Origin of the sequence: Nitrosospira sp. Nsp14 (assembly GCF_900113575.1) — a bacterium.
In the GTDB taxonomy this organism is placed as follows: Bacteria; Pseudomonadota; Gammaproteobacteria; order Burkholderiales; family Nitrosomonadaceae; genus Nitrosospira.
This window is the reverse complement of the sequence record NZ_FOPV01000010.1, coordinates 55,558-113,228: the sequence shown is the minus strand read 5'-3', so window position 1 is coordinate 113,228 and position 57,671 is coordinate 55,558. Positions and strand designations below refer to the sequence as shown.

The 57,671-nt window shown below is 55.7% G+C and carries 50 protein-coding genes and 1 tRNA gene (1 of these 51 running past the window's edge); 25 read left to right on the top strand and 26 right to left on the bottom strand.

The window, feature by feature from the left end; translation table 11 throughout:
* The 4 genes from BM022_RS08390 to BM022_RS08375 form a co-directional block, all read left to right on the top strand.
* Window positions 1-471, top strand: the 3' portion of a protein-coding gene (locus BM022_RS08390; protein ID WP_143079554.1) for a hypothetical protein. The gene continues 24 nt to the left of window position 1, outside the view; 471 of the gene's 495 nt are visible here — the last part of the coding sequence; the start codon falls outside the window, past its left edge; the stop codon is at window positions 469-471.
* Between the two features lie 303 nt (window positions 472-774).
* Entirely contained in the window at window positions 775-1,698 is a 924-nt protein-coding gene (locus BM022_RS08385; protein ID WP_091138437.1) for a hypothetical protein, read from the top strand.
* 169 nt (window positions 1,699-1,867) lie between these two features.
* Window positions 1,868-2,857, top strand: coding sequence for a magnesium transporter (locus tag BM022_RS08380; RefSeq protein WP_091138435.1), 990 nt, complete (start codon window positions 1,868-1,870; stop codon window positions 2,855-2,857).
* Window positions 2,858-2,939: 82 nt separating this feature from the next.
* The gene (locus tag BM022_RS08375) at window positions 2,940-3,299 is read left to right on the top strand and encodes an HMA2 domain-containing protein (protein ID WP_091138434.1); all 360 of its coding nucleotides are present in this window, start codon (window positions 2,940-2,942) and stop codon (window positions 3,297-3,299) included.
* Window positions 3,300-3,393: 94 nt separating this feature from the next.
* On the opposite strand, the gene metK is transcribed toward BM022_RS08375, so the two are convergent.
* Both metK and BM022_RS08365 read right to left on the bottom strand, forming a co-directional pair.
* Window positions 3,394-4,584, bottom strand: a complete 1,191-nt coding sequence (gene metK, locus BM022_RS08370) for a methionine adenosyltransferase (RefSeq protein WP_177191663.1) — start codon at window positions 4,582-4,584, stop codon at window positions 3,394-3,396.
* The gene (locus BM022_RS08365) at window positions 4,581-7,700 is read right to left on the bottom strand and encodes an HAD-IC family P-type ATPase (protein ID WP_091138432.1); all 3,120 of its coding nucleotides are present in this window, start codon (window positions 7,698-7,700) and stop codon (window positions 4,581-4,583) included. The genes metK and BM022_RS08365 overlap by 4 nt, the downstream gene beginning before the upstream one ends.
* 593 nt (window positions 7,701-8,293) lie before the next feature.
* On the opposite strand from BM022_RS08365, the gene metH reads away from it, so the two are divergent.
* Window positions 8,294-12,028, top strand: a complete 3,735-nt coding sequence (gene metH, locus BM022_RS08360; protein ID WP_091138431.1) for a methionine synthase — start codon at window positions 8,294-8,296, stop codon at window positions 12,026-12,028.
* Between the two features lie 141 nt (window positions 12,029-12,169).
* On the opposite strand, the gene BM022_RS08355 is transcribed toward metH, so the two are convergent.
* The 4 genes from BM022_RS08355 to trxC form a co-directional block, all read right to left on the bottom strand.
* Window positions 12,170-14,314, bottom strand: coding sequence for a RelA/SpoT family protein (locus BM022_RS08355; RefSeq protein WP_091138429.1), 2,145 nt, complete (start codon window positions 14,312-14,314; stop codon window positions 12,170-12,172).
* Between the two features lie 131 nt (window positions 14,315-14,445).
* Window positions 14,446-14,652, bottom strand: a complete 207-nt coding sequence (gene rpoZ / locus BM022_RS08350; RefSeq protein ID WP_091138428.1) for a DNA-directed RNA polymerase subunit omega — start codon at window positions 14,650-14,652, stop codon at window positions 14,446-14,448.
* Window positions 14,653-14,793: 141 nt separating this feature from the next.
* Window positions 14,794-15,411, bottom strand: a complete 618-nt coding sequence (gmk, locus tag BM022_RS08345) for a guanylate kinase (RefSeq protein ID WP_091138426.1) — start codon at window positions 15,409-15,411, stop codon at window positions 14,794-14,796.
* A gap of 129 nt (window positions 15,412-15,540) precedes the next feature.
* Window positions 15,541-15,972: a thioredoxin TrxC gene (gene trxC / locus BM022_RS08340; protein WP_091138424.1), complete on the bottom strand. Its 432-nt coding sequence runs from the start codon at window positions 15,970-15,972 to the stop codon at window positions 15,541-15,543.
* 782 nt (window positions 15,973-16,754) lie between these two features.
* On the opposite strand from trxC, the gene BM022_RS08335 reads away from it, so the two are divergent.
* The gene (locus BM022_RS08335; protein WP_091138423.1) at window positions 16,755-19,484 is read left to right on the top strand and encodes a tectonin domain-containing protein; all 2,730 of its coding nucleotides are present in this window, start codon (window positions 16,755-16,757) and stop codon (window positions 19,482-19,484) included.
* Window positions 19,485-19,684: 200 nt separating this feature from the next.
* Here BM022_RS08335 and BM022_RS08330 read toward each other — a convergent pair whose 3' ends face one another.
* A complete protein-coding gene (locus BM022_RS08330; RefSeq protein WP_091138482.1) occupies window positions 19,685-20,539 on the bottom strand; it encodes a YicC/YloC family endoribonuclease in 855 nt (284 codons plus the stop codon).
* A gap of 216 nt (window positions 20,540-20,755) precedes the next feature.
* Here BM022_RS08330 and rph point away from each other — a divergent pair, with 216 nt between their 5' ends.
* The 3 genes from rph to hemW all read left to right on the top strand — a co-directional run bounded on the left by rph (window position 20,756) and on the right by hemW (window position 23,379).
* Window positions 20,756-21,472, top strand: coding sequence for a ribonuclease PH (gene rph, locus BM022_RS08325; RefSeq protein ID WP_091138421.1), 717 nt, complete (start codon window positions 20,756-20,758; stop codon window positions 21,470-21,472).
* An 11-nt stretch (window positions 21,473-21,483) separates the two neighbouring features.
* Window positions 21,484-22,077: an RdgB/HAM1 family non-canonical purine NTP pyrophosphatase gene (gene rdgB, locus BM022_RS08320; protein WP_091138419.1), complete on the top strand. Its 594-nt coding sequence runs from the start codon at window positions 21,484-21,486 to the stop codon at window positions 22,075-22,077.
* A 72-nt stretch (window positions 22,078-22,149) separates the two neighbouring features.
* Window positions 22,150-23,379, top strand: a complete 1,230-nt coding sequence (gene hemW / locus BM022_RS08315) for a radical SAM family heme chaperone HemW (RefSeq protein WP_091138418.1) — start codon at window positions 22,150-22,152, stop codon at window positions 23,377-23,379.
* 27 nt (window positions 23,380-23,406) lie between these two features.
* Here the strand turns inward: hemW and trmB are convergent, their stop codons facing one another.
* From trmB to thiS, 3 genes are read right to left on the bottom strand one after another with little or no spacing between them, the layout of a single operon-like run.
* Window positions 23,407-24,078, bottom strand: coding sequence for a tRNA (guanosine(46)-N7)-methyltransferase TrmB (trmB, locus tag BM022_RS08310; RefSeq protein WP_091138416.1), 672 nt, complete (start codon window positions 24,076-24,078; stop codon window positions 23,407-23,409).
* Between the two features lie 25 nt (window positions 24,079-24,103).
* Window positions 24,104-24,919 (bottom strand): thiazole synthase, encoded by an 816-nt coding sequence (locus BM022_RS08305; protein ID WP_091138480.1) that lies wholly within the window; start codon window positions 24,917-24,919, stop codon window positions 24,104-24,106.
* 17 nt (window positions 24,920-24,936) lie between these two features.
* Entirely contained in the window at window positions 24,937-25,176 is a 240-nt protein-coding gene (gene thiS / locus BM022_RS08300; protein WP_091138415.1) for a sulfur carrier protein ThiS, read from the bottom strand.
* Window positions 25,177-25,383: 207 nt separating this feature from the next.
* On the opposite strand from thiS, the gene BM022_RS08295 reads away from it, so the two are divergent.
* The 4 genes from BM022_RS08295 (at window position 25,384) to BM022_RS08280 (ending at window position 28,759) form a co-directional block, all read left to right on the top strand.
* A tRNA-Gly gene (locus tag BM022_RS08295) sits at window positions 25,384-25,457 on the top strand.
* 14 nt (window positions 25,458-25,471) lie between these two features.
* Entirely contained in the window at window positions 25,472-26,995 is a 1,524-nt protein-coding gene (locus BM022_RS08290) for an AsmA family protein (protein ID WP_091138414.1), read from the top strand.
* A gap of 13 nt (window positions 26,996-27,008) precedes the next feature.
* Entirely contained in the window at window positions 27,009-28,106 is a 1,098-nt protein-coding gene (mutY, locus tag BM022_RS08285; protein ID WP_091138412.1) for an A/G-specific adenine glycosylase, read from the top strand.
* Window positions 28,103-28,759 (top strand): 5-formyltetrahydrofolate cyclo-ligase, encoded by a 657-nt coding sequence (locus BM022_RS08280; RefSeq protein ID WP_256209061.1) that lies wholly within the window; start codon window positions 28,103-28,105, stop codon window positions 28,757-28,759. The genes mutY and BM022_RS08280 overlap by 4 nt, the downstream gene beginning before the upstream one ends.
* An 89-nt stretch (window positions 28,760-28,848) precedes the next feature.
* Here the strand turns inward: BM022_RS08280 and BM022_RS08275 are convergent, their stop codons facing one another.
* From BM022_RS08275 to BM022_RS08220, 12 genes are all read right to left on the bottom strand, one after another.
* A complete protein-coding gene (locus BM022_RS08275) occupies window positions 28,849-29,469 on the bottom strand; it encodes a flavin prenyltransferase UbiX (protein WP_091138410.1) in 621 nt (206 codons plus the stop codon).
* Window positions 29,470-29,513: 44 nt separating this feature from the next.
* The gene (gene rapZ / locus BM022_RS08270; protein WP_091138409.1) at window positions 29,514-30,353 is read right to left on the bottom strand and encodes an RNase adapter RapZ; all 840 of its coding nucleotides are present in this window, start codon (window positions 30,351-30,353) and stop codon (window positions 29,514-29,516) included.
* A 41-nt stretch (window positions 30,354-30,394) separates the two neighbouring features.
* Window positions 30,395-31,363 carry an HPr(Ser) kinase/phosphatase gene (gene hprK / locus BM022_RS08265; protein ID WP_091138408.1) on the bottom strand — a complete coding sequence of 323 codons (969 nt, stop codon included), beginning with the start codon at window positions 31,361-31,363 and terminating at the stop codon, window positions 30,395-30,397.
* Between the two features lie 63 nt (window positions 31,364-31,426).
* The gene (hpf, locus tag BM022_RS08260; protein WP_091138406.1) at window positions 31,427-31,783 is read right to left on the bottom strand and encodes a ribosome hibernation-promoting factor, HPF/YfiA family; all 357 of its coding nucleotides are present in this window, start codon (window positions 31,781-31,783) and stop codon (window positions 31,427-31,429) included.
* An 18-nt stretch (window positions 31,784-31,801) separates the two neighbouring features.
* Complete coding sequence (locus BM022_RS08255) at window positions 31,802-33,262, bottom strand: RNA polymerase factor sigma-54 (protein ID WP_091138405.1); 1,461 nt, start codon at window positions 33,260-33,262, stop codon at window positions 31,802-31,804.
* 51 nt (window positions 33,263-33,313) lie between these two features.
* Window positions 33,314-34,036 (bottom strand): LPS export ABC transporter ATP-binding protein, encoded by a 723-nt coding sequence (gene lptB / locus BM022_RS08250; protein WP_091138403.1) that lies wholly within the window; start codon window positions 34,034-34,036, stop codon window positions 33,314-33,316.
* Window positions 34,037-34,060: 24 nt separating this feature from the next.
* Window positions 34,061-34,588: a lipopolysaccharide transport periplasmic protein LptA gene (gene lptA, locus BM022_RS08245; protein WP_091138477.1), complete on the bottom strand. Its 528-nt coding sequence runs from the start codon at window positions 34,586-34,588 to the stop codon at window positions 34,061-34,063.
* 79 nt (window positions 34,589-34,667) lie between these two features.
* Window positions 34,668-35,240 carry an LPS export ABC transporter periplasmic protein LptC gene (gene lptC, locus BM022_RS08240; protein ID WP_091138401.1) on the bottom strand — a complete coding sequence of 191 codons (573 nt, stop codon included), beginning with the start codon at window positions 35,238-35,240 and terminating at the stop codon, window positions 34,668-34,670.
* Entirely contained in the window at window positions 35,237-35,761 is a 525-nt protein-coding gene (locus BM022_RS08235) for a KdsC family phosphatase (protein WP_091138400.1), read from the bottom strand. Before BM022_RS08235 ends, lptC begins: the two co-directional genes overlap by 4 nt.
* A gap of 298 nt (window positions 35,762-36,059) precedes the next feature.
* Complete coding sequence (gene ispH, locus BM022_RS08230; protein ID WP_091138476.1) at window positions 36,060-37,004, bottom strand: 4-hydroxy-3-methylbut-2-enyl diphosphate reductase; 945 nt, start codon at window positions 37,002-37,004, stop codon at window positions 36,060-36,062.
* 207 nt (window positions 37,005-37,211) lie between these two features.
* On the bottom strand, window positions 37,212-38,147 hold the full coding sequence (locus BM022_RS08225; RefSeq protein WP_256209059.1) for a cobalamin-binding protein: 936 nt from the start codon (window positions 38,145-38,147) through the stop codon (window positions 37,212-37,214).
* Between the two features lie 135 nt (window positions 38,148-38,282).
* The gene (locus BM022_RS08220; RefSeq protein WP_091138397.1) at window positions 38,283-39,401 is read right to left on the bottom strand and encodes a 3-deoxy-7-phosphoheptulonate synthase; all 1,119 of its coding nucleotides are present in this window, start codon (window positions 39,399-39,401) and stop codon (window positions 38,283-38,285) included.
* A 214-nt stretch (window positions 39,402-39,615) separates the two neighbouring features.
* On the opposite strand from BM022_RS08220, the gene miaA reads away from it, so the two are divergent.
* From miaA to BM022_RS08185, 7 genes are all read left to right on the top strand, one after another.
* On the top strand, window positions 39,616-40,605 hold the full coding sequence (miaA, locus tag BM022_RS08215; RefSeq protein ID WP_091138395.1) for a tRNA (adenosine(37)-N6)-dimethylallyltransferase MiaA: 990 nt from the start codon (window positions 39,616-39,618) through the stop codon (window positions 40,603-40,605).
* 50 nt (window positions 40,606-40,655) lie between these two features.
* Window positions 40,656-40,988: a BON domain-containing protein gene (locus tag BM022_RS08210; RefSeq protein ID WP_091138474.1), complete on the top strand. Its 333-nt coding sequence runs from the start codon at window positions 40,656-40,658 to the stop codon at window positions 40,986-40,988.
* 223 nt (window positions 40,989-41,211) lie between these two features.
* On the top strand, window positions 41,212-43,575 hold the full coding sequence (locus tag BM022_RS08205) for an acyl-CoA dehydrogenase (protein WP_371264310.1): 2,364 nt from the start codon (window positions 41,212-41,214) through the stop codon (window positions 43,573-43,575).
* A gap of 79 nt (window positions 43,576-43,654) precedes the next feature.
* The gene (locus BM022_RS08200) at window positions 43,655-45,496 is read left to right on the top strand and encodes an AMP-dependent synthetase/ligase (protein WP_091138392.1); all 1,842 of its coding nucleotides are present in this window, start codon (window positions 43,655-43,657) and stop codon (window positions 45,494-45,496) included.
* Between the two features lie 32 nt (window positions 45,497-45,528).
* A complete protein-coding gene (locus tag BM022_RS08195; RefSeq protein ID WP_091138391.1) occupies window positions 45,529-45,945 on the top strand; it encodes an acyl-CoA thioesterase in 417 nt (138 codons plus the stop codon).
* Between the two features lie 35 nt (window positions 45,946-45,980).
* On the top strand, window positions 45,981-48,530 hold the full coding sequence (locus tag BM022_RS08190) for a 3-hydroxyacyl-CoA dehydrogenase/enoyl-CoA hydratase family protein (protein ID WP_091138389.1): 2,550 nt from the start codon (window positions 45,981-45,983) through the stop codon (window positions 48,528-48,530).
* A 163-nt stretch (window positions 48,531-48,693) separates the two neighbouring features.
* Window positions 48,694-49,896, top strand: a complete 1,203-nt coding sequence (locus BM022_RS08185; protein WP_091138387.1) for an acetyl-CoA C-acyltransferase — start codon at window positions 48,694-48,696, stop codon at window positions 49,894-49,896.
* 156 nt (window positions 49,897-50,052) lie between these two features.
* Here the strand turns inward: BM022_RS08185 and BM022_RS08180 are convergent, their stop codons facing one another.
* Both BM022_RS08180 and BM022_RS08175 read right to left on the bottom strand, forming a co-directional pair.
* Window positions 50,053-50,241 (bottom strand): DUF3460 family protein, encoded by a 189-nt coding sequence (locus BM022_RS08180; RefSeq protein WP_091138472.1) that lies wholly within the window; start codon window positions 50,239-50,241, stop codon window positions 50,053-50,055.
* 93 nt (window positions 50,242-50,334) lie between these two features.
* A complete protein-coding gene (locus tag BM022_RS08175) occupies window positions 50,335-51,111 on the bottom strand; it encodes a polyamine aminopropyltransferase (protein ID WP_091138386.1) in 777 nt (258 codons plus the stop codon).
* 209 nt (window positions 51,112-51,320) lie between these two features.
* Here BM022_RS08175 and BM022_RS08170 point away from each other — a divergent pair, with 209 nt between their 5' ends.
* The 3 genes from BM022_RS08170 (at window position 51,321) to BM022_RS08160 (ending at window position 55,365) form a co-directional block, all read left to right on the top strand.
* The gene (locus BM022_RS08170; protein ID WP_091138384.1) at window positions 51,321-51,824 is read left to right on the top strand and encodes a hypothetical protein; all 504 of its coding nucleotides are present in this window, start codon (window positions 51,321-51,323) and stop codon (window positions 51,822-51,824) included.
* A 249-nt stretch (window positions 51,825-52,073) separates the two neighbouring features.
* The gene (gene msrA / locus BM022_RS08165; protein WP_091138383.1) at window positions 52,074-53,444 is read left to right on the top strand and encodes a peptide-methionine (S)-S-oxide reductase MsrA; all 1,371 of its coding nucleotides are present in this window, start codon (window positions 52,074-52,076) and stop codon (window positions 53,442-53,444) included.
* Between the two features lie 454 nt (window positions 53,445-53,898).
* A complete protein-coding gene (locus BM022_RS08160) occupies window positions 53,899-55,365 on the top strand; it encodes an SEL1-like repeat protein (RefSeq protein WP_091138381.1) in 1,467 nt (488 codons plus the stop codon).
* 105 nt (window positions 55,366-55,470) lie between these two features.
* Here the strand turns inward: BM022_RS08160 and BM022_RS15495 are convergent, their stop codons facing one another.
* Window positions 55,471-55,644 (bottom strand): hypothetical protein, encoded by a 174-nt coding sequence (locus tag BM022_RS15495; protein ID WP_177191661.1) that lies wholly within the window; start codon window positions 55,642-55,644, stop codon window positions 55,471-55,473.
* Window positions 55,645-55,848: 204 nt separating this feature from the next.
* Here BM022_RS15495 and BM022_RS08155 point away from each other — a divergent pair, with 204 nt between their 5' ends.
* Together BM022_RS08155 and BM022_RS08150 are read left to right on the top strand one after the other, a co-directional pair.
* A complete protein-coding gene (locus tag BM022_RS08155; RefSeq protein WP_256209057.1) occupies window positions 55,849-56,322 on the top strand; it encodes a hypothetical protein in 474 nt (157 codons plus the stop codon).
* 142 nt (window positions 56,323-56,464) lie between these two features.
* The gene (locus BM022_RS08150) at window positions 56,465-56,968 is read left to right on the top strand and encodes a hypothetical protein (RefSeq protein WP_091138379.1); all 504 of its coding nucleotides are present in this window, start codon (window positions 56,465-56,467) and stop codon (window positions 56,966-56,968) included.
* 93 nt (window positions 56,969-57,061) lie between these two features.
* On the opposite strand, the gene chaB is transcribed toward BM022_RS08150, so the two are convergent.
* The gene (gene chaB, locus BM022_RS08145; protein ID WP_091138377.1) at window positions 57,062-57,289 is read right to left on the bottom strand and encodes a putative cation transport regulator ChaB; all 228 of its coding nucleotides are present in this window, start codon (window positions 57,287-57,289) and stop codon (window positions 57,062-57,064) included.
* Window positions 57,290-57,671: the final 382 nt, after the last annotated feature.

Here is a 57,671-nt window from a genome sequence, read left to right as displayed (position 1 = left end):
GTGCATGGCCTGCCCGGCAGAACGCGTCTCAGGATCGACGAAAAGCGTGGGGATGAAACCTACTTCACGACGGTGGAGAACGCATTGAGGGACTATCCGGGTATTTCAGCGGTAGAAACAAACAGCCGGACGGCCAGCGTATTGGTGCATCACATAGCAAACGACCCATCCCCTTGGCAGCGTGCTGAAGAGCAGGGATTGTTCCATGTCCCCGAGAATGAGGCGGAAATGCGCAAGATGGCACCACCGATCTCCGCAACAGCAACCCCAGCCAGGAAAGCACGCGGACCTAAACCGAAAGCGGCCCAAACCAACCGGACGAATTGGCGTCCACTGCTATTCCTGGCGTGGGTGGGCATGGGCATTGCCCAGGCTATTGAGGGCAACATCGCCATTCCGGCTGCAGCGGCATTCTGGTATGCATACCTGGTGTCCCGGGAAAATGGCGTAAGCAATACGGAGCTTGGTTGAAACGAAACGGCCCCTGCCGATGCTGGATATGCTGGAGACGCTGGGCGGTCAGGAACGCGGGGGAAGCGTTTATTGATCCCGTACACACCTTCCCAAAGGGTAAATCCGGGGGCACGCTTCTGATTTTCAGCCCCTCGGTGATCGGGTGACTGCTCGCGGAGGAGGAGCGAGGAGCAAGGTAGGGGTACAAGGTATAAAGGCTCACGTTTTAATCGGACAATATAAAGAAACGCGCCAGACGCGTGCTCTTGATCATAGTCGAAGGTAATTTACGAAACATGGACAACCAAGGAGGTACTCGAAATGGCGAAAGCACAGACAGGAAAGCACGGTGGGGCGTCCCACCACGGTTCAGACACAGGTGAAGAAATCCCTGCCGACGAAGAAATTTCCCCCAATGAGCCGGGCTATCCAGGGGGACAGCCTGGAGAGAAGCGCCCGCATGAAGAGGCACGCGCCCGCGAAGAAGCCTATCGCAAGGGTGAAACACGCCCCAGGGGCGAAGCGCATCCCGAGCGGGATACTTACGCTCGCGAGGCAGAGGAAGAGCGCCTCGGTTCAACGCCAGAGTCTCGCGCGGCCGCCCGGAGCATCGGGGCAGCGGGCACGACTGTAAAGACAGGGATTGCCGCCAGTCTCAGAGGCATTGACGAAATCGAAACGGAAATTGTCAGTTTGGTGCGAAACACCGTATCCAATTCCATCCGGGCAACCGGTGCTGTCGGTACGGAAGCGGTCAACATCACCCGGGACGTGGTGAAAGGTGCCCTTGCGGCGACGGAGGATCTCGGAACCGGACTGGTGGTTACCACCAAGAGCGTCGCCAAAGGTGTGGCCCTCGGCGTATCCGACGTGGGCGGGGACGTCATCTCGGCGGCTACCGAGACCGCAAAAGCTGCGGTGAATGGTACCGCTGCTGTAGGCGGCGACACCCTGATGGTGGCGAAGCGAACCTTGGACGGAGTACTCGAAGCAACAAACGAGACCGGCGGAAACGCTGTGGAAACGGCGAGAGCGGTGGCCAGCGGGGCAGCGGAGGCGGTAGGCGGCTTCGGCACCACGGCGGTCAGCAGCGTGCGGGATATCCTTCTGAGTGTCGTTACGGGCGTCAAGGATGTTGCAAGCGCCGCATTACCCGGCACGGCCGCGCGGCTGGACGAGCGGGATCGCGTGCCTCCGCCGGATCGCACTGCCCCAGTCTCGGGCCGTACCCCTCCTCCAGCGTAATGTTGCTGGCGCGGGGCGCTACCGCGCTTGCGCCAGCACGTCCGGGTCCTTGCCCGACGGCAAGGACCCCGGCTGCTGTTTAGGCGTAGCTGGGTGAAAGACGGTCGGGGGCCCGCGTTCGGGTCTGGGCCGTCTTTAAGAGCACAACAAGACCAGCCAGACCAAGGCTATGCAGAACTCTCACTCGCACCTGCAAAACAGCCAGCGTGAAACTGCTGCCCGCCATCTGGTTAAACGGGTACCCACCGGAAATCCGGATGAGACCGTCGCTTCGGTTCTGGAGAGATTACCGGGCAATGTCTTTGATTATGCCGATACGGTTTATGTAGTTGACGAGATAAACACCCTGATCGGCATGATACCCATGCCCCGGTTGCTCGCAGCGGCGCCTCACCAGTACTTGCACGATATTCTGCGCAAACCCTTCCCCGCGGTACACACAGGGGCCGATCAGGAAACCGTTGCCTCGCTCGCGATCGTCAACGGTATTGCTGCTGTGCCGGTAGTGGACGGTCAGCAACGCCTGCTAGGCGTGGTTCCGCCGCAAGCGCTGCTGGAAGTATTACGTCACGAACACGTGGAAGACCTGCACCGCTTTGCCGGCATTCGCCACTATAATCTGCAGGCCCGCACCGCCATCGAGGCCTCGCCGATCCGCCGCGCACGCGATAGGCTGCCGTGGCTGTTGGTAGGACTTGCCGGAAGCGTGCTGGCAACTTATATAATGGCCCAGTTCGAAAGCGCACTGCAGTCGCAAATGGCCATTGCGTTCTTCGTCCCGGGGCTCGTTTACATGGCTGATGCGATCGGAACCCAGACCGAGGCCATTACCGTGCGCGGTCTGTCCTTGAGCCGTGGGCCGGTTGGCGCGTTGATCGCAGGTGAATTACGAACCGGAATTATCATTGGCCTTGCCCTTGGAGGGCTCACCTTTCCTGCGGTCTGGCTCATATTCGACAATTTCCAGCTCGCGCTGGCGGTTTCACTGGCGCTGCTGGTGGCGGGATCGGCTGCTACCACCATTGGCTTTCTGTTTCCCTGGATACTCTCCCGCCTGGGCAAAGACCCAGCCTTCGGCAGCGGTCCGCTTGCAACCGTTGTTCAGGATGTACTCAGCCTTATCGTTTACTTCTTCATTATCAGTCTGATCGTTCAATAATTCCTCTCGCAGTTCATCAACGTGTAACAAAGCACTGCTTAAATAACCGCGTAAGCAAAGGAACCCAACGGAGGTTATTTACATGGCTCATTACGTTCACCACGTACCCGGCCGGTTGCGCGTGCAGATACCGGCCCTGAAGAAGAACGTATCGAAAGTCCGCCAGCTGGAGCTTTATCTGAACGGGATGCACGGCGTTCTGAAGTATGAGGTCAGCATTGTTACCGGCAGCATTGTAATCAAGTACGACGTCGGGCTGGTGAACTCCACCACCATCCTGAACAGCCTGCGTGACGAAGGCTTTATCCGCAATGTGCACGCCAACCGCCCATTGACATACAAAGTCGACCCGGCGCAAAAGGTAGCAGATACATTTGTGGAAAAACTGGTTGAAGCCGCTTTGGAACGGTCGGCCATGGCGTTGATCGCTGCGTTGATCTAACGAGGTTTTTTTAAGGGGAAGCCGGTCTCCGCGAATTAACATCGACCCACCCATGGAATCGCCGCACTTGCCCACCGCGCGGTCCAATTTAGGGCTAGCCCAAGAGTGGCGCCTTGTCTGTCCCCTCCCACGGCAACCCGACATCCATCCGTCCCACATGCCCGTATGCCGCAAGTCTGCGGTAAAAGCCGCCGCGAAACACCTGCGGCTGATAGCGCAGATTGAATGCACCAATGATTGCGGCCGGGCGGAAGTCGAAATGAGCTTGAATACGGTCGGCGATATCGGCATCCGGAACACGCCCGGTACCAAAGCTGTCGACTTGCACGCTTACTGGCCTTGCCATCCCAAGCGAGTAGGCAAGGTGGACCTCGCAGGCCTGCGCCAGGCCAGCGGCGACTACGTTCTTCGCGGCATAGCGCGCAGCATAAGCACCCACGCGATCTATCCGCGAGGGGTCCTTGCCAGACAGCGCGGACTCGGCATGGCGGGAATATTCGCCGTAAGTATCCACAGCGCTCTTGCGACCAGTCAATCCGGAGTGCAGCGAGGGTCCTCCGTCGATAATAGGTCCATCCGGATTAATGAAAATACGAGTGCGGGCATCTGGGCGCAACTGCTCGTTCAGGAACACCGGCTCGATCACATGCTGGTACAGGTCGTCGCGTAACGACCGAACACCCCGCGGCGTATTGCTCTGCTGGCTGGCCACGAGTGTGATCGAATGGATGCGGTTGGGCCTGCCATCGCGATATTCCACTCCCACCTGCGTCTTGCCGTCGGGCGCGAGGTAGCTCAGCTGTTTCTGGAGACGCGCCGCGCCCAGCCGACGCGCCAGTTTGTGCGAAAGCCAGATGGGGAGCGGCATCAGGGCCGCAGTCTGGTTGCAGGCAAAGCCGAACACGTTGCCCTGGTTCTTCGCGGTAACGGCATCGATCTCTTCCTCGTCCATTTCACGCTCATCCAGGTTTGGGTATGGCGGCGACGGCAGTTCCATCAAGCTCGTCATGACTGTGCAGTCCCGGGCATTGAAATCGGTATGCTCGTAGCCGATCTGCGCAATGACTTGGCGTGCTACCTCGGGGATGTCCACCGAACCCGCCGAGGCAAAGCGTGCGGCAATAAATAGTATTCCCTTGGAGACAGCGCACTCGGCCACAACCCTTGAAAACGGATCCTGCTGGAGAAAGCGATCGAGAAGCGCATCGCTCACCTGATCGCAAAGCTTGTCCGGATGGCCTTCGGTGACGGATTCCGAGGTAAACATGAAATCCTGCTTCATCATCCTGTCCCCCCTGTATCGCCGACGGAAGAGGCAAGCTCCTCGCGCCCCTCGCGATCGAATTGACGCGCCCCGGCTTTTGTGGCTTCGTTCACAAGGAACGGCAATCCTGACCCTGCGGCTATCACCGCCATATCCATCGGGCTCGGCAGAGTGGTTCCGAGCAGGCTTCGAAGCCCAGGTACCGCCACGGACGCTAACTGCAATGCGCCCGTTCCGGCCAGCGCCAGCTTGAGGTAGGGATTAGGCTGAAGTGCTGTGCGGCTGAAAATGCTGTGGCGGTCGGACCGGCAACTATAAGCGTGCAACAGTTGCGCGGCGGTAAGGGTCATGAAGGCGGCGCTGTTGGCCTGCGGGCCGATGCCATAGCGTGCCACGGCGTAGCCGTAACTGCACATCGATCCTGCCGTTATGGCAAATGCTTCAAATCCGTAGCGCTTGAAATCAGCAGGTCGTAGGATGGGTTCCCGTGGATCTCTTGGCGGCCGGCTTAGAATGTCCGGCTCGGGAGGCTCTACGGCAAGCGCCAGGGCGGGAAAAATGTCGGTCACGAGATTGATCCATAGCAACTGCATGGTGCTAAGCGGTGTGCCGAGCCCGCTTCCGATGGAACCCACCATCACCATGATTTCCGAGAGATTGGTGGCGGTGAGAAAATGGACGGACTTGCGAATATTATTGTAGATCGTCCGCCCTTCGGAGATCGCTATGATCATCGTGCGGAGATCGTCGTCCTCCAGCACCACGTCCGATACACTCCGTGCGACATCCGTGCCTGTTTTGCCCATCGCGACACCGATATCGGCTGCCCTTAGCGCCGGTCCATCGTTTATTCCATCACCCGTCATGGCGGCAACTTTGCCGCTCCGCTGCAACGCCTGTATGATCTGAAGTTTGTTTGCAGGGCTGACGCGGGAGAATATATTGACCTTCTGTGCCAATCCCGTAAGAACCTCGGGATCGAGTTGCTCCAGTCTGGTGGAATCGAGGATATCCAGTTCCCCGCTGCGCGATAGCCCAAGCTCTTTGCCGATAGCATAGGCGGTCGCACTCTGATCACCGGTGATCATTATCGTATCGATCCCCGCTTGATGGAACAACGCGATAAGCTCCTTAACGCCCGGCCGCACCGGGTCCGCCATACCGGTTATCCCAAGCCAGATGAACTCCTCTGCCAGTTGCTGATCGGCCTGCGCCTGTTCCGCATAAGCGAACCCGAGCACGCGCAACGCTTCCCCAGCCATGCGCTCGTTTTCCATGCGTATCGCGGTGCGGTCCGTTTCCGTGAGCGCCAGACGTATGCCGTCCTTGATCCACCACTTGCACATCTCCAGCACCTCGGACGGGCTGCCCTTTACGGCGACCAATTTCCCGCCTTCTTTCACTGTATGAACAGTGCGCATGAAGTTGCGGTTTTCGGTACGATATTCGACCCGCACGGTAGGGTACTGCCGGCGGAGCGAATCTACGGCGACGCCAGCGGCAATGGCCAGTTGCACCAACGCGGTTTCGGTGGCCGAACCCTTGAGCTCATACCCGCCGCCTTCTGAACCGTTTACTTCCGTCTCGTTGCACAGCACGCCCACCTGCACCAGACGCAGTAATTCCTCATTCTGAGCCGGGTCCGTCCTCATGCCGCGGTCGTGAAATACATCGTTGGCAAGCGTGATGTGGCGCCCTCCGCAGTGAACCGCAAGCACTGTCATTCGGTTCAGTGTCAGGGTGCCGGTCTTGTCCAGGCAGATCACCTGCATCGCTCCCAAGGTCTCCACCGCGTCCAGGTGCCGCACCAGCACGTGGCGCCGGCGCATATTGCGAATGCCGAGCGCCAAGGTGGTCGTCGCAACGGTGGGCAGACCTTCCGGCACTGCCGCAACGGCAAGGGAAATCGATGTCTTCAGCATCTGGAGCCAGCCATATCCTCTTGCCAGCCCAATCAGAAACATCATCCCGCAAATACCACCGGATAACAACACCATCTGGTTACCCAAAACATCGAGCTGCTTCTGCATAGGGGTTTCCGGCGGCCTCGTTTCACCTACCAACGCCTGGATGACACCAATTTCTGTGTAGCGACCCGTTCCCACCACCACTGCCAGCCCACTACCGCCGGTGATTGCCGTGCCCTTGTAGACCATATTGAACCGATCGCCCAGTGGCACTTCCGGCGTATCCAGGGTCTCCACGCGCTTGGTGACAGGCAGGCTTTCTCCAGTAAGCGCGGACTCGTCTACCATCAGGCTGCGCGATTCCAGTACTCGCCCATCCGCGCCTACCCGAGTTCCCGGTACCAGAACCATGATATCGCCCGGCACCAAGGCCTCAGCCTCCACCTGAACCAGTTGGCCATCGCGAATCACCGCGGCATGCTGCTGGCCGATATGGCCCAGTGCCTTGATGGTTCGCTCCGCCTGAGCCTCGGTGACGTAGCCGGTGCCCGCGTTGATTATCACTACCCCAAGGATCACGACGGCGTCGGCAAGGCCGCCCGTTGCGGCCGATAACACGGCTGATGCCCCTAGTAATACAACCGGCAGGCTCTTGAACTGCCCCAGGAAAATGCTCAATCCTGATCGCGGTGGCGTCTCAGGCAGGCTATTTGGGCCAAAACGCCGAAGTTTCTTCTCTGCGAAGGCTGGGCTAAGTCCGCCTTCCTTCGTCGTTTCCAGCGCCTTCAGCACCGCAGTGCGGGATAACGTGTGCCATTGGGTTGGTCCTTGCGCTGAAGCAGCGCTCCCATCCATAGAGACCATCGGCTGCACAGGCCGCAGGGGATAGAGATTTGAGGACGGACGCTGCTCGGAAGGCGGAGGTGACGGATTTGCCAATAGCTCCTCTACCCGACCTTTGATTTCGTCAACGGTACGTGCAGGATCGTAAAGAACCAATACCCTGCCTGTGAGAACATTCGCGGAAACTTGCCTGATCCCGGCCTCCCGCGCCAGGGCCGACTCGACGCGGCGTCGAATTGGTTCGCAGTGATACAGACCATCGATTTGAAGACGGGCCCGGCCGTTTACCTGCGCGTGAACAACACGCACCCGATCGATCAGCTTGCTCTCACCCGGCGATGGTTCGGCAGTGTCGCGATGTTTCAAAGGATAGGAAAGAATAGTCATCGTCGTGATAGGAGAAGGCGCCCTGTTAAGTGACCAGTTCGGCGCGCGCTGTGCCGATTAAAATTGGTCCAGCACGATGCAGCTCAGCTGTATTCCGCAATAGCCAAGGCTAGGGCACTTAAGGTTTATATCTACTTTGTAGGTGAACATTGCGCCGGAATCAAGGTCGCTTCCTCCATCTTTCTGTAGCGCCCGCATTTTGATCCCGAACATCCGCAGCGCTCAGGGAGTGGGCAATGTGTTATTCGCTGCTGGCCGGTATGAGGAAACGCGGCGGGTGTATGACAGGTCGCTCGCAATCAATCATAGCCGGGGCGCGTTGCATCATAACAAGGACGTCTGCTGCAACACCTGGAAAGAGTGTCGGAGGCACGCGCACTACTTCACGGACCGCTCTCGCGCTTGATTCCGGTTACCGCTGCTCGCTGAAGGAACTGCAGTGATTATCCGTAGTGGGAGAGAACTTGCCCCCCCTTTTGCCCATCAAATTAAACAAGCCTCCGGAGGCTCTATTCCCAGTGCCCGGTGCATGGGGGGAAAAGACGGATAGGGCCGTGATAGAATCAGCCTCCACCTGAAACCTAGCATTTGCCATGAACGAAAATTCCCGTACCGAATTGCTGAAAAGCCTTCTTGCAAGCCGCATCGTGCTGCTGGATGGCGCGATGGGAACCATGATCCAGAGCCACAAGCTTACCGAAGCCGATTACCGCGGCGGGCGCTTCGCCGATTTTCCGCACGACCTCAGGGGAAATAACGATCTTCTGACGCTCACCCAGCCTCAGGTCATCCGTTCCATTCATGAGGCTTACCTCGAGGCCGGGGCAGATATCGTCGAGACGAACACGTTTAACTCCAACGCCGCCTCGATGGCGGACTACCATATGCAAGACCTGGTGTATGAGTTGAATTTTGCCGGGGTTAGGCTTGCACGGGAAGTGGCCGACGCCATGGAGGAGCGGACGCCGGAGAGACCGCGTTTCGTGGCCGGCGTATTGGGGCCCACTACCAAGACTGCCTCGATTTCGCCGGATGTTAACGATCCAGGCTTTCGTGGCATTACATTCGATCAACTGGTGACGGACTATACGGAAAGCATCCGCGGTCTAGTGGATGGAGGAGCGGATATCCTCCTCGTCGAGACGATATTCGATACCCTGAATGCCAAGGCTGCGCTGTTTGCGATAGACCAGTATTTCGAAGATCACGGCGTGCAAATACCGGTGATGATCTCGGCCACAATTACCGATGCGTCGGGACGTACGCTGTCTGGACAAACACCGGAAGCATTCTGGAACTCCGTGAGTCATGCGCGTCCATTGTCTGTGGGACTCAACTGCGCGCTGGGCGCCGAATTAATGCGTCCGTATATCGAAGAACTCTCGCGTGTTGCAGGTATATACGTCAGCGCCCATCCTAACGCCGGGCTGCCTAACCCCCTCGCCGAGACAGGCTATGATGAATCACCGGAATACACCGCCAGCCTGATCAAGGAATTTGCGCAATCCGGCTTTGTGAATATTGTCGGCGGCTGCTGCGGCACTACGCCCGCGCACATCAAGGCCATCGCGGATGCGATAAACGGTATTGCACCTCGTCCCCTGCCTGATATTCCAAAAAAGTTGCGCCTTTCCGGCCTTGAGCCTGTCAACATCGGAGATGATTCGCTGTTCGTAAACGTGGGTGAGCGAACCAACGTCACGGGGTCGAAAGCGTTTTCCCGATTGATTCTGAACAATAATTATGCGGAAGCGCTGAGCGTCGCGCGCAATCAGGTGGAAAACGGCGCGCAGATCATCGATATCAATATGGACGAGGCGATGCTCGATTCACAGAAGGCGATGGTCACCTTCCTGAACCTGCTGGCCGCCGAACCGGACATCAGCCGCGTACCCTTGATGATCGATTCAAGCAAGTGGTCCGTAATCGACGCTGGATTGAAATGCGTGCAGGGCAAGGCGATCATCAACTCGATCAGCTTGAAAGAAGGCGAAGCGGAGTTCCTGGAGCATGCAAAACTCGCCCGTCGCTACGGCGCGGCAGTCATTGTGATGGCATTCGACGAATCCGGCCAAGCCGACACGCTGCAACGCAAGGTGGACATTTGTACGCGCTGCTACCGCTTTCTGGTCGATCAGGTCGGTTTCCCTCCTGAGGACATCATTTTCGATCCGAACATTTTCGCGGTGGCCACCGGGATCGAGGAACACAACAATTATGGTGTGGATTTCATCGAAGCCACCCGCTTGATCAAGCAAACGCTTCCATACGCCAAGGTGAGCGGCGGTGTATCCAATGTGTCATTCTCGTTCCGTGGCAATGAACCGGTGCGGGAAGCGATCCATACCGCCTTTCTCTATCACGCGGTGCGCGCGGGCATGACCATGGGCATCGTTAACGCGGGGCAACTGGGCGTCTACTCGGATATTCCCAAAGATTTGCTGGAGCGGGTAGAGGACGTGCTGCTCAACCGCTCCCCCAAGGAAGGCGGAGATGCAACACCTACGGAGCGACTGGTCGAATTCGCGGAAAGCTTCAAGGGAAAAAGCAAGGAGAACATCGAAGATCTTTCATGGCGGAATGAGCCGGTACAGCAGCGCCTGACGCATGCGCTGGTAAGGGGCATCACTACCTATATTGTGGAGGATACCGAGGCGGCGAGGCTGGAAATAGCCGAGCAAGGCGGGCGGCCGATTCAGGTGATCGAGGGTCCGCTCATGAACGGGATGAATGTAGTGGGCGACCTGTTCGGCTCGGGCAAGATGTTTCTGCCTCAGGTAGTCAAGTCCGCCCGGGTAATGAAACAGGCGGTAGCACACCTGCTGCCGTACATCGAGGCGGAGAAGCAATTGTCGGGCGACTCGAGGCCCAAGGGTAAAATCGTGATCGCGACGGTTAAGGGCGATGTCCACGATATCGGCAAGAATATCGTTACGGTGGTGCTCCAGTGCAACAATTATGAGGTCGTCAACATGGGCGTGATGGTGCCTTCCGCCCAGATACTGGATATGGCCAGACGCGAGAACGCGGATATGATCGGGCTTTCCGGCCTGATCACGCCGTCGCTGGAAGAAATGGCGCACGTAGCGAAGGAAATGGAGCGCGAGGGCTTCACCATTCCACTGCTGATCGGTGGTGCCACCACTTCACGCGTACATACCGCAGTGAAAGTGGCGCCGCATTATAGCGGCGTGACGGTGTGGGTGCCGGATGCAAGCCGGGCCGTGAGCGTATGCAGCAACCTGCTGTCAGACGATTTACGGACTGAATACGTCCGGGAAATTCAGGTTGAGTACGAGAGAGTTCGCACCCAGCATAAAAACAAGAAAGGACCGGCGCCGATGCTATCCATCGCGCAGGCACGTGCAAACGCATTCAAGACGGATTGGACGTCCTATACCCCGCCCGAACCCGATTTTATCGGGGTCCGGTCCTTGAGAAATTATCCTCTGGAGAAATTGGTCCCGTTCATTGACTGGACGCCATTCTTTCAGGCTTGGGAGTTGTCCGGGCGTTTTCCCGCAATTTTAGAGGACGAAGTCGTCGGCGAAGCCGCCAGCGCGCTCTACCGGGACGCCCAGGCCATGCTGAAGAAGATCGTGGAACAAAAATGGCTTTCGGCGAATGCCGTGTTCGGCCTTTTCCCCGCGAATACGGTCAACAACGACGACATTGAAATCTATGCGGATAAAGCGCGCGCGCGCGTAGCGATGACCTTCCACAACTTGCGGCAACAAACCACGAAGCCAGCGGGGCGCCCGAATCTGTGCCTTGCCGACTTCGTTGCTCCTAAGGAAACTGGAATCCGGGATGCCATAGGCGCGTTTGCCGTTACTGCCGGTCTCGGCATCGATGCGCGGATAAAGGCATTTGAGGAGCTGCACGACGATTACAGCGCAATTATCCTCAAAGCGCTCGCCGACCGGCTGGCGGAGTCGTTCGCGGAGCACATGCACTGGCGGATACGGCGGGAGTTCTGGGGTTTTGCCAAAGATGAAAACCTGAGCACGGAACAGCTTGTGGCGGAAGAGTATCGCGGCATACGCCCGGCGCCGGGTTATCCCGCCTGTCCCGACCACACGGAAAAAGGCCCGTTATTTGAAATGCTGAAGGCGCCGGAAAACGCCGGCATCATCATCACCGAGTCCTACGCCATGGTGCCGACGGCGGCAGTATCGGGCTTTTATTTTTCTCACCCGGAAGCGGATTACTTCGCGATCGGGAAAATAGGCAAGGACCAGGTGGAAGATTACGCCAAGCGGAAGGGCTGGACGGTGGAGGAAACCGAAAAATGGCTGGCCCCGGTTCTGGCATACGAACGGAGCTAATGGGAAGAGAAACTCACGGCTGAGCTGCAACGCTCGCAGATCAGAATCGATCAAGCCGGTGAGCATTAGTCAGCCTCGTCAGCCTTTAACCTTTAACCTTTAACCTTTAACCTTTAACCTTTAACCTTTAACCTTTAACCTTTAACCTTTAACCCGGCTGATTTTTGCTACTTCACGGGTATGTCGCAAGTTTCGCATCACTTGCGCCAGATGATGACGATTGCGCACCTGTAACATGAAGGTCATGGTGGTGTATGCGCCATCCCCTTCCATGCCAACATTGTCGATATTTGAGCCAGCCTCGGCGATCGCGGCTGCCACCCTCGCCAATACGCCGCGCTGATTGGTAACCATCAGCTTGATGCTGACCTCGAACTGCCTGTTTATTTCCTTGCCCCAGCCTACGTCCAGCCAATTATCCGAATTACCCCTGTTTTTTGATACAGCCGGACAGTCATGGGTGTGAATGATAAGCCCTTGATCCTTCTTGATGAAGCCGACAACTGGATCCTCGGGAATTGGCCGGCAACATTTCGCGAATTGCACTGCCATGCCTTCAGTGCCGAGAATGGTGATGACGTCGGCCGGCCCACCCGTACCGTCGGACGACTCTCCCGGTGTGGCCAGCCGCCTCGCGACGACCGCCGGCAGGTGCTTGCCCAAGCCCATGTCCGCCAATAAGTCTTTCTTCGATTTGGCCCCGCTGTCGCGCGCCAGTTTTTCCCATTGTGCCGCGGTGATGGTTTGGGGATCGACCTTGAGCGAACTTAACGCCTGATTTAGCAAACGTTCTCCCAGTCTTGCGGACTCTTCATATTGCATCGTTTTAAGAAAACGCCGGATGTGCGAGCGGGCTTTTCCGGTAACGACATAGTTCAGCCAGGCGGGATTCGGTTTGGCATGGGACGCGGTTACGATTTCCACCCGGTCCCCACTCCTGAGAACGGTGCGCAGCGGCGCGCTCTCGCCATTTATTTTTGCGGCCACGCAGCAGTCGCCGATATCGGTATGGACTGCGTAAGCGAAATCCACTGCAGTGGAGCCCTTAGGCAACGCCAGAATCTTGCCTTGGGGCGTGAACACGTAAACCTCACCCGGAAACAGATCGACCTTGAGATGTTCCAGAAACTCCAGCGAATCAGTCGAGTCGCTGAGTGTTTCCAGCAGGCTTTGCAGCCATTGATGGGTCTTCATATGCAGATCGTTCAGATCGGCATCGGTGCTCTTATATAGCCAGTGAGAGGCAACCCCCGCCTCTGCAATCCGATGCATTTCGGGCGTACGAATCTGCACTTCGATGGGGGTGCCGTAAGGGCCCCATAGCGTGCTGTGCAATGACTGGTAGCCATTCGCCTTCGGAATAGCGATATAGTCCTTGAATTTCCCGGGTATGGGATTGTAAAGACTGTGCAGCGCGCCCAATGCGATGTAACACGAGGGGACGTCTTTGACGATCACCCGGAAGCCATAAATGTCGAGAACTTCGGAGAATGTGAGATGTTTCTCCGCCATCTTCTTGTAGATGCTGTAAAGCTGTTTCTCGCGACCGGTCACCTCGGCGTCAAGCCCGGCCGTCTTCAGACGCTGCTTGATGGCGTCAAGGATCTTGGTGACCATTTCGCGCCGGTTGCCCCTGGCGGCCCTCGTTGCGTTGCCCAAGACCCTGTAGCGGGTTGGAAAAAGATAGCGGAAGCTGAGCTCCTGCAACTCGTGGTAAATATTGTTGAGCCCCAGGCGGTTCGCTATCGGTGCGTAGATTTCCATGGTTTCACGTGCGATGCGGCGACGTTTTTCGGGACGCATCGCCTCCAGAGTACGCATGTTGTGCAACCGATCCGCGAGTTTGATGAGGATGACCCGCACATCGCGGGCCATTGCAAGAAGCATTTTGCGGAAGTTCTCCGCCTGCGCGTCCGCGTGGGTCTGGAATTCGATCTTGTCGAGCTTCGACACGCCATCGACCAGTTCAGCGACCGGCTTGCCAAATCGATCGCTGATCTCGGCCTTGGAGACGTGCGTATCCTCCATTACGTCATGGAGCAGCGCTGCGGCTAGTGTCTGGGTGTCAAGACGCAGTTTGCCAAGTATGCTGGCGACGGCCACCGGGTGGGAGATGTAAGGTTCGCCGGACTTGCGGAATTGTCCGGAATGGGCGCTTTGGCTGAAGAGATAGGCGTTTTGAAGCTCGGAAACGTCCTCACGCTTGAGATAGCTGGACAGTTCGCTAAAAAGGTAGCTGGCCTCGGGCAAGGTAACGGAGGAACTCGGCAAACCTGGTGTTCGCATCGTGATTTCCTTCAATCTTACCCGGGTATAGTTCCTAGAATGTAGGCATCCTCATGAGTCGAGATAACCGATATTCCACTGATTCATATCAGTCCCACCGGGCACGTCAACCGCGTTTGCCTGAGCCCGGATCAAATGGGCCCCGCTGCCAGAATATCCACTCCGATCTTCCCTTGGGCAACCTCGCGTAACGCTATCACTGTAGGCTTGTCGCGCGCGGGCTCCACCATGGGGGTGCCTCCAACCGAGAGTTGCCTCGCTCGAAGGGTTGCAACCAGCGTCATGTCGAAACGGTTGGGAATTCTTTTCAAACAATCGTCAACGGTAATACGTGCCATGAATTTGCCCCTACTTATATATCAGAATAAGAAGTATAGAATGTGTGCGCGAAAAACGGCAACCCTTGGCTGCACTTACCTGCCAGACGGGCAGGATGAGTCCGACGGATTCCCCTGGGTAGGACCTCATGGAACAGTCCGTTAGCCCAGCTGAGCAAGAAGAGAATGATGGCGAACCAGTTGTTTCTCGACTCTCAAGCGTTCGGCTTGAACGATGCATTTCAAATCTTCCAGGGCTCGATCGAGCCTGTCATTGAGGATAACATAATCGTAGTCCCCCACATGGCTGATCTCGCCTCGGGCCGAAGCCAGACGCTGACTGATAACTTCGAGGCTGTCCTGAGCCCGGTTTCTTAAACGCGCTTCCAATACCTCAAGCGATGGCGGCAAGACAAAGATTGCCACCGATGCGGGAAAAACCTCACGCACCTGCCGGGCACCCTGACTGTCTATTTCCAACAGGATGTCCCGGCCCGCGTCCAAGGCTTCGTTGATCCATTTTTTTGAGGTGCCGTAGAAGTTCCCGTAAACCTGTGCGCTTTCCAGAAACTCCCCTTGCTTCAGCCTCTGCTCAAAGCCTTCGCGGCTGACAAAGTGGTAGTCACGTCCATCGACTTCTTCGGGGCGGGCCGGGCGCGTGGTGTATGAAACCGAGAGGCTCAGATCAACCCCGCTTTGAAGCAGTGCCTTGACCAGACTGGTTTTCCCCGCGCCGGACGGCGCGCTGACGATATATAAGTTACCCGGCGTCGCGATCATAGTGAAATTCGCCCAAGGTCGCCGCGCAGCGCCAGCGCAAGTCTTTGTCTTTCAGCTTTGCCTGCTTATAGCGCATGCGGCTGGGATGAGCGAAGTGTAACAGCTTCCGCTGCGTCGGACTAACCCCGCTTAACGAGAATTTACCCAGCGAACGATATCCTGCGCCGTCATTGCGCCAGCCTGTCGCGCCACCTCTCGCCCACCTTTGAACAGGATCAGGGTTGGAATGCTGCGAATGTTATATTGCGCGCCCAGAGCTTGTTCGTTGTCCGTGTTCACCTTGGCCAGTCGCACACGTGGCTCCAGCGTGGCAGTGGCATGTGCATATGCCGACGCCATCATCTTGCACGGGCCGCACCACGGCGCCCAGAAATCGATTAGGACAGGAATGTTGTGGCGTTCAAGGTACTTCGAGAAATTGCTTGTGGTCAGCTCTACGGGCTGGCCGGTGAATAATGGCTGATGACATTGGCCGCAGTTCGGGTGCTGGCCGAGCCTGGCCGCAGGCACGCGGTTGACCGCTTCGCAATGAGGACAAACATAGTGCAACGAATCGTTCATGAGAGTTCCTGATCTGGATGTAATCAACAAACAGATGGGGACGGTGTACGTCTCTTCAAGCTTAATCATGCGGGTAGGCATGCCAAGACTATGTCCAACTTCCCCAAGCCCCTGTTTTCGACATGCAGAGAATGAGCCTTGTTATGCGGGGCCTAAAGGCTCCTCAAGATTCGCAGGCTAATTCCTTAGTAAGAGTTCTCATCCCGTATGAATCCCCGGTCTACCGCATTTACCATTTAATTTGGGTACATTTGGGTACACGACAGCCAGGCATATTTGCGCTCCATATTCAGAGATGGTAGTCCCGCAAGCCGCACTTCTCCCAGGAAGAAAACGCCGAGTGTGAGATTTATCACATCTTCGGCGCTTGATCCGTATTACTGTCATGACTGAGTCCGCTCCAAAAAAGCGATGAGGGGAAATTGATCTAGAAATTGATTTCTTCAGGATCCTGGCGAAAAGGAAAATGTCGTTCTTGGCTAATCGGAGCCTAGGTACCTCCGGGTTGGAAGAAGAACGAAATGGCCAAGATAACGTGTTTTGAACTTATAAGTTTTGATAGCCCATTTCCAACTCCCCGGTTGGGCGATCTTTTTAACGACATAGCCTTTCCAATCGCTTCGATAAATCTTCCATCTAATAATCTCTTAGGTTCGAGCGGCGCAGGACTAAAAAGCGAAAACAGAAAATGAGCGCAAGTAGTCGAAAAGAAGGGGCCGGCTTTCTTGGTGCTAGTTATTCCAGTGATAGCTGTTCTAGCACCTAACCGTTGAGGAGGGCGTATGTTGATTCGAAGAGTTACTAATATTGCTGCGTATTGGCTGCTGTTTACCCTTACTGCCCACCTCAATGCAGCAAGTGGAATTGGAGCAATTTGGGAGTTTACCGGAACGCCCTGTAGTGGCGATTCATGTCCCGGCTGGCGTAAGCTCGATAACAATAGTAAGACAGTTAGTATAGTTAACGATGATCATACGCTCTACCAACTCCACAATGACGGCTGGATCTGGCGCTACACGGGAACACCATGTGACGGAGAAAGCTGCCCCGGCTGGCAACGGCTCGATCGTAATCAGAAAACGGTCGCTATCGCGGCAAGTGGAAACAATCTCTACCAGCTTCACAATGACGGCTGGATCTGGCGCTACACGGGAACACCATGTGACGGAGAAAGCTGCCCGGGCTGGCAACGGCTCGATCGTAATGAGAAAACGGTCGCTATCGCGGCAAGTGGAAACAATCTCTACCAGCTTCACAATGATGGCTGGATCTGGCGCTACACGGGAACACCGTGTAATGGAGAAAACTGCCCGGGCTGGCAACGGCTCGATCGTAATGAGAAAACGGTCGCTATCGCGGCAAGTGGAAACAATCTCTACCAGCTTCACAATGACGGCTGGATCTGGCGCTACACGGGAACACCATGTGACGGAGAAAGCTGCCCCGGCTGGCAACGGCTCGATCGTAATCAGAAAACGGTCGCTATCGCGGCAAGTGGAAACAATCTCTACCAGCTTCACAATGACGGCTGGATCTGGCGCTACACGGGAACACCATGTGACGGAGAAAGCTGCCCCGGCTGGCAACGGCTCGATCGTAATCAGAAAACGGTCGCTATCGCGGCAAGTGGAAACAATCTCTACCAGCTTCACAATGACGGCTGGATCTGGCGCTACACGGGAACACCATGTGACGGAGAAAGCTGCCCGGGCTGGCAACGGCTCGATCGTAATGAGAAAACGGTCGCTATCGCGGCAAGTGGAAACAATCTCTACCAGCTTCACAATGATGGCTGGATCTGGCGCTACACGGGAACACCGTGTAATGGAGAAAACTGCCCGGGCTGGCAACGGCTCGATCGTAATGAGAAAACGGTCGCTATCGCGGCAAGTGGAAACAATCTCTACCAGCTTCACAATGACGGCTGGATCTGGCGCTACACGGGAACACCATGTGACGGAGAAAGCTGCCCGGGCTGGCAACGGCTCGATCGTAATGAGAAAACGGTCGCTATCGCGGCAAGTGGAAACAATCTCTACCAGCTTCACAATGATGGCTGGATCTGGCGCTACACGGGAACACCGTGTAATGGAGAAAACTGCCCGGGCTGGCAACGGCTCGATCGTAATGAGAAAACGGTCGCTATCGCGGCAAGCGGAAACAATCTCTACCAGCTTCACAATGACGGCTGGATCTGGCGCTACACGGGAACACCATGTGACGGAGAAAGCTGCCCCGGCTGGCAACGGCTCGATCGTAATGAGAAAACGGTCGCTATCGCGGCAAGCGGAAACAATCTCTACCAGCTTCACAATGACGGCTGGATCTGGCGCTACACGGGAACACCATGTGACGGAGAAAGCTGCCCCGGCTGGCAACGGCTCGATCGTAATCAGAAAACGGTCGCTATCACGGCCAGCGGGAGCAATCTTTACCAGCTACACAATGACGGCTGGATCTGGCGCTACACGGGCACACCATGTGACGGAGAAAGCTGCCCCGGCTGGCAACGTTTGGACAACAATACTAATACGGCGATGATTAGCGCAGCTGGTAGTCGCCTATTTCAATTGCATACGGACTTCGTGTACCAACTCCATGATAGTGGGTGGATTTGGCGTTACACCGGCCCGCCCTGCAATGGAGACTCGTGCCCGGGGTGGCAACGATTGGATAGAAATTCAAAGACGACTGCCATCGCTGCGGGCGGCAAGGAGCTTTATCAGTTGCATAACGACGGATGGATCTGGCGCTACACTGGAATACCATGCGACGGCGAGTCATGCCCAAGCTGGCAACGTCTGGATAGAAATCCAAAAACCGTCGCCATCGCGGCAGCGGGAAAGGATCTTTATCAGTTGCATAATGACGGATGGATTTGGCGCTACACCGGAACACCATGCAACGGCGAGTCGTGCCCAAGCTGGCAACGTCTGGATAGAAATCCAAAAACGGTTGTCATCGCGGCAGCGGGAAAGGATCTTTATCAGTTGCATAACGACGGGTGGATTTGGCGTTATACCGGAACACCATGCAACGGCGAGTCATGCCCAAGCTGGCAACGACTGGATAGGAATTCAAAAACCGTTGCCATCGCGGCAGCAGGAAAGGATCTTTATCAGTTGCACGACGACGGAGGGGTCTGGCGCTATAGTGGAGCTCCGTGCAACGGCGAGTCATGCCCCGGATGGCAGCAATTAGATGACAATCGTAAAACTGTCGCTATCGCGGCGGCGGGAAAGGAGCTTTATCAGTTGCATCATGACGGGTGGATCTGGCGCTACACTGGAATGCCATGCGACGGCGGATCATGTCCTGGTTGGCAACGACTGGATAGAAATCCAAAAACGGTTGCCATCGCGGCAGCGGGAAAGAATCTTTATCAGTTGCATAACGACGGGTGGATTTGGCGCTATACCGGAACACCATGCAACGGCGAGTTATGCCAAAGCTGGCAACGACTGGATAACAATCCAGCAACTAAAGGCATCGCAGCCGGAGGACTTCGGTGATGAGGAAATTCGCGGTACAGGAAGGAAAAGTATTCCGTCTAAAACCAGAAAGAGAGGAAGGCGATGGGAGTCGTATCTAATGAGTTGGCGCATTATTGAATTTGGTACGTTGCGAGTTAACTGGAGAACGACGTCTGGAGGTGAGACGTAGTGTATTGCTTACCAATAAGGCGCTGAAGGTTCTGATTCTGAGTGAAATGTCACTCAAGATTCTGCACCTGCTCCCGCATCTGTTCGATCAGCACTTTCAGCTCAACGCACATTTTCGACATTTCTGCGTCCACTGACTTTGATCCGATGGTGTTGGCTTCGCGGTTGAGTTCCTGCATCAAGAAATCCAGCCGCTTGCCGATTGCACCTCCTTTATACAAGACACGTTCCACTTCGTCCAGGTGAGTCTGGAGGCGGGACAGTTCCTCATCCACGTCAATCTTGCTGGCAAACAAGGTCAGCTCCTGTCGCATGCGATCGTCATCGCAATTTATCATGGCCTCACACAAGCGGGCCTTGAGCTTTTCCTGAAACGCGATAAGCAGCGCGGGAATGCGCGGAACCGCTTCGGCTATAAGCCGACGTATTCTCGCTAGACGCTCAAGCAGTATGAGTTTGAGTTTTTCGCCTTCTCGGGCTCGCGCCGCCGCCAGCTCATCCAAAGCGGCGCTTAGCAACTCAACGCACGGCACGCACAAGTCCGCAACGGGCACCGCCGCAGAGCTCAGCATTCCGGGCCAGCGTAGAATGTCTGCCACGTCGAGGCCGCGCGCATCAGGCAAGGCTGCCCGGACAGCCTGGTTCAGGTTCAACAGCTTATGCAATAAATCGGGATTGATATGCTCGAGATTTTCAGCGCCCAAAGACGGTAAGAAGTTTACCCGGCACTCGATCTTCCCCCGGTTCAACCGCGCGGACAGCAATTCTCGCATCGACCCTTCCAGCGCTCGGAGTTCGTCCGGGAGGCGGAACTGGATGTCGAGATAACGGTTGTTGAGCGAGCGCAGCTCCAGATTCAGTGAGCCTTGCGGTAAATCCCGACTGACCGCGGCATAGCCAGTCATGCTGTAGATCGCGCCTAACTCATCCACTGTCAAGTCCTTAATGCGGTAAAATAATAGCGGGGGAATTATCGCATATCGACGCCCCGGGTATGCCAAAACGAATTCTTATCGTGACGGTGCATACTTCTGGCGCTATCGGCATCGACAACACCGGATTTGCAACGTCTCCGCAGGGCCAGCAGCCCCAGGTTTTCATTCTCCAGGATTATCGATATCATGCGCCCAAGCAATCGTGCTCCAGCCGAGCTCCGCTCGATCAAAATCACGCGGCGCTACACGAAACATGCCGAAGGCTCCGTACTGATCGAGTGCGGCGATACCAGAATACTCTGTACGGCCAGCGTCGATGAAAAGGTTCCGCCGTTTCTCCGCGGCAAAGAGCAGGGTTGGCTTACTGCGGAATACGGCATGTTACCTCGTTCCACCGGTGAACGGATGCAGCGCGAGGCGGCCAAGGGCAAGCAGTCGGGCCGTACCATGGAGATCCAGCGCCTCATTGGACGATCATTGCGCTCCGTGATGGACCTGAGCAAGCTGGGAGAGCGCACTATCCAGGTCGATTGCGATGTGATCCAGGCCGACGGGGGTACTCGTACCGCGAGCATTACCGGTGCGTTTGTTGCTGTTCATGACGCGGTGGAGACACTGTTGCAGCGGCAAATAATCGAAACGACGCCGATACGCACGCACGTGGCCGCCATATCGGTGGGCATATATGAAGGCATACCTGTGCTGGACCTAGACTATATCGAGGATTCGCGTTGCGATACGGACATGAATGTGGTGATGAACGGGGACTTCGGCCTGGTGGAGATGCAGGGAACGGCCGAGGGCGTACCGTTCAGCCGGGTAGACTTGGATGCGATGGTGGACTTGGCACAGCAGGGAATACGGGAACTGATCCAGATTCAGAAAACGTCCCTGGCGAGATAAGAACCGGTCATATGGAGAAACTTGTCATTGCCAGCAGCAACGCTGGAAAACTTCGCGAAATCCGACATTTGCTCGAGCCTCTCGGAATTGAGGTATTACCTCAATCCCAATTCAAGGTTAGTGAAGTTGACGAACCCCATCGTACTTTTATCGAAAACGCTATCGTCAAAGCCCGCCATGCGTGTAAACAGACGGGATTACCTTCGCTGGCCGATGATTCCGGCATCTGCGTAAACGCCCTGAACGGCCAGCCCGGGGTCCTGTCGGCGCGCTATTCCGGGGAACCGAAATCGGATGAGCGCAACAACCTCAAACTAATTGGTGCGCTGAGAAGCCAGGCAGACCGTAGGGCACACTATTATTGCGTCATGGTGCTGCTGCGTCACCCGGAAGACCCTCAACCGATTATTGCGGATGCCAGCTGGCACGGTGAAATCTTGCCTGATAAGCGCGGAGATGGTGGATTCGGTTACGATCCCCATTTTTATCTGCCGGACCTCGGCAAAACCGCAGCGGAACTTCCGATGGAGCAGAAAAATCGAATCAGTCATCGAGGACAGGCACTGGCACGGCTCCTCTCAAGGCTCACGGCAAACGTTTGTTGAGCGATAGAACGAGGAGGCGATCGGTTCTGGTTAGGTCGTTCCTTTTATCTCTTGTTGTCTCCCGGATTCACCATGACGACCACTATTTCTCCCGAGCTCATGATAGGTTCGCAAGCGCCGAGGCTAACGTCCTTGCCACCACTGAGTCTCTACATACACATTCCCTGGTGTATGAAAAAATGTCCCTATTGCGATTTCAACTCGCATGAAGTGCGTACCGAGCGTGGGGACATGCCAGAGGCGGAGTATGTCGCGGCGCTTATTCGCGACCTTGAAACAGCGGTGCCGCAAGTCTGGGGGCGCCCTGTCGTCAGTGTATTCTTTGGCGGTGGCACGCCCAGTTTGTTTAGTGCCCAATCCATCGAAACCATCCTGTCCACAGTCAGGGCCCTGCTGCCGCTTGAGCTTTTCGCCGAGATCACGCTCGAAGCCAATCCGGGCACGTTCGAGATGCAGAAGTTTACGGATTTCCGCGCTGCCGGGATCAACCGCTTATCCGTTGGAATCCAGAGTTTCAATCCCCGGCATTTGAAGGCGCTGGGCCGAATACATAATGGCGACGATGCTCTTCGCGCAATCGAGATCGCTCTAAGAAATTTTGACAATTTGAATCTCGATCTGATGTATGGATTGCCGGATCAAACGCTGGAGCAGGCGCAGACGGACATAGAGACCGCAGCGGCAAGTGGTGCTTCCCATATTTCCGCCTACCATCTGACGCTGGAGCCCAATACCTTGTTTCATCGCTATCCGCCACCATTGCCTGATGACGATCTGACGGCTGAGATGCAGCTCATGATCGAGCAAACGCTGGCCAACAATGGATACGAGAATTACGAGACTTCCGCCTTCGCTCAGCCGGGACGGGAAGCCCGCCATAATATGAATTATTGGCTATTCGGCGACTATCTGGGGATAGGTGCGGGGGCGCACAGCAAAATAAGCTTCCGCGACAAGATCCTGCGCCAGGTACGTTATAGACAACCAAAGGCATATGTTGAGAAAACGCGTGCGAGCACAATGGATGCAGGGCCCGCTCTCCTGGAACAACGTGAAGTCGGGCGCAACGACAGGGCGTTTGAGTTCATGATGAATGCGCTGCGTCTCACACGAGGCTTTGCGATAGAAACATTCTTGGAGCGCACCGGGCTTCCCATCACGAGCATTCAACGCCAGCTCGACGAGGCGGAACAAAGGGTGCTGATTACGCGCGATTTTCAGCACGTCGCACCCACGCTCCTCGGCAGGCGCTTCCTGAATGACCTGCTGCAGATCTTCCTGCCTGAAAAAAGAATTGGATAAGGACGTTCCGCTTCTTCTTTCACTCTTTCATTTTTTTCTGAATACCAGATCCCATACGCCGTGCCCCAACCGCAAACCACGCTGCTCGAACTTGGTTAAAGGCCTGTATAACGGCCGAGGAGCGTAATCGACAGCAGTGTTGACGAGCTGAGGCTCACCGGAAAAAACCCACAGTATCTGCTCGGCATAATCCTGCCAATCGGTCGCCGCATGAATATAACCGCCCGACTTCAGATGGCGGCACAGCAAGGCGACGAACGCCGTTTGCAGCAGCCGGCGTTTATGGTGGCGCGCCTTGGGCCAGGGATCGGGAAAAAAAATATGCACCCCCCCCAGGCATTCCGGCGGCAACCCTTGCCGGAGTAATTCCACTATGTCATGCTGGAGAACGCGAATATTGGTTAAGCCGAGTTCCTTGATCTGCTTGAGCAGGCTGCCTACGCCCGGAGTGTGGACTTCAACGGCAAGGTAGTCATTCTGTGGATGGGCATTGGCGATAGCGGCCGTCGTTTCACCCATTCCAAAACCGATTTCCAGAAACACCGGAGCGCTTCTGCCAAAAATATGCTCAAGATCGAGCAGCCCTGTCCCGAGTGAAATGCCATATTCCGGCATCAACTTTTCCAGTGCCTGGCGCTGCGCATTCGAGACACGCCCCTGGCGAAGGACAAAGCTGCGGATAGGGCGATGCTCTGTCATCTCGGGTACTGCCGAACCTCAATCACTAAATGGATTTGTCTTTGCTTGCGGGAGCGCTGCTGCTGGCGATCGTTCCCTCGACTGGCGAACTCGGACTGGCGCTGTATAGCTTTTTTGGCATTCGGCCCGCCAGATAGGCTTCCCGCCCTGCCTCAACCGCTTTCTTCATGGCAGAAGCCATCAGTATCGGATTTTGCGCCGCGGCAATAGCGGTATTCATCAGCACGCCGTCGCAACCCAGTTCCATTGCGATAGCGGCATCGGAAGCGGTGCCGACACCAGCATCAACGATAACCGGGACGGAGGCATTTTCAATGATGATTTGCAAGTTCCAAGGGTTCAAAATACCCATTCCGGAACCGATCAGGGAAGCGAGCGGCATGATGGCCACGCAGCCGATTTCTTCCAATTGTTTCGCGGCAATAGGATCGTCCGAGGTATAAACCATCACCTGAAAACCTTCCTTGATCAAAATTTCTGCCGCCTTGATGGTTTCGACCATGTTGGGATAGAGCGTCTTGGGGTCCCCCAGAACTTCCAGCTTCACGAGCGTATGGCCATCCAGCAACTCGCGCGCGAGGCGCAGAGTGCGCACCGCATCCTCCACCGTATAACATCCGGCCGTATTCGGTAACAAGGTATATTGCGAGGATGGCAGCACATCCAGCAGGTTGGGTTCATCCGGGTTTTGGCCCAGATTGGTTCTGCGGATGGCAACGGTGATGATTTCCGCACCGCTGGCATCAACCGCAGCCCGGGTTTCGGAAAAATCCTTATACTTGCCGGTTCCAACCAGGAGCCTGGAGGAATAGTCTTTGTCCGCTATGTTGAGGTGGTCCAATACCGTTTCCCGCTTCCTCATCCGCCACCCACCGCCACCACGATTTCGAGGCGATCCCCGTCCGCGAGCATCGGCTGATCGAACTTGCTGCGCGGGACGATCTCTCCATTGCGTTCGATTGCAATGCGCTTGCCTTGCAACCCCATGTGTTCAAGTAAATCGGTAATATTCAGAACCCTTCCATCCGAATCCTGAGCTTTCCCATGATTGCGGACAGGAAAACGTCGAGGCTGGCCGTTGACAATGAGCTGTATCATTTTAAAATCCACCCGGTCGGCATGTGTGCTGGGGTAGTAGCTAGTCGGCTTAAAACAGGTTTGATTAGAAGACCGATTATACGCGGGCACCGGTCTAATAGTCGAGAATGCGGACTCTTTCCGACTATGGTCGATGCAGTAGCTTCGGCTGTGTCCGGTAACGGCTCAGCGCTAGCCCGTGGTTTCGTCGTATAATCTGTCCGACTCGCGGGTGTAGCTCAATGGCAGAGCAGAAGCTTCCCAAGCTTACGACGAGGGTTCGATTCCCTTCACCCGCTCCATCTTGTTCCCACCTATGAACCGCTACCTTAGGTTCGGCCTGACCGTAATTGCCCTCGTATCGGTTCTCCTGCTTAGTCTCATCATCTATTTCGCGATTAATTTCGATCCAAATGCATACAAGCCTCTTATAACCGAACTCGTGAGGGAAAAGAAGCAGCGCGAGCTCAGGCTCGATGGCGATATACATCTCATGCTTTTCCCCAGCCTCGGCATTGAGCTTGGTGCCCTTGCTCTCAGCGAACATGCCAGTCACGTCGAATTTGCTTCGGCCGAACGCGTTCAGGTGTCACTTGCCCTGTTGCCGCTGCTGAGAAAAAAACTGGAAGTCCACCAGATCGTCGTCACGGGACTGAACGCCAATGTGATTCGGCTTGAGGATGGACGCATCAACATTGCGGATCTACTCGCCAAAAGTGAGCAACCGGAACAATTCAAACTCGATATTGGGCATGTGGCCGCGCAGAAGGCGACACTTACTTTTCGTGACGACGCGAGTGGAAGACGTTTTGTCTTCAGAGATGTGAATCTTGAAGCAGACCGGCTCGCTTCCAGTCCCGGCCAGACAGCTGACGTTGTCCGCAGCAAAGTCAGATCACGCTTCAGGATAAGGGAATCAGAACAAGCTGAGGTCGATCTTGCAACTGCGCTCGCGTTTGATTTGATGCTTGATGTCGACAAGCAGTACTACGCCGTGCAGGGCTTAAGCCTCGAAAGCGAGGGACAGCTTCCAGGAATAAATCAATTTGTGTTGAATTGCACGGGCGATTTCTCCGCCGGTATTGCAACCGAATCTGCCGCCACCGAGTTTAGTGTAAGCAATCTAGCAATCAATGTCGCAGGCACAACTGGTCAGAACAACCTCGATATCGAACTCCACATGCCACGATTAAGCCTTACGCCTGGAAAAGTGACTGGTGATAAAATCGCTGTCGCGGCAAAGACGTCCGGCCCTCAAGGCGATGTCACCGGAAGGCTCTCGTTATCAGGTGTAGACGGCAATATAAGCGGCCTGCGGAGCCCCGCGGTGCGTGTCGAGCTCGAAGCAGTAAAAGACGACTGGACGATTCGCGCGAGGCTGGCGTCGCCCCTCGTGTCCAGCTTCTCGACCGGGCAGATAAACCTTCCGGATATCGAAGGTGTCGTACACGCGCGCGGTTCAAGCCTGGCTGATACCGGCATTGACACTACGTTTGGGGGAAGAGTCTCGATCGATGCGATGTCGCGAAACGCCCAGGCTGATATCACGGGGCAGTTCGCGGACAGCAATATTGAAGCAAAACTGGCGGCGTCGGCGTTTGCCCAGCCCAGCCTTAACTTTGACGTGAACATCGACCAGTTGGATCTCGACCGCCTTCTGCCGCGGCAACGCGAGCCGGGAGAAAATTTGAAAAAAACGCATAGTTCATCTGCATCGGAACAATGGCTCGATCTCTCCGCACTCGAGAGCGTGAGCGTTCAAGGTTCGGTCCGGGTCGGCCGGCTGAAAGCCGCCAACACCAAGTCATCCAGGGTGGTTCTGGAGATCAAATCCAATTAGACGGGCATCCCCAATGGACTCCTTCGCGGCGAAAATCATCCGCTGGCAGGAAAAGCACGGTCGGCACCACCTTCCCTGGCAGCATACGCGCGACCCGTATGCGATCTGGCTGTCGGAAATCATGTTGCAGCAGACCCAGGTCAACACGGTGATCCCTTATTACCAACGGTTTCTGCAAAGCTTTCCCGATATCCGGCGCCTTGCCCTGGCGTCTCTGGACGATGTTTTGGCACGGTGGAGCGGCTTGGGCTATTACTCGCGTGGAAGAAACTTACACAGGGCGGCGCGCCTGATCGTTAGCAATTATCAGGGGAAATTTCCGGAAAGCGCTGAAATCATCCGCAAGTTGCCAGGGATCGGACGCTCGACCGGCGCGGCCATCGCCGTATTCGCTTATGGGGAACGGTGCGCAATACTCGATGGCAATGTGAAACGTGTCCTAGCGCGCTGCTTCGGCTTGGAAGGATATCCCGGCGACAAAAGAAACGAAACGCTTTTTTGGCGGAAGGCGGAGGAGCTGCTGCCAACATCGCAGGCAGCAGCAACGAAAGGCAGCAACGAAGACATCAACGGACTCGTTGAAACTTACACCCAGGCATTGATGGATCTAGGCGCAACCGTTTGCACTCGCAGCAAGCCGAAGTGCTCGTTGTGCCCTCTGCAGCAGGATTGCGTTGCGTTTCGCCACGATCGGATTGACAAGCTGCCCTCCCCGCGGCCGAGGAAGCTGCTGCCGATGAAAGAAACAATTCTGATGATGCTAATGAACGAAGGAAGAGTTTTTCTGGAAAAACGACCGCTCGAAGGACTCTGGGGTGGCCTGTGGTGCCTGCCCGAAATGGCTGTGGGCGGAAACACCATGGAACATTGCAGAGGCCGCTTGGGTCTGGAACTCGATTCGCCGGTGCAGGTGCCGATGGAACCGTTCGATCATACCTTTACACACTTCCGGCTACGAATCTATCCCCAGCTGCTTCGGGTCAGTTTACTTTCCTCTACTCCAGTACGAGATCCAGGAACCGGTATCTGGACAACACCGGAGGATGCGCTCCAAGCCGCGATTCCCGCGCCGGTGAGAAAACTGCTCACGACTATGCGGGTGAGTTCGTGAAGAAAAATATGGATAACTGGAGGGAATGGCGCAAGGAAAAGCGTGCGGAATTGATCAAGCGCAGGGCCTCGGTTACCGAGGAAGAATACCAGGGCTGGAACACTGCTATCACCAGCTTGCTCAAAAATGGCTTTCCCTCCTTGCAAAAAAGCATGGTGGGCTTTTGCTGGCCTCATCGCCAGGAATACGATCCACGTCCATTGATGGGGTTCATGCATGAATGCGGCGCGACGGTCGCGCTGCCGGAGGTCTTGAATAAACACACGCCTCTGTTTTTTCGTAAATGGTGGCCCGGTGCGCCAATGAAAATCGGCGCCTACGACATTCCGGTGCCCGATAATACCGACCCGGTAGCCGTGCAGGCCCTAATCATACCCATGATCGGCTTTGACGAGCTGGGCTTCCGCCTGGGATACGGCAGCGGATATTTTGATCGTACCCTTGCAGCAATCACGCCCCCTCCGCTGGCGATTGGAGTGGCGTTTGAAATACTGCGTGTGGATAGCATGCATCCCCAACCACATGATGTTGCCATGGATTTTATCGTGACCGAAGCGGGAATTTACCGCACGACAATGGATGGCCTGAAACTGATCCCGGCGGAGGCGTGCGCTGCAGAAAGTGAGCTCGGCAACAAACGCTCCAGCCGGTAATCGTCCGGCATGGTGTTCCAGTCGGCCCTGTTCATCGCCCTAATTGAATTGCAGACCTGAATACCGATTGAGGCTTCCGTAGCATTCGCTTAAGGGTTCTCGTTCTCGCCCCAACGGGCCATAAGCGTATGCGCCACCTCAAGATGATCAAGTATCCGCGCAACAACAAAATCCACCATATCCTCTATAGTTTGCGGATGATGATAAAAGCCGGGATTCGGAGGCAGAATGACGGTCCCGTTTTGTGCGAGCTTCAGCATGTTTTCCAGGTGAATCGAGGAAAAAGGTGTTTCCCGCGGAACCAGAATAAGCTTGCGCTTTTCTTTAAGCATGACGTCGGCGGCGCGCTCGATGAGCTTTTGACTCAGTCCCCCGGCGATTGCGGCCAGCGTTCCCATCGTGCAAGGGCATACCACCATTGCATCGGGGGGGTTTGAGCCTGAGGCCACGGGAGCAAACCAGTCTTCTCGTCCAAATACACGCAACTGTCCCTCGGCGGCGTTGAAGCGACGGCTGAATAACTCTTCCGCATCCTTTGCGCGAGAAGGCAGGACAAATTGCATTTCCTGGTGGGCAACCATCTGTGCCGGTTGGGAATACAGTAGATACACCCGGTTACCGCTAGCCAGCAGTAATTCCAGCAGGCGCACTCCGTAGGGCATCCCGGATGCGCCTGTAAAGGCAAGCGTGATAGTTTTTGGAGGACTCATCTGATCTCGCACATCTATAACCAAAGCAGGCCTGAGACCCGATTCTAACTGTCCAATTCCCGGTGGCGCACCAGTACTTGGCTAGTGGGCATGAAATGGTGCGCGAGCCGCTCGGCAAAATATACGGAACGATGCCGCCCCCCGGTACACCCAATGGCCACCGTCAGATAATTGCGGTTGTCGCGAATGAAGCAGGGCATCCAGTCATTTACAAACTTCCGGATATCCTCAAACATGCGATCGACCTCCCGGATCGCGCTCAGGAATTCGATTACAGCCGGATCTTTTCCAGTGAGCGGGCGGAGCGCCGCCTCGTAATGGGGGTTGGGCAAACATCGCACGTCGAATACCATATCCGAATCCAGGGGCACGCCGTGCTTGAATCCGAATGACTGAAACAAGAGAGTCAGGCACGCATGATCGAGCCCTACAAAATCCCTGATCCAGGCGCGTAATGAACTGGCGCTCAAATCGCTCGTATCGATCCGATTGGCAAGATCCCGAATCGCGCGAAGCATTTCGCGCTCCAATTCTATGCATTCGGGCAGGGTAGAGCGATTATCGCTGAGAGGATGGCGGCGGCGTGTTTCTGAAAAGCGCTTTACCAGAGTGTCGGTCTTGGCTTCAAGGAACAGGAGATGCACTTCCATTTCCTGCTGCCTCAAGTCGGCCAATTGCTGTGGCAAGAGCGGTAATGTATCGCGGCTGCGCGCGTCGATACTTACCGCTACGCGGGGGTGTCCGGAATCCCTTAAATAGACCGTAACCTCCCGCAGCAGGTTTGCCGGCAGATTATCCACACAGTAGTAACCGCTATCCTCCAGAACAGTCAGCGCGATGCTCTTGCCCGAGCCGGACAAACCGCTAATAACGATAAGTTGCATTGTTCAACATGCAGGAGACGGCAATCATCCATTGCCAGAACTCACGGTTCATTTTTTGCCTGCTCCTGATCCTGTGCGTCCTCCATTTCCTGTTGATGGCGGGTGAGAAATTCCTGTGCGCTATCGATACCTCGCAGTTGCAGCACGTAATTGCGCACCGCCGCCTCGACCAGCACGGCTAGGTTCCGGCCGGCGGCCACGGGAATAATAACCTTGCGGATATTGACCTCAAGGATATTTTCCGTAACGTCGTTGATCGGGAGACGTTCCATCGTATTAAAATCGACAGTGCTGGGTTTTTGCAGGTGGACAATGAGCTTCATATTTTTTTTCCGGCGCACTGCGGTCTCGCCAAAAATCGTGCGAATATTCAGCATTCCCAAGCCGCGCACTTCGAGAAAATCACGCAGCATGGGCGGACACCGGCCTTCCAGGGTTTCCGGCGCAATGCGATAAAGCTCCACTACGTCATCCGCGACCAGGCCATGCCCCCGACTCACCAGTTCCAGCGCCAGTTCGCTTTTTCCGACGCCGCTTTCACCGGTGATCATTACGCCCAAACCGAGAACGTCCAGGAGAACACCGTGCCGACTGCTCGAAGGTGCGAGCGCCCGCCCCAGATATGGACGTAACAACCACACTACCTCTAGGCTGGGAAGGGGGGAGCAGAATAGGGGCGTATGAGTGGCATCCGCCATGGCTCTAATTGAACCGGGCACAGGAGCATCGCCAGAGACAATGATGCAAAACAGGCTGCTTTGCGCCAGCCGCAGCATATTTTGCTCCAGAGAAGCGGCATCAAGCCCGTTCAGGTATTCCGCCTCGGTGTGACTCAGGACTTGTATCCAGTTGGGATGGATGAAATTGAGGTGACCGATGACCCCTTGCGTGGAACGGGCGATGTCATCATCACTGAGACTTCGATCGCCACCGTCCCTGCCTGCCTCCCACACCAGATTCAGCTTTTGCCGCTTGTCCTCGAATAGTTGCCTGCCGGTAATCTGAGACATTTAATGGATCATTTCCGAGATGAAGTGAAAACAGGGAATACTTCCCATACTTCCCTATTTTAGCTACAGTCCCGGATCAGCCGGATTGGCCTCAGGTTGTTCCATTTCCAAATTTTTCAATCCGCCATTATTGCGGTGGTTGGCATTCTTTTCTTTGTGCCTGAGTACCTGTCTGTCAAGCTTGTCAACAAGGCTATCTATGGACGCATACATATCCGCACCGTCCGCCTCGACAAAAATATCCTTGCCCCGCACATGCACGTTGGCTTCGGCTTTTTGTTTGAGTTTTTCTACCGACAGAATCACGCTGACATCGATTACGTGATCAAAGTGGCGTGTGACCTTGCTCAGCTTTGATGTCACGTAATCCCGCATTGCAGGGGTGATTTCAACGTGGTGACCGGTAAGATTGAGATTCATTATTGCTCCTTGGCGTTATTAAACTGACTTGCGAAGATTAACCGGAGGGATATGCATGGACTCCCGATATTTTGCCACAGTGCGGCGAGCAACCATAATACCCTGTTGCCCCAGAATTTCCGAGATTTGACTGTCGCTCAACGGTTTCTTGCCCTCCTCGGCGCTAATCAGTTGTTTTATCAAGGCGCGAATGGCGGTTGCGGAACAAACACCGCCCGTATCGGTGGCCACGTGACTGCCAAAAAAATACTTGAGCTCGAATATACCACGCGGCGTACGCATGAATTTCTGCGTCGTCACACGTGAAATGGTGGATTCATGCAGGTCAAGCGTCTGGGCGATTTCACGCAATACCATTGGCCGCATGGCCACTGGGCCATGCTCGAAGAATTGTTGCTGCCGCTCGACCACTGCCGCAGATACCTTCAAAATGGTGCTGAAACGCTGAAGAACATTCTTGATGAGCCATTTTGCTTCATTCAGTTGACCGGCCAGGCGGCGGGTGGAGTCGTCGCTGTAGCGTTTCAGGATGTCCGCGTACAACCGGTTGATCTTGAGGCGAGGCATCGCTTCCGGATTGAGATTGGCGACCCAGACGCCGCCGACTTTGGTCACAATCACATCCGGTATGATATAGCGCGCCACGGCAGAACTGAATGCCATACCCGGCCGGGGATTCAAACGCGTAATCAAACTTTGGATCGAGCGCAAGCAGTTGTCATCGCAGTGCAGCAATTTTTTAATTGCGCAAAAGTCTTTTGATGCCAGGCTTTCAAGATGATTGCCAACCAGCAGCAAGGCCTGTTCACGATAGGGCGTATCCTCCGGCAAGGCCTGCAGCTGCATCACGAGGCATTCTCTCAGGTCGCGCGCACCCACGCCGGGTGGGTCGAGATGCTGCAAAAGTTCGCGGGCGATGTGGAGGTCGTCGATATCTATTTCGAGCTCGGGCGGCAACAGATCAACGAGTTCTTCCAGGTCCTGGACAAGATAGCCGTCGTCATCCAGACTGTCGATCAGTAAACCGACAATTTTCCTGTCGCGTTCAGGAATCTGGCTGATGCTGAGCTGCGAGTTGAGATGCTCGCGCAGACTTTGAGGCTCAGCGGCATGTTGTGGATAGTCGCGCTCATCGTCATCGTCGCGCATGCCACGGGAGGCGCTGTCATCCGCGAGCCAGTCCGCTTCCCCTGCGGCTTTTTGTGCGTCAGGGCTCTCCTCGGAAAGCAACTTGCCGCCTTCCTCCGGAATCTCCATCAGATCGACCGAAAGCGGCTCAACCCCGGCCTCCAGCGTGCCCAAATACTCGGCGCCGCTGCTCACACTGTCACCGAGCTCCAGAAGTGGATTTTCCTGGACCAGGCGTTCGATTTCTTGGTTCAACTCAACCGTTGAAAGCTGCAGCAACCTGATAGATTCCTGCAATTGCGGAGTAAGCGTTAAGTGCTGTGATGTCTTAAGCTGGAGAGTCGGTTTCATTATAGGCAAGACCCGATTCAACCGGGTTGGTAGGTGTTGATAACTCCTATTTCACAGCCGAAAGTGCTCTCCCAAGTACACTTTCCTTACGCTTTCATTATAGATGATTTCATCGGGGCTGCCGCTCGCCAGCACCCGACCTTCGCTGATGATGTAAGCGCGGTCGCAAATACCCAACGTTTCCCGAACGTTATGGTCGGTTACCAGAATGCCAATGTCACGTTCCTTGAGAAATTGGATAATTTTCTGAATATCAATTACGGCAATGGGATCGACCCCTGCAAACGGCTCATCCAGCAAAATGAAACGCGGCTCGGTTGCGAGCGCCCGGGCAATTTCGACCCGGCGGCGCTCCCCCCCCGACAAACTGATGGCCGGGTTGGTCCTTATGTGAGTGATGTGAAGATCATGCAACAGCCCGTCAAGATGCTCGTGCATTTCGGCCGGCGGGTAATTCTTCAATTCCAGCACGGCGCGAATATTATCGGCCACTGAAAGACGCCTGAATATTGATGCTTCCTGAGGAAGATAACTAAGCCCCAGACGCGCGCGCAAATGCATCGGCATCTGGCTAAGATCGAGTTCGTCGAGATGGATGGTGCCTCCATCGAGCGGAACCAGACCGACCATCATATAAAAACATGTGGTTTTGCCGGCACCGTTGGGTCCCAGCAGGCCCACGACTTCGCCGCTGTTGACGGTAATCGAAACGTCCTGCACCACCGTACGCGACTTGTAGCTTTTTTTTAGATTATCCGCTCTGAATTGGCTCATTTCCGGGTATTTCGACGTTCTACTTCATCGGCTCTCGGGCCCCGGTTTTTTCTTCGGCTGAATAACCGCCCTCACCCTTCCCTCGGAATGAGTTTGAGTACTTGCTTCGCCACTACCGTTTACCTGAAAGAATTCATTGACTGCGTCGTAGGAAATGTAATCCCCATGCACCTCATCCTGCCCGCGTCGCAATCTCGCTTTCTTGAATAGCTGCACCTTGTCCGCCTTGCCGTCATATTCCATGCGTTCACTCCAACCCTCCACATACTCATCCCTGCCATCGCGCTTTTGGCGAAAGCTGACAAGATTGCCGAAAGCGGTGGCGTATTGGAATCCGTTGGCATCCTCTTTCACTGTCATCTTGTCAGCGCGAATCACCAATGTTCCTTGAGTGAGCACTACGTGGCCGGTGAAGGTCGCAAGTTTGTTCGCATCCTGCACAGTAGCCCGGTCGGCTTCCAGATGAACGGGTTGATCGCGGTCAGCTCGCTCAGCCAGAACGGTACTGGTGAGCATCATGCCGAGCAAAACCCAGACCGAACCTGATCTCATGCGTTCGCGGCAGCTCATAAACCTTGGCAACGTCCCGGTAAGTCCTCGGCAGCGAGCTGGAGTGCTTGCATAGAGTTTCTTATCGTCGTTTTCCATGAACAACCTTTACTTGGGACAATAGCTGGGTGATGCCGGTCCGGCTACTCGTCTCCATGCCAACCGCCTTGATCACCGCGTTCGTTTCCGTAATGACCACTGGCTTGTCGGTTCTCGCGATATCATCATCCGGTATAACGTGCAAAAAGCTGGTCGTCATGCTTGTCTCGCCGCGGCCCTTGCCCGCATTTCGCACGACCATGACATTGCCGCTTAAATAAATATCTTCGCCACTACTTGTCATCTTCGCCTCGTCCGCCTTCACTTGCATGGCCGGTTTCCCCGGGTCGGTATTGATTAAGCGCGGCTGCTCCAGGTCGGTGGAATCGTCGTCCGGGTAATGCACCATTTTCTGTGCCAGCAGAATATGACGCCCAACGCCACCCTCATCCATTCGAATGGCGGAAAAGTTTTCCACCACATAATCGGGCGTTCTGCTTAACTGACTGTCCGTAGACGGGGAAACTGCACGTCGCGGTTGATTCAGCCAGAACGGCAACGCCAGGAGCAAGACAAGAATAACGGCAAGAACCCAGGAAGGCAGCCGATTGATCATTTAAGATAGGCGGCCAACTGAGCATCAAGGGTTTCCTGGGCGTGCATGATCAACTCACAGATCTCGCGCACGGCACCCCGGCCGCCTTCAAGACGGGTGACATGATGTGCATGCCTTTTCACAAAAGCCGGCGCGGCGGGCACTGTGATGGCAAGACCGCAGCGCAACATTACTGGCAAATCTATTAGATCGTCTCCCACGTAGGCGCAGCTGGCGGCATCCATTTGCTGCTCCTTCAGCATCGCCTCAAACGCGGGCAGCTTGCTCTTCGCGCCCTGGTAGACGATGGTCACGCCCCAATCCTTGGCCTTCAGATCGACGCAGCGCGATTGCCTCCCGGTTATGAGCGCGATGCCCACTCCGCTTGCCTTGAGCATTTTAAGGCCGTGGCCATCCTGGCTGTTAAATGCCTTTATCTCCTCGCCGCTGTCCGTAAGGTACAGAGTGCCGTCGGTAAGCACTCCATCCACGTCGAAGATGACCAGACGGATATTTTTAGCCTTTTCCAGTATGTGCTGCATCGATTACAACGGCTAACTGCCAGGTACGGTTGAATAAAGATTAAATTTCGAATTCGAACCAGGTCGCGTAATAGCCACGCGAACAACTGGACCCGTCCCCGCTGAGATAACACGTTCCCCCTCTTGCGGAGGACCAGCGGCGGAGGAATCTAATGGGAACTTCTTGCCTGCAATCAGGCAGCCAAATCAAGGAGGTGCGCGATCAAGTTAATGGCGTGCAGTTGCTTCCAAAGCGGCGTCTCAACCTTGGCGGCTTGTGGGCGCACTCTATCGGGGTAACGTACTAGAAATCATTCAGTCAATTCTTCGGCAACGGAAAGACTACCGACTCGACCACGCCGCTCAATTCTTCCACCACCACTTCCCTTCCAGCCTGACCCGCGCCGATCTGCCTGAGGCGCGAGATCACCTCCTGCACGAGCACTTCAGGTGCCGAAGCGCCAGCGGTAATGCCGATGCGATCCTTTCCTTCCAGCCATGTCTCCAGCAGTTGCTCGGCCCTATCTATCATATAGGCATCAACCCCCGCATTTCTTGCAACTTCGCACAAGCGGTTCGAGTTGGAACTGTTAGGCGACCCCACCACGATAACCAGGTCACACTGCTTTACCATCATCTTTACGGCATCCTGCCGATTTTGCGTAGCGTAGCAAATATCGTCCTTTTTCGGCCCGGTGATGTTCGGAAATCGCCTCTTCAGCGCCCTGATGACCCGCGTCGCGTCATCCACCGACAATGTGGTCTGGGTAACGTAAGCCAAGTGATTCGGGTCCTTCACCTGCAAATTTTCGACATCTTCTTCTGTTTCCACCAGGTACATATACGGCCCGTCTCCTTCAGCCTGCCCCATTGTGCCTTCCACCTCCGGATGCCCGGCGTGCCCGATCATGATGATTTCCCGTCCCTGCTCGCGCATTTTCGCAACTTCGATGTGAACTTTTGTCACCAGCGGGCACGTGGCGTCGAATACCTTGAACTGTTGCGCCTCCGCTTCCCGCCGCACCTCGTGCGATACGCCGTGCGCACTGAAGATCAGTATGCTGCCCACCGGCACTTCATCGAGGTTTTCTACGAACACCGCCCCTTTTTTTTCCAGATTCTCCACGACGAAACGGTTATGCACCACTTCGTGGCGCACGTAGATCGGCGCGCCATGCATACTCAGCGCGCGTTCTACGATTTCAATCGCGCGGTCCACTCCGGCGCAGAAACCGCGAGGGTTCGCAAGCAATACCTTGATCATTTGTTCATTCTCCATAAAAACCATTCAGTTCTGGCGCCGTTCGGCGCTCAGCATGGCGGCGATCCGTAGCCCGCGTGGAAGACTGACGCGTTGCAAAAAACGCTGGACCGTTATTCTAGACTATTCATATATTTACTCAAGTAAACTCTTGCCCTTTTCCATTATCCTCTACATTCGAAAATTGGCAGGTCCGGCAATAACACAGGCTTAACTAGTCAGTTCCGGGAACAGATCGGACCCGTTTTTTTCCCCAACTGCGCGGACACTTTCCAAGTGCGCGCAAACGGCGCTTGCCGCCGCGAGCGTGCGAACGGTCTGACGATTGATGAGATCAGGCTGCACAAAAAATATATGATTGTTTCGAACCGCACTCATTTGAGAGAAGCGTCGCGATCGAGCGCGCGATCCGGATTCGTCGAGTTCAAGCGAGACACTGCTAATGATGGCGTCAGGGTCGGCCGTCAGCAGATCTTCCTCGGATACGACTAGCGTCAGGGAGGGCGTGGACGCAAACACATTGATGCCGCCGCATATGTTTATGATACCGCTTGCCATATGATGGCCATTTATGGTCATTAGCGGTTGATCCCAGATCAACTGGAACACGCTTATTTTATTACGCCTCCCATAGCGGCGTTTGATCTGCTGCAACTCCTCTTCATACGCCCTGGCTGCTGATTCCGCTTGCGCGGATGTGCCCGCGAGTATTCCGACTATGCGCAGCAGGCGCGGAATATCCTCAAGCTGAGCCGCCTCTGAGGCAAAGACGGTCACACCCAGTTTTTCAAGCTTTCCAATATCCGCGCCGCTATTGCCGCTATGCCATGCAATCACCAGATCAGGCTTTAGCGCGAGAATTCTTTCAAAATCCAGGCCGGAGGCGTCCCCGACTTCAGGCACTGATTTCGCGCCATCGGGGTAATCGCTGTAACGGCTCGCACCAACCAATTTGCTGCCGGCCCCGGCGGAGAAAACCAGTTCCGTAATACTCGGGGAGAGCGATACGATGCGATCGGCGAAATGGTCCAGACGGATGCGACGCCCGCGATCATCGATCAAGCTGAGTGGAGCCACTGACAGCACATCCGGCCTGAAGACCTCGTCTGGGGCGTCAGCGTGGCCGCTTTCGGTCGAAGCCGGCACCGCTCCCGAAAGTAAAAACGGAAACAATAAAATACTGTACCGTATTTTATCGCGATGCATGGAGGCGCAGATGTTTTAGAGCAGATAATCCCAAGATTATAGCTCTACCCCGGTTACGGACCAAACAGAGTGGGACTATGCGTCGGCATAGCGTTCAGCCAGTACTACACGCTGCTGGTAAGCCTGGCGAGCGATGCGAACATCTTCCAGAAAAAACGGCAGCTCCTTGATTAGCAGCGCTTGCGGTCCATCCACAAGCGCCTTGCTCGGCACTGGGTGGAAATCCACCAGTACCATATTGGCGCCAGCGATGATGCCTTGGGCGGTTGCATGCATGATATCGAGGATGCCATCAGGAGATGTCGCACGCAGCCCCACCGAGTGGGAGGGATCAATGCAAACCGGCATGCGCGTCAGGCGCTTGACCACGGGCACATGGGCAAAGTCCACGAAATTGCGATGAGGATCGCCCATGTTGGTTTTCATGCCCCGCAGCCCGAAGACGACTTTGCGGTTTCCTTCGGAAGCCAGGTATTCAGCGGCGTTGAGCGACTCATCCAGCGTGATGCCGAAACCGCGCTTGATCAATACAGGCAACTCCTGTTGGCGGCCCACGATTTTGAGCAGCTCGAAATTTTGCGTGTTGCGCGTACCGATCTGCAGCATGATACCCGTGGAGTTGCCTGTCACGTAAAGCGCCTCGCAGATCTCCTCTAAATGGGATTCATGAGTGATTTCCATGGCAATCACCTTGATTCCGTACTTGCCGGCCAGCTCAAATACATAAGGCAGGCAAGCCTTGCCGTGGCCTTGAAACGAATACGGGCTGGTGCGCGGCTTATATGCGCCCATGCGGGTGCATATCTGGCCGTTGTCGCGCAGGGCCCGCATCATCAACTCGACATGCTCCAGAGTATCCACGGCGCATAATCCGGCAAAAACGTTCAGGGTATCCTGCCCAAAGCGCACGCCGTTATAGTCGAAGTATGTGGCCCGGTTATCGTTCTTGTGCCGGCCAAGAACGCGATATTCCTCGGAAATCCTGACGACGCGATCAACGCAGGGCAGGCTCTGCATATCCTCGACAGGAAGCGCTTTGGTATTTCCAATCAAATATACCTCTGTGAGCGTCTGCTCACTGCCCACTTCAGTGTGCACGCGCGTAGAAATACCCGGCAGGTTGGCGAGATGCGTCAGCAACTGCTTATATTCGGGACTGTCAGGCCGGATGTCCGGACTTAAAACAAGGATCATGGAAGGAGCGTGGAAAATGTTGATAAGCCGGCGCGGGAAGCCGCGGCGGGGCGGAGATACGCGATTCTAAACGAAAAAACCGGCACTTGCCATTTCATCACTGAACGCGTTTAATGACTTGCTGACATACGCGCTGTGTCCCCCCTGCAGTTCAAAGTTTCAAGAAGTAAACAATCGGGCACTCGAATCCGGTACAAGTGTCTACGCCCTACTCATGACAACGCAAAGCCCGAAAATCCTGCGACCCGAGTCATCGGGCAGTTCGCCCGCAATTTTTCTGATGGGGCCCACCGCCAGCGGGAAAAGCCGCAGCGCGCTGGCAATCGCGCAGCGACTGCCGGTAGAAATCGTAAGCGTGGATTCAGCCCAGGTCTACCGGTACATGGATATCGGCACAGCCAAGCCTGGCGCCGAGTCGCAGGCCGGCGTCCCACACCATCTTATCGACTTGATAGATCCGCATGAGCGCTATTCCGCTGCGCACTTTCTCGATGATGCGCTGCGCGCAATGGGGGAAATTACGCAACGCGGCAATATTCCGTTACTTACCGGCGGCACCATGCTCTATTTCAGGACACTTCTGGAAGGTCTTTCGCCACTCCCTTCCGCTAACGACAGCTTACGCGCAGCAATTGAAACCAGAGCTCGAAAAAAAGGCTGGCCAGGGATGCATGCAGACCTGGTTTTGCTCGACCCGGCCAGCGCGGAGCGTATAAAACCTACCGATAGCCAGCGTATCCAGCGGGCGCTGGAGGTGTGCTACCTTACCGGCAAACCCATGTCTGAAATCCTTCGGCAATCCAAATCTGTTCATTTCCCTTATCACGCAATCCGGATAGCCCTTATCCCCGGCGATCGCACGGCGTTGCACCAACGCATCGCCCAGCGGTTCGATGAAATGCTCAGGCTGGGATTGATTGATGAGGTACGGGCAATCCGTGATAAATTCTCTCTCAACGAGGAAAGCCCTTCAATGCGTTGCGTCGGCTACCGGCAAATGTTGATGTATCTCGACAGAAAAGTCGATGCCGTAACGGCGCGGGAAAAGGCAGTGGCGGCCACGCGGCAACTGGCGAAGCGCCAACTCACCTGGCTTCGCGCCATGACGGACGTGCACGAATTTGATTGCATGGCGGAAAATCTGCCGGAACAGGTGTGCAACTATCTGCTGAATGCTAGCCTAAAACCCCCCGTGGTTTCATAATTGCACTGATTCAGCCGGTTGTGTTCTAACCAATTGTGATGGGAGAAAAGATGAACGATAAGCTCGGATTAGTGACTTTGATCCTTATCGCCGCCTTATCCGTCGCGGCTTGTGGAAACGAGGAAAAGGTGCACGAGTCGTGGAAAACGCCACCAGCAAAGGCGGAAGTAGACGACAGCACGCTCGTCAGCACAATCAAATCCGCATTGAAGGCCGACCCCGAAGTAAGGCATCTGGATATCGGAGTGGACGCGGAGAATGGAACTGTAATGCTCAGCGGCGTAGTGGATAATCAGGCCCAGATGGACCGGGTAAACATGCTGACATGGATGGTCGAAGGCATCAAGAAGGTGGACAACAAGATGAGCCTGCGTACCAGTTGAGCAAGTTCGCGAAAGGCGCACGCGTTACGTATTTACCTTCAAGCGCGGCTGCTGCGAACAACTGATCTATAAGGAGTGCCGCGACTGCCGCTTTACTGGTTGCGGTAAAATTAGGCGTTGACTGCCTTGCACTTTTTGTCATCAGGCCCGCTTCACGGAGGACTTGTCCGGAGGTTCCAGAAAGTAATGCGGTGTTAGCCGCGCAAACTTGCGCAGGGAAATTATTTTGAGTTCTTCTTTGTTTGTGACGCTGGGTCTGATTGTTAGCGTCATTCTTTTCGCCCCCCCGGTGCGACGTGTGCTCATTTCTGACCGGCTGCTCAAAATTTTTCGCAGAATCCTGCCTCAGGTATCGCAAACCGAGCAGGAAGCGCTGGATGCGGGAACCATATGGTGGGAAGGAGAGTTGTTCAGCGGAGCCCCGAACTGGTACAAACTGCTGGCTTACCCCAAGCCTAAACTCAGCACCGAGGAAAAAGCTTTTCTTGGCGGACCGGTTGAAGAGCTCTGCCGCATGCTCGACGAGTGGACCATTACGCGTGAACTGCATGATCTGCCGCCACAGGTGTGGCAATTCATCAAGACGAACGGTTTTTTCGGCATGATCATTCCGAAGAAATATGGTGGTCTTGGCTTTTCCGCGCTGGCGCATTCAGAAGTGGTCATGAAAATCAGCTCGCGCAGCGGCACTGCCGCAGTCTCGGTGATGGTGCCAAACTCGCTGGGTCCATCCGAGTTGCTGCTGCAATACGGAACCGAGGAGCAAAAAGATCATTATCTGCCGCGTCTTGCCAAAGGCGTGGAAATCCCCTGTTTTGCGCTCACCGGGCCGGAGGCGGGTTCGGACGCGGGCGCGATTCCGGATACCGGAATTGTCTGTCATGGCCAACACAATGGCGACGAGCATGTGCTTGGCATACGTCTTACCTGGGAGAAACGTTACATCACCTTGGGGCCGGTGGCAACGCTTCTTGGGCTTGCATTCAAGTTGCATGATCCGGACGGGCTGCTGGGGGGCGAGGAAGATCTCGGCATAACCCTGGCTCTCATCCCCACGAATACACCTGGCGTCAACATCGGACGCCGGCACTTTCCACTTGATGCCGCATTTCAGAATGGTCCCAATTCCGGAAAGGATGTGTTCATCCCGCTGGACTGGGTGATCGGGGGACGCGATGGAGTGGGATACGGCTGGCGCATGCTGGTAAATTGCCTGGCGGTGGGCCGGTCGATCTCCTTGCCCGCGACCAGTACCGGTGCAGCCAAGCTTGCTACCCGCACCAGCGGCGCATATGGCAGAGTACGGGTGCAGTTCAAAACGCCGATAGGCCGCTTTGAAGGGGTGGAAGAGGTGCTCAGCCGAATCGGCGGCAACACGTACATGATGAATGCCGCGCGGGTCATGACCGCAGGCGCAGTGGACCTGGGTGAAAAACCTTCGGTGATTTCGGCCATCGTCAAATACCATCTTACCGAACGTGGACGCCAGGCGATAAACGACGCGATGGATGTGCATGGGGGAAAAGGAATCTGCCTGGGACCCAGCAACTACTTGGGGCGCGGCTATCAGCAAATCCCCGTCAGCATCACCGTGGAGGGGGCGAATATCCTCACTCGCAATATGATCATATTCGGCCAGGGCGCCATACGCTGCCATCCCTACCTTTTAAGGGAAATCAGCGCGGCGAACGATAGAAACGCGGAGCGCGCGTCCCAGCATTTCGACAAAGCACTGGCAGGGCACGTAGCATACACGCTCAGCAATGGTGCGCGTACTTTCCTTCATGGGCTGACCGGTGGAACGCTCGCAAGCGCTCCCGGCAGCGTCGCTCCTGAAACCCAACGTTATTACAGCCAGCTGACCCGATTCTCAGCAGCTTTTGCTTTTCTCGCCGATATATCGTTGCTGACTCTAGGCGGCGCACTCAAGCGCAAAGAGAGAATATCTGCCCGCCTCGGCGATATTCTCAGTATGCTCTATTTATGCTCGGCTGCCCTGAAACGCTTTGAAGACGACGGCCGCCCTACAGCGGATCTGCCATTGCTTCACTGGTCCGTTCAGGATGCGCTCTACCGCATGCAACACGCATTCGAGGGCTTATTGAATAACTTCCCCGGCAAGGCGGCCACCGCCAGCCTTCTGCGGTTCATGGTCTTTCCCCTGGGCACCGCATTCTCACCACCATCGGATAAAGTTAGCCATGAAGTGGCAAAGCTGATGCTATCCGCAGGCGAAGCGCGCGATCGACTGACAGAGGGCATCTTTATACCTGATTCCGCTGATGAGCCGTTGAGCGTCCTCGAACAAGCGCTACAGTGCGCCGAGGTGTGCGATGCAGTGGAGGCAAAGTTGCGGGCGGCGGTCAAAACAGGCCGCATCCCGGCCGAGGGCGAGGAAAAAATTTCCGCTGCGCTCAAGCAGCGCGTCATCACTTCCAATGAACTGGAGCTGATGGCGGGAATGAAATCTCTGCGACGCCGGGTCATCATGGTTGATGATTTCCCCCCCGATTTTGGCACCAATTCAATCGCATCAGCCACTGCGACCGAATCTGCTCCTGTTGCACCGCTGCCGGCAGACGCGTGAGAGCAATGCAAGGACAAACGGCGAAGCCCCGCGCAGGTCTTCCACACGAGAAACGACAATAACAATAGACGGAACGATTATGCAGCCAACTCAACACCAGCAATCGGACATCATCCGAGTTGAGACCGCCGTCACGCTCGATGGGCTTTTTCGCGAAAGAGTGCGGCGCTCGCCTCAGAAGGTGGCCTATCGGGATTACGATCGCTCAACTGGAAAGTGGCGCGACCTCACCTGGTCGCAAATGGATGAACGGATAGCTCATTGGCAGCAGGCGTTGGCGCGGGAAAACCTTTCCCCCGGGGACAGGGTCGCGATAATGTTGAGGAATTGCCCGGAATGGGTCACTTTCGAGCATGCCGCGCTGCGACTGGGGCTTGTGGTAGTACCGCTTTACACGGCTGACAGGCCGGAGAACGCCGCGCATATTCTGTGCGATGCGGGTGTAAAGGTACTGTTGCTGGAGGAACCCGCGCAATGGGACGCGTTTTCCGAGGTACGGCGCCAGATAACTGGTCTCGTGCGTGTCATTACCATACAGGGAAGTGAAAGAAAGGCCGAGGACGGGTTCGTACTTGCGCTGCATGACTGGCTTCCGGGGGAACTGGTCGAACGAGCGCCGGACGAAGCTGGCCAAAGGGGGGTTGCCCAACTTGATCCACATCAGTTGGCAACGATCATCTACACCTCCGGCACTTCCGGCCGACCCAAGGGCGTAATGCTGAGCCACCATAATATCCTTACCAATGCGCACAGCTGCCTGCAGGTTGTGCATATCAGGCCGGACGATCTTCTGCTTTCGTTTCTTCCCCTATCCCATACTTTTGAGCGCACTGGGGGATATTACGCCCCAATGATGGGTGGCGCGACGGTGGCCCACGCCCGCTCAGTTCACCAATTGCAGGAGGATTTGCTGACCATCCGCCCTACTATTCTGGTGTCGGTACCGCGGATCTATGAGCGTATCTACGCCGGAATTCGCGTCAAGCTGGCGGAAAGTTCGGTGTTGAGTGTAAAACTGTTCGAACTCGCGGTTGCGATCGGCTATAGCCGTTTCGAGTGTCGGCAGGGGCGCGGCCCGAGGCGGATGTCTCATCTGCTATGGCCGGTACTGAAACTGCTGGTAGCAAAAAAAGTAATGGATAAACTCGGCGGGCGGCTGCGCGGGGCGATGAGCGGGGGCGCAGCGCTGTCGAGCGAAGTTGCCAGGATCTTTATCGGCCTGGGGCTGCCGGTATTGCAAGGCTACGGCATGACCGAAACAAGTCCGGTTGTGTGCGCCAATACCGTCGAAGATAACGTTCCTACCAGCGTGGGGCGGCCTATTCCAGGGGTGGAAGTAAAATTGGGCGAGCAGAACGCCTTGCTTATCCACGGACCGAACGTGATGCTGGGGTACTGGAACAACCCAGAGGCCACCCGGGCAATCTTATCGCCGGATGGCTGGTTGAATTCGGGCGATATTGCCCGTATCGATCAACATGGGCGCGTAACCATCACCGGGCGCCTCAAGGAAATCATCGTCATGTCCACAGGGGAGAAAGTGCCGCCCGCGGATATGGAAGCCGCAATCCTGCGCGACCCGCTATTCGAACAGGTGATGCTGATCGGTGAAGGCCGTTCGTATTTGGCCGCGCTTGTAGTCCTGAATTCACGCAATTGGGAAAGTGTTGCGGGACAGTACGGTCTCCATCCGGACTGGCATCACCTTTTACGCAACCCGAAGCTTGAGGAAATCCTGCTGGAACGCATCAGCCGTCAGATAAAAGAATTCCCCGGCTATGCCAGGCTATACCGCGTGGCCTTGGCGCAGGAACCATGGACCGTGGAAAATGGCATGTTAACTCCGACCCTAAAGCTGCGGCGAGGGCACGTGATGGAACATTACAAAGCCGAGGTAGTCCGGCTTTACGAAGGGCACTGAGCAGAATCGCACGAGGAGACGTCGAGGCAAACATGAACGCATACCCGGAACCTGATGCGACTCTGCCGGACGGACGCGACCCGGTCCTCCGGTTGGTGCCCATGCCCACCGATACCAACTACGCGGGCGACGTCTTCGGCGGCTGGATCATGGCGCAGGTGGATATTGCCGGCAGTCTGCCCGCAATCCGGCGCGCACGCGGACGTGTGGTTACAGTAGCGGTGAACTCCTTCGTGTTCAAACAGCCGGTATTTGTTGGAGACGTCGTAAGTTTCTATGCGGAAATCGTCAAGGTCGGACGTACCTCTATCACGGTGGATGTGGCCGTGTATGCCCAGCGGGGGCTGCGTGAAGGAAACCACGAAATATGCAGCAGGGTGACGGAAGCGGTCTTGACTTATGTGGCGGTGGACGAGAATCGCAAACCGCGAGCCGTTCCTCAGGACTGAGCAACACGGGTGACACGTGAACAAATGGGGGTAACATGAATAATTCCAAACTCATCGTGCGCAAAGCCGCTGTTCTCGGCGCAGGTGTGATGGGTGCGCAGATTGCTGCCCATCTTGTCAATGCAAACATCGAGACGCTGTTATTCGAGCTTCCCGCCGAGCAGGGCGAGTCGAACGCAAACGTCATCAAGGCGGTCGAAAGCCTGAAAAAACAGGACCCTCCCCCACTGTCGGTTGCAGCCAAAGCCGCCTCTATCCAGCCTGCAAATTATGCCGAGCACCTCGATTTTCTTAAAGAGTGCGATATCGTGATCGAGGCCATCGCGGAACGGATGGACTGGAAAAGCGAATTGTATAAAAAAGTCGCGCTGCACCTGGGCGAACATACCATTTTCGCCAGCAACACATCCGGCCTCTCGATCAATGAGCTGGCCCGAGCGCTTCCCGAAGCGTTGCGTCATCGCTTTTGCGGGATTCATTTTTTCAATCCGCCGCGATACATGCACTTGGCTGAACTGATCGCCTGCACGGATAGCGACGACGCCATGCTCGACGACCTGGAATCGTTCCTGGTTACCTACCTCGGCAAGGGTGTCATCCGTGCAAAAGATACGCCCAATTTCATCGCCAATCGGATCGGTGTATTTTCCATGCTCGCCACCATGCATCACGCGAGCAGGTTTGGTCTCCAATTCGGCGTGGTGGATGCTTTAACCGGACCCCTGATCGGCCGCCCAAAAAGCGCGACTTTCCGTACCGCCGATGTGGTAGGACTGGACATCCTCGCGCATGTGATCGAGACCATGCGCGACACCCTTCCGCATGATCCATGGCACAAATACTTCGTTGTGCCCGGCTGGCACAAAGCATTGATTGACGGCGGCGCCCTCGGGCAGAAAACCAGGCGCGGAGTCTACAAGAAAATCGGCGATGAGATACATGAACTGGATGTTGCCCGAAACACCTACCAGCCGTCCACGGCGAAGCCTGACGACGACATAAAGGAACTGCTTAAACGCAAAAATCCGGCCGAGAAGCTCGCCGCCCTGCGGAAGAATTCGAATCCGCAAGCGCAATTCCTGTGGGCCATATTCCGCGATGTATTTCATTATTGCGCCGTGCATCTCGAAGCTATTGCCGACAACGCGCGCGATCTGGATTTCGCAATGCGCTGGGGCTTTGGCTGGACTCAGGGACCTTTTGAAATCTGGCAGGCGGCGGGCTGGAATGAAGTTGCCCGCTGGATAAACGAGGATATCGTGTCAGGCGCAAGCATGAGCGACGTGCCGCTGCCGGAGTGGGTGAAGCAGGCAGGGCAAAGTATCGATCAAGGTGAAAACAGGGACATCAGCTGGGGCGTACACACGCCGCACGGCTCCTACTCTCCGTCCTTTAATGATTTCCGGCCGCGCTCCACGCTGCCTGTCTATCGGCGCCAGCTGTTTCCCGACCGGCTGCTGAGTGAGCGCGCGGAGTACGGCGTGACCATATTCGAGACGGACGCGGTGCGTATGTGGCATACCTCTGGCGAGCCGGGCAGGGAAGGAATCAACGAAGACGGTATCGCTATACTCAGCTTCAAAAGCAAGATGCATACGATCGGCAGTGACGTGCTGGATGGCGTGCAGCAGGCGGTAGAGGAAGCCGAACGCAGCTGGCGTGCACTGGTTATCTGGCAAACGGAACCACCATTCTCAGCTGGCGCGAATCTTCAAAAAGCCACCGAGCGCCTTAAAAGCAGTGAGCCGCCCTCAGCCTTCAGCCTGCTGGCCAGAAAGCTCAGGAAATCGGCCCAGTCCGCCGCGCTTAAGGCCGCCCGAAGTCTTCATCTTGCCGACGCCCTGATGGCGGGAAAGCTGGCGGAGGTGGAGGCAATGGTGGCCCAATTCCAGCAGACATCGCAAGACCTCAGGTATTCGATGATCCCGACGGTCGCGGCAGTGGATGGGCTCGCGCTGGGCGGCGGCTGCGAGTTCGTGATGCACTGCGACCGCGTGGTTGCCACCATGGAAAGCTACATCGGACTGGTCGAGGCGGGGGTGGGGCTGCTGCCGGCCGGTGGAGGCTGCAAGGAGCTGGCCTTGAGAGCAGCGCAGGACGCAAAGGATGGCGACCCCTTCCCCCGGCTGAGAAACTACTTCCAGAATGTCGCCACCGCTCAGTTGGGCAAAAGCGCGGAGCATGCGAAGGAATTGGGTTATCTCCGCCCGGCGGACCCCATTGTAATGAACCGCTTCGAGCTACTTTACGTCGCCAAGGCCCAGGCGGCGGCACTGGCCGAGGCAGGCTACCGACCACCGTTACGGGCGCGCAATATCCCGGTGGCAGGCTCTACCGGGATCGCCACCATTAAAGGCTTGCTTGTGAACATGCGCGAAGGCAACTTCATTTCAGAGCATGACTACCTGATCGGCACCAAAATCGCCCACGTCATGTGCGGAGGCGAGCTGACGCCCGGCAGCCTGGTCGATGAAGAATGGTTTTTAGAGCTGGAGCGGTCCGCCTTTATAGAACTGCTGGCGACCGAGAAAACTCAGGCGCGCGTCGAGCATACGCTGAAGACAGGAAAGCCGTTGCGGAACTAGCGAGGGTTGAAAAGCACTAAGCCAAAAACCAGGATGTATCGTTTCCTGTCATGCATGAATGCCTCCTCATGCCCTTGGAAAGGGTAACGTCACGCAGGGCAGGGGGCTGCGGCAGCGATGATGAACACAAGTTAAACGCTAAGGGGATTCCCAAGGAGATTCGATGGCTACCGATAAAATTCAGGATGCCTATATCGTTGCTGCCGTGCGAACACCGGTTGGCAAGGCGCCGCGAGGCATGTTCAAAACCGTGCGCCCGGACGACATGTTGGCACATGTATTGAAAGCAGCAGTGCATCAGTGCCCGGGGCTTGATCGGGCGGCAATCGACGACGTGATTGCGGGCTGCGCCATGCCTGAGGCGGAACAGGGCATGAATGTCGCGCGCATTGCGCTCCTGTTGGCGGGGCTGCCGGATAGCGTGCCGGGGATGACCATCAATCGCTTTTGTGCATCCGGACTGCAAGCGGTGGCGCTGGCCGCGGACCGCATCCGCCTGGGCCACGCGGACGTAATCATCGGCGCCGGGACGGAAAGCATGAGCATGGTACCCATGATGGGCAACAAGGTATCATTTGACCCAGCGATATTCCAGCATGACGAGAACGTCGCGATTGCCTATGGAATGGGTATAACAGGGGAAAAAGTTGCGCAGCGATGGCACGTCAGCCGGGAGTCTCAGGATGAATTTGCCGTAGCCAGCCATGAAAAAGCGCTCAAGGCTACCGCAACAGGGGAATTCAAGCAGGAAATCGCACCCTATACGGTGGAGGAGAAGCGCCCTGATCTGGCCTCCCATGATATTCGCGAGGTATCGGTGGTGCGGGAGACGGACGAAGGACCGCGCCCCGGTACGACGCCCGAGGTGCTTTCGAAGTTAAAACCGGTGTTCGCCGCCAACGGCTCGGTGACGGCAGGCAACAGCTCGCAGACGTCGGACGGCGCGGGCGCGGTCATCGTGGCGAGCGAGGCCGCGCTAAAACGTTTCAATCTCACCCCTATCGCACGCTTCCTTGGTTACTCAGTAGCGGGTGTGCCGCCGGAAATCATGGGCATTGGCCCGATCAAGGCGATACCGAAAGCACTGAAGCAGGTTGGACTGAAACAGGAGGATCTCGACTGGATCGAATTGAACGAAGCCTTTGCGGCGCAGAGCTTGGCAGTCATCAACGATCTGAGACTGGATCGTAACAAGGTGAACCCATTGGGTGGTGCAATTGCGCTTGGTCATCCGCTGGGCGCGACCGGCGCCATCCGTGTCGCGACATTGCTGCATGGGCTGCGACGGCATAATCAGAAATACGGTATGGTCACGATGTGCGTGGGCACCGGCATGGGCGCCGCTGGTGTATTCGAAGCGCTTTAGTTCTTTGGCGCTTTAGTACCTTGGTGAGCGCTTGCAAGCGCTCATCCCCGCCCACCCCCCCTTAATGCGGTTTATCGACGTGTGCGGGATCGCGAGGAGTGCGGAAGCGCGGGACCTCGCGTATGAATACGTCAAACCCTCCGCTTATTTCCCTAATTATTTGCCGAAATAGACGTAGGCTTTCTGTGGAACACCCGCCTCCTTGAAGCGCTTGCGCTCATCGAGGTCGAGTTTTTTATCCCACCAGATCGCTCGCGCCTCTTTCTGAGCTTGCGGCAGTCGCGGGTTTTTCTCAAATAATTCGCGCATGAATTTTGTGTGCTCGGATTCGTACAGTTGTGGCATCTCTTGTCTCCTTTCGTTGCCTTTTTTCCATTTTACACCAACCCAAAACTTTACCACAGCCCACAGCGGCATGGCTGAGCTCGGGTGCGAAATTCATACGGGACTGCTCCGCTGTAGCTTGGTGACAAACCGGGTGAAGGGCAAAGCGAGTTCTGTTTCGAGATCGCACGCGCGCGACGCCAGATTTTCCCAAACCCGTTTGCCGGGGCTGTGCTTGAAAGCAAAGACGATCACATTTCCATGCGGCTCAACCATTACCGACGCGACGCGTCCATTGAAACTGTTCTCGATGCGGCTCATGTAATCGTGGAACCTCTTGTCTCTGCTGAGCAGATTGACCACCAGTACACCGTTTCGTTTCAGCGCGACGCGAGCGGAGTCATAGAAATCCGTGGTACACAGCGCCGACACCTGACAGCCTTCGTCGAAACCGTCCACCATCACGACATCTGCGGTCTCTGGATGGCCCGCGAGGTATTCGCTTCCTTCGGCGATCCGTACCTGCAGACGGTCGTCATCACCCGGCACAAAAAAGTAACTGCGAGCCACCGCAACCACTTCCGGGTTGATTTCGACCACGACGGTCCGGGTCAGCGGCAGGCTGTGGTATACGAATTTGGCCAGCGAGCCGCCGCCGAGGCCGATCATCAAAATGTCTCGGGGATGAGGATGAAACAGCAAAAAACCCATCATGTACTGGGTGTATACCAGTTGCAGGTCATTGGGCGCTTTCAGCAGCATCGCGCTTTGCACCATGCTGCTGCCCAGATGAAGGCAGCGCACGCCACCCTCCTCGCTCAACTCGATAGCGGGAAACTTGTTCGCGCCCCACCGGGCCTGTCTTGCGGGAAATCCTCGTCCTGAACGCATGCGCTTATTCGTAATTAGATGATACTTTACAAGCGGGTATATTTAGCCTAGTTTACATGACGCGGGATGCAGTGACCGCATAGACGAGAAGACGTCGAAGGCTTCCAGCCCATCCCTCAAAGACGAATGCAGGACAATAGTTGATCTCATTCAGAGACTTTTTCACCCATACAAGGTTCGCCTTTGAGGTGCGATGGTTGGAGGTATGCATGAGCAAGTGCTCCATCATTCTGATTCCGCTTTTGCCGACATTGTTTGTGACAGGTTGCGCGGGACTCGGTTTAAAAGAGACACGGGAAACCTATGGGGCAAAGTTCACGGGAACACATCCGGTTCTGGCGCGATGCGTGTTAAATGAGCTGCGATCCGATAGCCGGTGGTTGATCCGTGGACTTCAATATGATGTACGCACGTATCGAGATATGGAGGCCACCGAAATCTATGCCTACCCACGCGACACGCTACCGGGCACGTACGCGCGTAACTCCCCCGAGAACCCAGATGCGGTCATAAGTTATAGTTATACGACTCCACAACCCAAGGTGTATGCATCCAGGCAGGATACCAGTGCTGGACACGGCGCCTATCCCAATTATTCATTCGACCTGATGCTGAAAAGAACCGATAACGCAACCGTAGTCGCCAATATAAATGGCAAGAAATACGAGAGCGACGCCGCATGGGACGCGCTCAAGGCCTGCGCCGCACGCTGAGATTTCCTTTTCCTTCATTGGAGGCGAGGTTCAGCCATCAATGCGGTAAATCAGCACTCAAGCGCAAGCATCGTTTTCAACGTTTAGCCGTTCTCCAGGAAATTCCCATCGCTATAATCCTGGCCCCGCCCCATAGGCTAATTTCTGACTGCATGCGGGACCGCTGTAGCTCTCACTCACGGTAGCGGACGACGAACCAAAAATGCGACGAAATGTCCAATTTCAACGATTAAATGTCAGAGACATGCGATGAAAACCGCGATTGCCGCGACAATCGGTTCGATTATTATCATGACAGCATTTGCGATGGAAAAGACCGTGACACCCAGTTCCGCAACACCGACTCATGCAGCCAGTTCCAGGGGGGATTACATTGTCTTCGGCATGGGCTGTTTTTGGGGAGCGGAAAAACGCATGGGAGAAATACCCGGGGTCATTGACGTGGAGAGCGGATATGCCGGGGGTGATCGCTCCGAGGTAGGTTATGAGGATGTCCTAGCCCATGAAAAAATGCTGAGGGCCGGCAGAATGACTGCACGCAACCATGCGGAAGTGGTGAAGGTGACCTTCGATCCAACACGGGTATCCCTGGAAACGGTATTGGAAAAATTTTGGGAAAATCATGATCCCACCCAGGGCGATCGCCAGGGCAACGACATCGGCAGCAATTACCGCAGCGCCATTTATTTCAATAGGGAGGGCCAGAAAAGTGTAGCGGTGGCAACCCTCGATGTGTATCAGAAAGCGCTGACCGATGCGGGATTCGGCAAGATCACCACCGAGATCCTGCCTTTGAAAAATTACATAACGGCCGAGAAGTACCATCAGGATTACCTGAAAAAGAACCCGGACGGATATTGCGGACTCGGCGGCACCGGAGTGAAGTATCCTGGGATACCAGCAAAGGGCGCCCGGACTGGGGCGGCCACAGCGGTATCGGGTGCGGCCATGAGTATTTCAGACGAGCCCTTGAATGGCGGCAATTTGAATCTGGCGCGCCAGCTGGTCGTCTTCGAGGCCGAGAATTGCGAGTTCTGCAGGCGATTCAACGAGGAAATATTCAACCAATGGCAAGCGGATGTTCCGGTTGCTGCCACCATGACGAGCAATCCGCCCTCTGGCTGGACACTGGAAAAACCCTTGTTCGCCGCACCTACCATCGTCATGTTCGAGAAAGGTAGTGAGGTCGCCCGCTATACCGGGTATAACGGCGAGAAAGCCAATTTCTGGAAATGGTTGGGATTCCACTTGCTGTCCCCGGAACAGCGAAAAATCGCTTTCCAGCAGGGCACAGAGCCGCCCTTTACTGCATCCAACCTTGATGAAAAACGGCCGGGCCGGTTTGTTGATCCTATTACCGGGGAAACACTCTTTCTCAGCAATACAAAATTCGAAAGCGGCACGGGATGGCCCAGCTTCTTCGAACCGATGGAAGGCTCTGTGACACTGCATGTTGATAATTCGCACGGCATGCGGCGGGTGGAAGTGCGTAGCGCAAGCTCCGGCATACACCTCGGCCATGTATTCGATGACGGCCCACCCCCGCATCATCGGCGCTATTGTATAAATGGCAACGTACTGAAATTTATCCCGGACGGGCCGATGTCCGATAAAAGATAAAGCAGAAGAATGGTTCAGTCGGCTCAGTGTTCATGCCCCTTGAATCGTTTCCTTCGACAGCGGTAATTCCGTGGCCCCTATCCTCAATGATTCCTTGATGTCCACCATGGCCGGAACACTGCCCCCTCCGTTTGATTTCCCGGACGTATGATTGAGCGGGTTCGCATTCGCGGAATGGAAGCCCAATAGAGAATGTTCCAAATTGCGGGGACACTCGCGGAGCCAGGGCGTGCTTAGCGCGCCGTTCAGAGAGCGGCTAAAATTTAGCTGGCTGCATGCGGCAGGGAAGTTTTTGGGGACTCATCCGCGATAGAATGTCGTTCTACATCACCATTGCCGGCTTATCTGCGCGATTCATGAAAGTTTGTTTTTTGCGGGGAATACTTATATTTCCATTTGACCGCTACCTTCGGGAAGGCGGCACTGCTCCCCGGCCTTGTGGCTGGGCGGGATTATGCTGAACAAAAAAATGCTGTTATCGACTCGACAATGGGCGGGGGCACTGGCGTGGCTGCTCCTGTCGGCAGCCGCAGTCGCGGGGGACTTCGAAGATGGAATGCAGTTCGTCCTCAGCAAGGATTACGCGAGAGCGGTGCAATCGTTCAGGAAGGCGGCGGAGGACGGAAATGCGGATGCCCAGTTCAACCTGGGAGTCATGTATTCGAAAGGCCGCGGTGTCGAGCAGGATTTCGCCCGCGCGGCACACTGGTATCGGAAAGCGGCAGAGCAAGAGGATGTGCCGGCGCAATCCATGATGGGCTTCATGCATTTGAAAGGCCAGGGAGTTCCACAGGATTACCAGCAGGCCCTGTTCTGGTACCTCAGGGCAGCCGGGCACGGGTACGCCGTAGCCCAGCATAACCTGGGCGTCATGTACGCGAAGGGCCAGGGCGTACCGCAGGATTATCAGCAAGCGGTATCCTGGTATATTAAAGCCGCAGAGCAGGGGCATGCACCTGCGCAGGCGATTCTGGGCTTCATGTATCTGAAAGGCCAGGGAGTGCCGGAGGACGATCAGCAAGCGGCATCATGGTATCTCAAAGCGGCCGAGCAGGGCTACGCGGATGCGCAATACGCACTCGGGGTTCTATACGCGAAGGGCCGTGGGATTGCGCAGAACGATTCGGAAGCGGTGTCCTGGTACCGGAAAGCAGCCGAACAGGGCAATGTCGATGCGCAGTTCAATCTTGGCCTCATGTACTCCGGCGGCACCGGCATTGCGCAGGACCAGCAGCACGCCGCGTTCTGGTATCGCAAGGCCGCGGAGCAGGAATATGCGCGGGCGCAGTTCAAACTCGGCGTGGTGTATGCAAAAGGACGGGGAATAGCACAGGACGATTACGAGGCGGTTGCGTGGTACCGCAAGGGCGCGGAAGGCGGTTATGCCCCGGCCCAGTTCAACCTTGGCGTCATGTATGCGGTCGGAAAGGGCGTTATACAGGATGATCAGAAGGCCGTGTATTGGTACCGCCAAGCGGCTGAGCAGGGTGATCCGGACGCCCAGTACAACCTGGGGGTGCGCTATGACAGCGGCCGAGGCATCGTAAAGGACGAACAGGAAGCGCTAAACTGGTATCGGAAGGCGGCTGAGCAGGGCTATGCGAGGGCCCAATACAGCCTGGGCGTGAAGCATGACAACGGCGAGGGTGTGCCGCAGGATTACTCCCAGGCCCTTTCCTGGTATCAAAAGGCGGCGGAACAAGATCACCCGGGAGCACAAACCAATCTCGGGGTGCTGTACTACAAGGGCAATGGGGTTAAACAGGACTATGTTGAAGCCGATAAATGGTTCAGCATTGCCAGCGCGGGCGGCTATGAGGATGCGCAGGAAAACCGCGAACTGATGGAAAAACTCATGACGCCGGTACAGGTCGCCGAGGCACATCGGCAAGCCGATGAATGGGCAAAAACGAAGAAATGACATGCACGCGTTTCCAGGCTACGCCTGGGCTACAATGGCGGTAGATAGAACGATAGAGCTGTGCTAACGTGGCACGGCACTCCCAGCATTCGGCTAAACGGCTATTTACTGCTTACTGGTCTTCTCCTTCGCGATGGGGTTCTGTAAGGTGTACCCTTTCTCTTTCATCTTGTATCCGCCGTAAGCGCCGGCCCCTCCCGCGACCAGGTACCAGCATCCAGAAAGAGCGGGAAGCACAGCCAAAACCACTGCCAAGCGAATGATTTTTGTTATTTTCATGGAAATTCTTCGATAAGAGGTGCGTAACACGAGCTTTCGACGAAATGTACGTCGGCCAAGGGCAAATTGTCAAACAAGCTGTGCAATATAATGGATTTGCTGTTAGTACCAAATAGAGCTTAAAAAACGGGGCTGATACCCAATTCGACCATTAAATAGCCGGTTAGAATCGTCCGGCTCAGATCGGGTTTCTGGAGGAACGAGATGGATAGTCTTTCAATCTCTGGCATAAGGCTAAAACGGTTATTGATCGTCGCACTGGTCATGCTGCTGTCCGCATGCCAATCAGCCGAAACCCGACGCGCTGGCGGAGTGATCGGCAGCATCGCCGGATCAATCGGAGGAAGCTACCTTGGCCAGTATGTGGGCGGCACAGCCGGACAGATCGTGGGCGCGATAGCCGGGGGCGTAGGAGGCTACTACCTCGGCTCATCCATTGGCGGCTACCTTGGCAAGGACGACAAACAGAAGATGGCCGAGGCATCGCAGCGGGCATACGAGACTGAACAACCACAAACCTTCAGCAACGCTGAGAGCGGGGTGAGCGGCAAGGCTGAAGTCGTGCAGGCCTCGCAACAAGGCGACAGCCGCGGGTGCAAGACCATTCGGCAAACCGTCGTGCTGAAAGACGGCAAGACTGTCAAGGAGGATATCAAAAGCTGCAAGAACGGCGGTTGAGCATCGGGTCCTTCTGGCGCTGCACTCAAGACGTTAATTTGCCGTTCGATCAGAAAAGAAGGGGTACGAAAGCGGAATTGGGGAAGTATAAGTGCCTCCGCTGTTAGTCTATTAATGTATTTTGAAGGAAGTATTCGTAGTCATGAAAGACAGGGAAGATGCGGTCAGCCAACGAATAATGGAACTAAGACAAGAAATCTCAAGCCTGAGGCTGGAGGAATACAGACGCTCTCAGGATATTCTCGAAGCGCTCGTTGGAGCCTTGCCCACCGATACCCGAGCTGAATTCGTTGAGTTGCTGGAGGCGCTTTCGGAAGCGTCGCCATCGGGCGATCGGCGGAGTTCCGACCGCCGCCGCGCGCTCCAGATCGTGAAAGAGGTCTGCAGGGCGGAAGAGCCCACCAATGAATCCGGGCAGCCGCAGTATGAACATGACCGGAGAGTAGGGGAAAGACGCCAACTCGACCGGCGAAAAATGGCGCGCAATTCCGGGAAGCCCTGGACGGCGGAACAAATCGCCACCTTGCAAACCCTTGTGCGCCTGAATGTTCCGGTAAGACGAATCGGACTTAAACTGGGACGGTCGTCAGCAGCCATTCTGGCTAAAGCGAAAGAGATGCACCTGCCCCTGGACCCGCTCAACTAGCGCTGCAAGGCTTAAAAACAGTTCCCCACCGGTTATGACGGACAACCCTTCGACCGATGGCCGCTCCGCCAGGGTTTCCCCTCGCTGCTGGGTTCAGTCCTTCTTCCGCCACTCATCGCCGCGTTTTTCATATTCCTTTTTCACCGCCGCCCAGGCGACCTTGTGCGCTGTCTCTTCCCGACTCGCATCCCCCCTTCGCTCTTCCGGGTCCTTGTACTCATCCCAGGCGTTATTGAACGCGGCCAGATATATTTCCTGAGCGTGCTTGGGCAGTACGTTCCTGACATTGTCTGGAAGGTCATTCGCGCTGTGGTAAGGCATGGCTTTTCTCCTGAATTGGAACCCGCTCAAAACGGGGTAATTCCAGTATAGCGATCTTTAAAGGGTGCGAAGGCAGCAAGGATGGCGTTTCTCCCGCCTCGGTTTTTCCCCTCGATTATTGCTTGATGATGGGCAGCTGACCGCCATAACCGAGCAGCAGCCCGAATTCCAAATCCCGCTTTGCCAACTTTGATATGAATGCCCGAGGATAGAATTTCGTTCGCCATCGAACAGAGAAACTTGGGATAAGGAGCGACAATCGGTTGAAAGATGGGGGACGCGACTGCAGTTGCCATTTCACCTCCATTACCGATGATCAGCTCATCGGAATCGGTCAGGTCGGTAGCGTGCCGTCCAAACAAGGGGGCCTTAGAGTGAAACC

Bases quoted from the DNA above. Each gene is read 5' to 3' on its own strand.
- BM022_RS08385 (WP_091138437.1), top strand. From the start codon at position 775: ATGGCGAAAGCACAGACAGGAAAGCACGGTGGGGCGTCCCACCACGGT.
- BM022_RS08380 (WP_091138435.1), top strand. From the start codon at position 1,868: ATGCAGAACTCTCACTCGCACCTGCAAAACAGCCAGCGTGAAACTGCT.
- BM022_RS08375 (WP_091138434.1), top strand. From the start codon at position 2,940: ATGGCTCATTACGTTCACCACGTACCCGGCCGGTTGCGCGTGCAGATA.
- metK (WP_177191663.1), bottom strand. From the start codon at position 4,584: ATGATGAAGCAGGATTTCATGTTTACCTCGGAATCCGTCACCGAAGGC.
- BM022_RS08365 (WP_091138432.1), bottom strand. From the start codon at position 7,700: ATGACTATTCTTTCCTATCCTTTGAAACATCGCGACACTGCCGAACCA.
- metH (WP_091138431.1), top strand. From the start codon at position 8,294: ATGAACGAAAATTCCCGTACCGAATTGCTGAAAAGCCTTCTTGCAAGC.
- BM022_RS08355 (WP_091138429.1), bottom strand. From the start codon at position 14,314: ATGCGAACACCAGGTTTGCCGAGTTCCTCCGTTACCTTGCCCGAGGCC.
- rpoZ (WP_091138428.1), bottom strand. From the start codon at position 14,652: ATGGCACGTATTACCGTTGACGATTGTTTGAAAAGAATTCCCAACCGT.
- gmk (WP_091138426.1), bottom strand. From the start codon at position 15,411: ATGATCGCGACGCCGGGTAACTTATATATCGTCAGCGCGCCGTCCGGC.
- trxC (WP_091138424.1), bottom strand. From the start codon at position 15,972: ATGAACGATTCGTTGCACTATGTTTGTCCTCATTGCGAAGCGGTCAAC.
- BM022_RS08335 (WP_091138423.1), top strand. From the start codon at position 16,755: ATGTTGATTCGAAGAGTTACTAATATTGCTGCGTATTGGCTGCTGTTT.
- BM022_RS08330 (WP_091138482.1), bottom strand. From the start codon at position 20,539: ATGACTGGCTATGCCGCGGTCAGTCGGGATTTACCGCAAGGCTCACTG.
- rph (WP_091138421.1), top strand. From the start codon at position 20,756: ATGCGCCCAAGCAATCGTGCTCCAGCCGAGCTCCGCTCGATCAAAATC.
- rdgB (WP_091138419.1), top strand. From the start codon at position 21,484: ATGGAGAAACTTGTCATTGCCAGCAGCAACGCTGGAAAACTTCGCGAA.
- hemW (WP_091138418.1), top strand. From the start codon at position 22,150: ATGACGACCACTATTTCTCCCGAGCTCATGATAGGTTCGCAAGCGCCG.
- trmB (WP_091138416.1), bottom strand. From the start codon at position 24,078: ATGACAGAGCATCGCCCTATCCGCAGCTTTGTCCTTCGCCAGGGGCGT.
- thiS (WP_091138415.1), bottom strand. From the start codon at position 25,176: ATGATACAGCTCATTGTCAACGGCCAGCCTCGACGTTTTCCTGTCCGC.
- BM022_RS08290 (WP_091138414.1), top strand. From the start codon at position 25,472: ATGAACCGCTACCTTAGGTTCGGCCTGACCGTAATTGCCCTCGTATCG.
- mutY (WP_091138412.1), top strand. From the start codon at position 27,009: ATGGACTCCTTCGCGGCGAAAATCATCCGCTGGCAGGAAAAGCACGGT.
- BM022_RS08275 (WP_091138410.1), bottom strand. From the start codon at position 29,469: ATGAGTCCTCCAAAAACTATCACGCTTGCCTTTACAGGCGCATCCGGG.
- rapZ (WP_091138409.1), bottom strand. From the start codon at position 30,353: ATGCAACTTATCGTTATTAGCGGTTTGTCCGGCTCGGGCAAGAGCATC.
- hprK (WP_091138408.1), bottom strand. From the start codon at position 31,363: ATGTCTCAGATTACCGGCAGGCAACTATTCGAGGACAAGCGGCAAAAG.
- hpf (WP_091138406.1), bottom strand. From the start codon at position 31,783: ATGAATCTCAATCTTACCGGTCACCACGTTGAAATCACCCCTGCAATG.
- BM022_RS08255 (WP_091138405.1), bottom strand. From the start codon at position 33,262: ATGAAACCGACTCTCCAGCTTAAGACATCACAGCACTTAACGCTTACT.
- lptB (WP_091138403.1), bottom strand. From the start codon at position 34,036: ATGAGCCAATTCAGAGCGGATAATCTAAAAAAAAGCTACAAGTCGCGT.
- lptA (WP_091138477.1), bottom strand. From the start codon at position 34,588: ATGAGATCAGGTTCGGTCTGGGTTTTGCTCGGCATGATGCTCACCAGT.
- lptC (WP_091138401.1), bottom strand. From the start codon at position 35,240: ATGATCAATCGGCTGCCTTCCTGGGTTCTTGCCGTTATTCTTGTCTTG.
- BM022_RS08235 (WP_091138400.1), bottom strand. From the start codon at position 35,761: ATGCAGCACATACTGGAAAAGGCTAAAAATATCCGTCTGGTCATCTTC.
- ispH (WP_091138476.1), bottom strand. From the start codon at position 37,004: ATGATCAAGGTATTGCTTGCGAACCCTCGCGGTTTCTGCGCCGGAGTG.
- BM022_RS08220 (WP_091138397.1), bottom strand. From the start codon at position 39,401: ATGATCCTTGTTTTAAGTCCGGACATCCGGCCTGACAGTCCCGAATAT.
- miaA (WP_091138395.1), top strand. From the start codon at position 39,616: ATGACAACGCAAAGCCCGAAAATCCTGCGACCCGAGTCATCGGGCAGT.
- BM022_RS08210 (WP_091138474.1), top strand. From the start codon at position 40,656: ATGAACGATAAGCTCGGATTAGTGACTTTGATCCTTATCGCCGCCTTA.
- BM022_RS08200 (WP_091138392.1), top strand. From the start codon at position 43,655: ATGCAGCCAACTCAACACCAGCAATCGGACATCATCCGAGTTGAGACC.
- BM022_RS08195 (WP_091138391.1), top strand. From the start codon at position 45,529: ATGAACGCATACCCGGAACCTGATGCGACTCTGCCGGACGGACGCGAC.
- BM022_RS08190 (WP_091138389.1), top strand. From the start codon at position 45,981: ATGAATAATTCCAAACTCATCGTGCGCAAAGCCGCTGTTCTCGGCGCA.
- BM022_RS08185 (WP_091138387.1), top strand. From the start codon at position 48,694: ATGGCTACCGATAAAATTCAGGATGCCTATATCGTTGCTGCCGTGCGA.
- BM022_RS08180 (WP_091138472.1), bottom strand. From the start codon at position 50,241: ATGCCACAACTGTACGAATCCGAGCACACAAAATTCATGCGCGAATTA.
- BM022_RS08175 (WP_091138386.1), bottom strand. From the start codon at position 51,111: ATGCGTTCAGGACGAGGATTTCCCGCAAGACAGGCCCGGTGGGGCGCG.
- BM022_RS08170 (WP_091138384.1), top strand. From the start codon at position 51,321: ATGAGCAAGTGCTCCATCATTCTGATTCCGCTTTTGCCGACATTGTTT.
- msrA (WP_091138383.1), top strand. From the start codon at position 52,074: ATGAAAACCGCGATTGCCGCGACAATCGGTTCGATTATTATCATGACA.
- BM022_RS08160 (WP_091138381.1), top strand. From the start codon at position 53,899: ATGCTGAACAAAAAAATGCTGTTATCGACTCGACAATGGGCGGGGGCA.
- BM022_RS15495 (WP_177191661.1), bottom strand. From the start codon at position 55,644: ATGAAAATAACAAAAATCATTCGCTTGGCAGTGGTTTTGGCTGTGCTT.
- BM022_RS08155 (WP_256209057.1), top strand. From the start codon at position 55,849: ATGGATAGTCTTTCAATCTCTGGCATAAGGCTAAAACGGTTATTGATC.
- BM022_RS08150 (WP_091138379.1), top strand. From the start codon at position 56,465: ATGAAAGACAGGGAAGATGCGGTCAGCCAACGAATAATGGAACTAAGA.
- chaB (WP_091138377.1), bottom strand. From the start codon at position 57,289: ATGCCTTACCACAGCGCGAATGACCTTCCAGACAATGTCAGGAACGTA.